This window comes from Pseudomonas sp. DF5 (assembly GCF_058148225.1).
Genome location: NZ_JBYVYM010000016.1, coordinates 1 through 57671, shown reverse-complemented (window position 1 = coordinate 57671; position 57671 = coordinate 1). Strand labels below are relative to the sequence as shown.

At 60.1% G+C, this 57671-nt stretch carries 57 protein-coding genes; all 57 read right to left on the bottom strand.

All coding sequences use genetic code 11. The annotated features are described in order from the left end of the window. Positions 1-29 precede the first annotated feature (29 nt). Positions 30-422, bottom strand: coding sequence for a DUF2802 domain-containing protein (locus AC30D7_RS16310; protein WP_019579590.1), 393 nt, complete (start codon positions 420-422; stop codon positions 30-32). After that, on the bottom strand, positions 423-908 hold the full coding sequence (locus AC30D7_RS16305) for a chemotaxis protein CheW (protein ID WP_007938663.1): 486 nt from the start codon (positions 906-908) through the stop codon (positions 423-425). It lies immediately after the preceding gene. A gap of 74 nt (positions 909-982) precedes the next feature. Next, positions 983-1849, bottom strand: a complete 867-nt coding sequence (locus AC30D7_RS16300) for a CheW domain-containing protein (protein WP_096479720.1) — start codon at positions 1847-1849, stop codon at positions 983-985. A gap of 30 nt (positions 1850-1879) precedes the next feature. Next, positions 1880-2668, bottom strand: a complete 789-nt coding sequence (locus AC30D7_RS16295; protein ID WP_007938661.1) for a ParA family protein — start codon at positions 2666-2668, stop codon at positions 1880-1882. Between the two features lie 43 nt (positions 2669-2711). After that, the gene (motD, locus tag AC30D7_RS16290; protein WP_007938660.1) at positions 2712-3605 is read right to left on the bottom strand and encodes a flagellar motor protein MotD; all 894 of its coding nucleotides are present in this window, start codon (positions 3603-3605) and stop codon (positions 2712-2714) included. A gap of 15 nt (positions 3606-3620) precedes the next feature. Then, the gene (locus tag AC30D7_RS16285) at positions 3621-4361 is read right to left on the bottom strand and encodes a flagellar motor protein (RefSeq protein WP_007938659.1); all 741 of its coding nucleotides are present in this window, start codon (positions 4359-4361) and stop codon (positions 3621-3623) included. Next, positions 4361-5491 (bottom strand): protein-glutamate methylesterase/protein-glutamine glutaminase, encoded by a 1131-nt coding sequence (locus AC30D7_RS16280; RefSeq protein WP_019579588.1) that lies wholly within the window; start codon positions 5489-5491, stop codon positions 4361-4363. The genes AC30D7_RS16285 and AC30D7_RS16280 overlap by 1 nt, the downstream gene beginning before the upstream one ends. 49 nt (positions 5492-5540) lie before the next feature. Beyond that, positions 5541-7814: a chemotaxis protein CheA gene (locus AC30D7_RS16275; RefSeq protein WP_490134745.1), complete on the bottom strand. Its 2274-nt coding sequence runs from the start codon at positions 7812-7814 to the stop codon at positions 5541-5543. Positions 7815-7851: 37 nt separating this feature from the next. Next, positions 7852-8640 carry a protein phosphatase CheZ gene (locus tag AC30D7_RS16270; protein WP_028939996.1) on the bottom strand — a complete coding sequence of 263 codons (789 nt, stop codon included), beginning with the start codon at positions 8638-8640 and terminating at the stop codon, positions 7852-7854. A 21-nt stretch (positions 8641-8661) separates the two neighbouring features. Next, positions 8662-9033: a chemotaxis response regulator CheY gene (locus tag AC30D7_RS16265; RefSeq protein WP_003183998.1), complete on the bottom strand. Its 372-nt coding sequence runs from the start codon at positions 9031-9033 to the stop codon at positions 8662-8664. A gap of 167 nt (positions 9034-9200) precedes the next feature. Then, the gene (gene fliA / locus AC30D7_RS16260) at positions 9201-9941 is read right to left on the bottom strand and encodes an RNA polymerase sigma factor FliA (protein WP_007894214.1); all 741 of its coding nucleotides are present in this window, start codon (positions 9939-9941) and stop codon (positions 9201-9203) included. Then, positions 9938-10768 (bottom strand): flagellar synthesis regulator FleN, encoded by an 831-nt coding sequence (gene fleN / locus AC30D7_RS16255; protein ID WP_003222917.1) that lies wholly within the window; start codon positions 10766-10768, stop codon positions 9938-9940. The genes fliA and fleN overlap by 4 nt, the downstream gene beginning before the upstream one ends. Before the next feature lie 116 nt (positions 10769-10884). Further along, the gene (gene flhF / locus AC30D7_RS16250; RefSeq protein WP_490134744.1) at positions 10885-12210 is read right to left on the bottom strand and encodes a flagellar biosynthesis GTPase FlhF; all 1326 of its coding nucleotides are present in this window, start codon (positions 12208-12210) and stop codon (positions 10885-10887) included. 11 nt (positions 12211-12221) lie between these two features. Next, a complete protein-coding gene (gene flhA / locus AC30D7_RS16245; protein ID WP_007938653.1) occupies positions 12222-14351 on the bottom strand; it encodes a flagellar biosynthesis protein FlhA in 2130 nt (709 codons plus the stop codon). Positions 14352-14588: 237 nt separating this feature from the next. Further along, a complete protein-coding gene (flhB, locus tag AC30D7_RS16240) occupies positions 14589-15728 on the bottom strand; it encodes a flagellar biosynthesis protein FlhB (RefSeq protein ID WP_490134743.1) in 1140 nt (379 codons plus the stop codon). A 3-nt stretch (positions 15729-15731) separates the two neighbouring features. Beyond that, entirely contained in the window at positions 15732-16514 is a 783-nt protein-coding gene (gene fliR, locus AC30D7_RS16235) for a flagellar biosynthetic protein FliR (RefSeq protein ID WP_019579582.1), read from the bottom strand. Positions 16515-16517: 3 nt separating this feature from the next. Continuing rightward, positions 16518-16787, bottom strand: coding sequence for a flagellar biosynthesis protein FliQ (gene fliQ / locus AC30D7_RS16230; RefSeq protein WP_007938648.1), 270 nt, complete (start codon positions 16785-16787; stop codon positions 16518-16520). Further along, a complete protein-coding gene (gene fliP, locus AC30D7_RS16225) occupies positions 16784-17542 on the bottom strand; it encodes a flagellar type III secretion system pore protein FliP (RefSeq protein WP_007938646.1) in 759 nt (252 codons plus the stop codon). The genes fliQ and fliP overlap by 4 nt, the downstream gene beginning before the upstream one ends. Continuing rightward, positions 17542-17991 (bottom strand): flagellar biosynthetic protein FliO, encoded by a 450-nt coding sequence (fliO, locus tag AC30D7_RS16220; RefSeq protein WP_490134742.1) that lies wholly within the window; start codon positions 17989-17991, stop codon positions 17542-17544. The genes fliP and fliO overlap by 1 nt, the downstream gene beginning before the upstream one ends. Then, a complete protein-coding gene (fliN, locus tag AC30D7_RS16215; protein ID WP_019579580.1) occupies positions 17992-18450 on the bottom strand; it encodes a flagellar motor switch protein FliN in 459 nt (152 codons plus the stop codon). A 56-nt stretch (positions 18451-18506) separates the two neighbouring features. After that, a complete protein-coding gene (fliM, locus tag AC30D7_RS16210; protein WP_007938639.1) occupies positions 18507-19475 on the bottom strand; it encodes a flagellar motor switch protein FliM in 969 nt (322 codons plus the stop codon). A gap of 9 nt (positions 19476-19484) precedes the next feature. Further along, positions 19485-19985, bottom strand: a complete 501-nt coding sequence (fliL, locus tag AC30D7_RS16205; protein WP_490134741.1) for a flagellar basal body-associated protein FliL — start codon at positions 19983-19985, stop codon at positions 19485-19487. 220 nt (positions 19986-20205) lie between these two features. Then, entirely contained in the window at positions 20206-21591 is a 1386-nt protein-coding gene (locus AC30D7_RS16200; RefSeq protein ID WP_490134740.1) for a flagellar hook-length control protein FliK, read from the bottom strand. Between the two features lie 138 nt (positions 21592-21729). Then, positions 21730-22077, bottom strand: coding sequence for an Hpt domain-containing protein (locus AC30D7_RS16195; protein ID WP_490134739.1), 348 nt, complete (start codon positions 22075-22077; stop codon positions 21730-21732). Positions 22078-22109: 32 nt separating this feature from the next. After that, positions 22110-23813 (bottom strand): ATP-binding SpoIIE family protein phosphatase, encoded by a 1704-nt coding sequence (locus AC30D7_RS16190; protein WP_490134738.1) that lies wholly within the window; start codon positions 23811-23813, stop codon positions 22110-22112. Between the two features lie 5 nt (positions 23814-23818). Next, positions 23819-24124, bottom strand: a complete 306-nt coding sequence (locus AC30D7_RS16185) for an STAS domain-containing protein (RefSeq protein WP_019579575.1) — start codon at positions 24122-24124, stop codon at positions 23819-23821. A gap of 165 nt (positions 24125-24289) precedes the next feature. Then, on the bottom strand, positions 24290-24739 hold the full coding sequence (fliJ, locus tag AC30D7_RS16180; protein WP_018925046.1) for a flagellar export protein FliJ: 450 nt from the start codon (positions 24737-24739) through the stop codon (positions 24290-24292). Positions 24740-24745: 6 nt separating this feature from the next. Further along, positions 24746-26104 (bottom strand): flagellar protein export ATPase FliI, encoded by a 1359-nt coding sequence (fliI, locus tag AC30D7_RS16175; RefSeq protein WP_019579574.1) that lies wholly within the window; start codon positions 26102-26104, stop codon positions 24746-24748. After that, the gene (gene fliH / locus AC30D7_RS16170) at positions 26094-26903 is read right to left on the bottom strand and encodes a flagellar assembly protein FliH (RefSeq protein ID WP_019579573.1); all 810 of its coding nucleotides are present in this window, start codon (positions 26901-26903) and stop codon (positions 26094-26096) included. The genes fliI and fliH overlap by 11 nt, the downstream gene beginning before the upstream one ends. A 7-nt stretch (positions 26904-26910) precedes the next feature. After that, positions 26911-27930, bottom strand: coding sequence for a flagellar motor switch protein FliG (fliG, locus tag AC30D7_RS16165; protein WP_003184041.1), 1020 nt, complete (start codon positions 27928-27930; stop codon positions 26911-26913). After that, positions 27923-29710, bottom strand: a complete 1788-nt coding sequence (gene fliF, locus AC30D7_RS16160) for a flagellar basal-body MS-ring/collar protein FliF (RefSeq protein WP_490134737.1) — start codon at positions 29708-29710, stop codon at positions 27923-27925. Before fliF ends, fliG begins: the two co-directional genes overlap by 8 nt. Positions 29711-29725: 15 nt before the next feature. After that, a complete protein-coding gene (fliE, locus tag AC30D7_RS16155; protein WP_007938615.1) occupies positions 29726-30055 on the bottom strand; it encodes a flagellar hook-basal body complex protein FliE in 330 nt (109 codons plus the stop codon). A 263-nt stretch (positions 30056-30318) separates the two neighbouring features. Beyond that, a complete protein-coding gene (fleR, locus tag AC30D7_RS16150; RefSeq protein ID WP_490134736.1) occupies positions 30319-31704 on the bottom strand; it encodes a sigma-54-dependent response regulator transcription factor FleR in 1386 nt (461 codons plus the stop codon). 5 nt (positions 31705-31709) lie between these two features. Beyond that, the gene (locus tag AC30D7_RS16145; protein WP_490134799.1) at positions 31710-32915 is read right to left on the bottom strand and encodes a sensor histidine kinase; all 1206 of its coding nucleotides are present in this window, start codon (positions 32913-32915) and stop codon (positions 31710-31712) included. Positions 32916-33042: 127 nt separating this feature from the next. Continuing rightward, entirely contained in the window at positions 33043-34518 is a 1476-nt protein-coding gene (locus AC30D7_RS16140; RefSeq protein ID WP_490134735.1) for a sigma-54 dependent transcriptional regulator, read from the bottom strand. Between the two features lie 172 nt (positions 34519-34690). Then, positions 34691-34987 carry a flagellar protein FliT gene (fliT, locus tag AC30D7_RS16135; protein ID WP_490134734.1) on the bottom strand — a complete coding sequence of 99 codons (297 nt, stop codon included), beginning with the start codon at positions 34985-34987 and terminating at the stop codon, positions 34691-34693. Between the two features lie 10 nt (positions 34988-34997). Then, positions 34998-35393 carry a flagellar export chaperone FliS gene (fliS, locus tag AC30D7_RS16130; protein WP_490134733.1) on the bottom strand — a complete coding sequence of 132 codons (396 nt, stop codon included), beginning with the start codon at positions 35391-35393 and terminating at the stop codon, positions 34998-35000. A gap of 126 nt (positions 35394-35519) precedes the next feature. Next, complete coding sequence (gene fliD / locus AC30D7_RS16125) at positions 35520-36962, bottom strand: flagellar filament capping protein FliD (protein WP_490134732.1); 1443 nt, start codon at positions 36960-36962, stop codon at positions 35520-35522. A gap of 82 nt (positions 36963-37044) precedes the next feature. Then, entirely contained in the window at positions 37045-37410 is a 366-nt protein-coding gene (locus AC30D7_RS16120) for a flagellar protein FlaG (RefSeq protein WP_007938606.1), read from the bottom strand. Positions 37411-37481: 71 nt separating this feature from the next. Beyond that, positions 37482-38327 (bottom strand): flagellin domain-containing protein, encoded by an 846-nt coding sequence (locus AC30D7_RS16115; RefSeq protein WP_064619498.1) that lies wholly within the window; start codon positions 38325-38327, stop codon positions 37482-37484. 248 nt (positions 38328-38575) lie between these two features. Beyond that, entirely contained in the window at positions 38576-38842 is a 267-nt protein-coding gene (locus tag AC30D7_RS16110) for a hypothetical protein (RefSeq protein WP_490134731.1), read from the bottom strand. Next, the gene (locus AC30D7_RS16105; RefSeq protein ID WP_490134730.1) at positions 38839-40131 is read right to left on the bottom strand and encodes a motility associated factor glycosyltransferase family protein; all 1293 of its coding nucleotides are present in this window, start codon (positions 40129-40131) and stop codon (positions 38839-38841) included. Before AC30D7_RS16105 ends, AC30D7_RS16110 begins: the two co-directional genes overlap by 4 nt. Positions 40132-40213: 82 nt before the next feature. After that, positions 40214-41140: a ketoacyl-ACP synthase III gene (locus AC30D7_RS16100; RefSeq protein WP_018925031.1), complete on the bottom strand. Its 927-nt coding sequence runs from the start codon at positions 41138-41140 to the stop codon at positions 40214-40216. A 229-nt stretch (positions 41141-41369) separates the two neighbouring features. After that, positions 41370-42422 carry a pseudaminic acid synthase gene (gene pseI, locus AC30D7_RS16095; protein ID WP_490134729.1) on the bottom strand — a complete coding sequence of 351 codons (1053 nt, stop codon included), beginning with the start codon at positions 42420-42422 and terminating at the stop codon, positions 41370-41372. Continuing rightward, entirely contained in the window at positions 42419-43921 is a 1503-nt protein-coding gene (pseG, locus tag AC30D7_RS16090) for a UDP-2,4-diacetamido-2,4,6-trideoxy-beta-L-altropyranose hydrolase (protein ID WP_490134728.1), read from the bottom strand. Before pseG ends, pseI begins: the two co-directional genes overlap by 4 nt. Further along, entirely contained in the window at positions 43918-44613 is a 696-nt protein-coding gene (gene pseF, locus AC30D7_RS16085) for a pseudaminic acid cytidylyltransferase (protein WP_349745586.1), read from the bottom strand. The genes pseG and pseF overlap by 4 nt, the downstream gene beginning before the upstream one ends. 6 nt (positions 44614-44619) lie before the next feature. After that, a complete protein-coding gene (gene pseC / locus AC30D7_RS16080) occupies positions 44620-45783 on the bottom strand; it encodes a UDP-4-amino-4,6-dideoxy-N-acetyl-beta-L-altrosamine transaminase (protein ID WP_019579559.1) in 1164 nt (387 codons plus the stop codon). Then, the gene (pseB, locus tag AC30D7_RS16075; protein WP_019579558.1) at positions 45780-46781 is read right to left on the bottom strand and encodes a UDP-N-acetylglucosamine 4,6-dehydratase (inverting); all 1002 of its coding nucleotides are present in this window, start codon (positions 46779-46781) and stop codon (positions 45780-45782) included. The genes pseC and pseB overlap by 4 nt, the downstream gene beginning before the upstream one ends. A 30-nt stretch (positions 46782-46811) precedes the next feature. Next, positions 46812-49748: a glycosyltransferase family 2 protein gene (locus tag AC30D7_RS16070; protein WP_490134727.1), complete on the bottom strand. Its 2937-nt coding sequence runs from the start codon at positions 49746-49748 to the stop codon at positions 46812-46814. A gap of 51 nt (positions 49749-49799) precedes the next feature. After that, a complete protein-coding gene (locus AC30D7_RS16065; protein ID WP_028939979.1) occupies positions 49800-50537 on the bottom strand; it encodes a cephalosporin hydroxylase family protein in 738 nt (245 codons plus the stop codon). 16 nt (positions 50538-50553) lie between these two features. Further along, complete coding sequence (locus AC30D7_RS16060; RefSeq protein ID WP_028939978.1) at positions 50554-51624, bottom strand: class I SAM-dependent methyltransferase; 1071 nt, start codon at positions 51622-51624, stop codon at positions 50554-50556. Further along, positions 51614-52471 carry an NAD-dependent epimerase/dehydratase family protein gene (locus AC30D7_RS16055; protein ID WP_490134726.1) on the bottom strand — a complete coding sequence of 286 codons (858 nt, stop codon included), beginning with the start codon at positions 52469-52471 and terminating at the stop codon, positions 51614-51616. The genes AC30D7_RS16060 and AC30D7_RS16055 overlap by 11 nt, the downstream gene beginning before the upstream one ends. Further along, on the bottom strand, positions 52468-53694 hold the full coding sequence (locus AC30D7_RS16050; protein WP_490134725.1) for a methyltransferase domain-containing protein: 1227 nt from the start codon (positions 53692-53694) through the stop codon (positions 52468-52470). The genes AC30D7_RS16055 and AC30D7_RS16050 overlap by 4 nt, the downstream gene beginning before the upstream one ends. Further along, on the bottom strand, positions 53691-54251 hold the full coding sequence (locus AC30D7_RS16045; RefSeq protein WP_490134724.1) for a dTDP-4-dehydrorhamnose 3,5-epimerase family protein: 561 nt from the start codon (positions 54249-54251) through the stop codon (positions 53691-53693). The genes AC30D7_RS16050 and AC30D7_RS16045 overlap by 4 nt, the downstream gene beginning before the upstream one ends. Next, entirely contained in the window at positions 54248-55330 is a 1083-nt protein-coding gene (gene rfbG / locus AC30D7_RS16040; RefSeq protein WP_490134723.1) for a CDP-glucose 4,6-dehydratase, read from the bottom strand. The genes AC30D7_RS16045 and rfbG overlap by 4 nt, the downstream gene beginning before the upstream one ends. Next, on the bottom strand, positions 55312-56085 hold the full coding sequence (rfbF, locus tag AC30D7_RS16035; RefSeq protein ID WP_305411589.1) for a glucose-1-phosphate cytidylyltransferase: 774 nt from the start codon (positions 56083-56085) through the stop codon (positions 55312-55314). The genes rfbG and rfbF overlap by 19 nt, the downstream gene beginning before the upstream one ends. 281 nt (positions 56086-56366) lie before the next feature. Continuing rightward, a partial coding sequence (locus tag AC30D7_RS16030; protein ID WP_490134722.1) for a calcium-binding protein occupies positions 56367-57671 on the bottom strand: 1305 nt, incomplete at its 5' end.

The following is a 57671-nucleotide window of genomic DNA, read 5'->3' as shown; positions in this document are numbered from 1 at the left end:
CGATAGCGATCTAAACCACGCCGCAAGAATCAGTTTCTGTGCAACTTGCTCATCAACTCCGCCTCAGCCTGGGTCAAGCCGCAAGACTGAGTCAGCTCATCGACGCTGGCCCCCATCCCCACCAGACGCGCGGCCTGGGCGAATGAAAGGCTCGATGGATCACGCTGTTCCAACTGCGCCAGTTTGTCCGGCAACGGTCCGACCACCGCGCGCAGTTCGTGCAGGTCTTCACCCATGCGCACGTTGCCGCTTTGGTAGTCTTCGACGCGTTTGGCCAGATCCTTGATGCGCTGATCGCGCAGCGCATCGCCCTGGGCCTGTTGTGCGGCGATCTGCCTTTGAGCGCGGATGTACGCCAGGAACATCGCCAGCGTGCCTGCCCACAAGAGGAACAGGACAATCACAGCCACCTCAAGAATCAATCAGATACTCTCCAGTTCCGACCATTCTTCTTCGCTCATCATCTTGTCCAGCTCGACCAGGATCAGCAGTTCATTGTTCTTGTTGCACACGCCTTGAATGAACTTGGCGGACTCCTCGTTACCGACGTTCGGTGCGGTCTCGATTTCCGACTGACGCAGATAAACCACTTCAGCCACGCTATCGACCATGATCCCGACCACTTGCTTGTCGGCTTCGATGATGACGATGCGGGTGTTGTCGCTGACGTCGACCGTACCCAGGCCGAAACGCTGGCGGGTGTCGATCACGGTGACCACGTTGCCGCGCAGGTTGATGATACCCAGCACGTAGCTCGGGGCACCCGGTACCGGAGCGATTTCGGTGTAGCGCAGGACTTCCTGAACGCGCATCACGTTGATGCCGTAGGTTTCATTGTCCAGCTTGAAGGTGACCCATTGCAGGATCGGATCTTCGGAACCTTTTGCCGCCGTCGCCTTGTCATTCATACCCTGACCCCTCGAAAAACCGCCCTAGCGGTGTGTATTCAGTGCACCGGCACTTGAATGCCGATGCGTGTTTTTTATGTCGGTTTGTGGTTCGGCTTACTGCCGCCCATGTGCTTCGCCCCGCCGCTGGCGATCAATTCGGCCAGTGCGGCGACATCGAGCAAGGCGCACATGTGTTCAATCACCGTGCCGGCGAGCCATGGCCGCTGCCCCCGGTGACTTCTCCATTTGATTTCATTCGGGTCCAGGCGCAACGAGCGGCTGACCTGATGCACCGCCAGCCCCCACTCATAGCCCTGGACCGAAATAACGTATTGCAGGCCCTGGCGGAAATCATCGCGGTAGCGGTCCGGCATGACCCAGCGTGCGGTATCCAGCACCTTCAGGTTGCCGGCCTGGCTTGGCAGGATCCCGAGGAACCATTCCGGCTGACCGAACAACGGCGTCAGCTCGTGGCCGGCCAGGGAATAAATCGAGCCCAGGCACACCAGCGGCACCGCCAGGGTCAACCCGGCGACATCGAACAACAGGCATTCGAACGGCTCGGCCGCCCAGGCCGGACGATCGTCGTTTTCCACCGGAGGCGGCGTGTTGCTCGGCGGCAGATGAACTTCCACCACCGGCGGCACCAACGCTTGCAGTAGCGGTGCAATGGTCGAGACAGGTGCCAGAATCGGTGCCGGTGCGTCGATCACAGCTACCGGCGTTTTCACCACTGGCGCGACGACAGGAGCTGCGGCCACTGCGGGTGTCTGCGCATCCCGGGCCTGTTCTTCGAGCACCGCCGCCTGGAACTCGTCCAGGGCAGCTTCAGCCTCGACAACCTCGGGCAGCACCTCGACTTCTGGCAGCAACTCTTCGGTCGCGTCCTGCAGCAAGCCATCCAGATAAGACTGAAGGGCCAATTGCGGGCGCGAGGTGATCTTCACCGGCCGGGTCATGCGAATACCATCGTAGGAATCAGGCTCATCTCAAGCCACCTGCGGAACAAGTTGCTGGGCGAGCAAATGCTTGAGCAGTGCGCGGTAGGCGAGAACGCCGCGACTCTTGCCATCGAATTGCGAAGGCGTCAGCCCTGCCCGGCTCGCGTCACGCAAGCGGGTGTCGATCGGTATGTAGCCTTGCCAGATTTCTTCCGGGTACTTGTCGCGCAACACGCGCAGAGTGCCAAGCGAAGCCTGGGTGCGGCGGTCGAACAGGGTCGGCACGATGTTGAACGGCAACGCCAGTTTGCGCGAGCGGTTGATCATCGCCAGCGTGTTGACCATGCGTTCCAGGCCTTTGACCGCCAAGTGCTCGGTCTGCACCGGAATCACCAACTGCTGGCTGGCCGCCAAGGCATTGACCATCAGCACGCCGAGCAACGGCGGGCTGTCGATCACGGCGTAATCGAAGTCTTGCCACAACTGCGCCAGACTCTTGGCGATCACCAGGCCCAAACCGCTCTGGCCCGGCGACTGGCGCTCAAGGGTGGCCAGCGCGGTGCTCGACGGCAACAGGGAAATGCGTTCGTCACTGGTGGGCATCAACAGCTGACCGGGCAAGCCTTGCGGCACGCTGCCCTTGTGCAGAAACAGGTCGTAGCTGCTGTGCTCCAGGCTGTCGGGGTCGTAACCGAAGTAGCTGGTCATGGAGCCGTGGGGGTCGAGATCGACCACAACCACGCGCTTGCCCGCCTCCGCCAGTAAACCGGCTAAAGCAATGGAGGAAGTGGTTTTACCGACACCACCCTTTTGATTGGCAACTGCCCAGACTCTCATTCGGATTGTTCCTCCCGGTCGAAAAGGCCAACCGAGAAATAGCTCAACGTATTAATGCGGGTGACGGAGAATTGACGGCACTCTCGCGTCCCGGCGACTTGACCGGGGTCGGTGCAGTTTGTGTGCCAGCCCGCTTCAATGCGGCATCCGGTTGTGCATGAGCCGTTCCGGTACCGGTGAGGCTACGGCGTACATCAAGATTGCGTGACACCACCAGTACCACCCGACGGTTGCGCGCGCGGCCTTCAGCGGTGGCGTTGTTGGCCACTGGCTGGAATTCGCCATAACCCACCGATGCCAAGCGACCAGGGTTCACGCCCTGCATCGCCAGCATCCGCACGATGCTCGCCGAACGGGCCGAGGACAGTTCCCAGTTGGTCGGGTATTGCGCGGTGCGGATCGGCTGATCGTCGGTGAAGCCTTCGACGTGGATCGGGTTGTCAAACGGCCGGAGGATCGCGGCGACCTTGTCGATAATGTTGAACGCAATGTCGCTGGGCATGGCGTCGCCGCTGCCGAACAACAGGCTGGAGTTGAGTTCGATCTCAACCCACAACTCGTTGCCGCGTACGGTCATCTGGTTGGAACTGATCAAGTCACCGAACGCCGCGCTGATGTCATCGGCGATGCTTTTGAGTGGATCGTTGGCGGCCTGGGCGATGCCGGCGTCGATCTGCTCGCTGTCCTTGACCAATGGCTTGGCCGGGGTCACGGTCTTCGGTCGCTCTTCGCCGATGGGAATCGGCTTGAGGGCACGGTCAGAGTCGGTAAACACCCCGATCAACGCCTCGGAAATGATCTTGTACTTGCCTTCGTTGATCGAAGAGATCGAGTACATCACCACGAAAAACGCGAACAGCAAGGTGATGAAGTCGGCGTAGGAAACGAGCCAGCGTTCGTGATTGACGTGTTCTTCAGGTTGCCGACGACGTGCCATGGTCCATGTCTCCCATCAATCCATGAAGCCCTGAAGCTTCAACTCAATAGAGCGAGGGTTTTCACCTTCGGCGATCGACAGGATCCCTTCCAGCAACATTTCGCGATAGCGCGACTGCCGCAACGCGATGGACTTGAGCTTGGCGGCAATTGGCAGCAGCACCAGGTTGGCACTGGCCACGCCGTAGATGGTGGCGACGAAGGCGACGGCGATGCCGCTACCCAGTTGCGATGGATCGGCCAGGTTGCCCATGACGTGGATCAGACCCATCACCGCACCGATGATACCGATGGTTGGCGCGTAGCCGCCCATGCTTTCAAAGACTTTGGCGGCTTCGATGTCGCGGCTTTCCTGGGTGTAGAAATCCACTTCCAGAATGCTGCGGATCGCTTCCGGCTCGGCGCCGTCCACCAGCAGTTGCAGGCCTTTGCGCGAGTAGCTGTCGGGTTCGGCGTCGGCCACCCCTTCCAGCCCGAGCAAACCTTCCTTGCGAGCGGTCAGGCTCCAGTTCACCACGCGGTCGATGCCGCCGGCCAGGTCCACGCGAGGGGGAAACAGAATCCAGGCAAGAATCTGCATGGCGCGCTTGAAGGCACTCATCGGCGATTGCAGCAGCGCGGCACCGATGGTGCCACCGAGGACGATCAACGCCGCCGGGCCGTTGGCCAGCGCGCCAAGGTGACCGCCTTCAAGGTAGTTGCCGCCGATGATGGCGACGAACGCCATGATGATCCCGATAAGGCTGAGCACATCCATCAGATGCAAGCCTCAACCAGGTGCCGACCGATGTCGTCGAGGCTGTACACCGCATCCGCGAGTTCGGCTTTGACGATGGCCATCGGCATGCCGTAGATCACACAACTGGCTTCATCCTGGGCCCAGATCGCACTGCCGCCCTGCTTGAGCAGACGCGCGCCTTCGCGACCGTCGGCGCCCATGCCGGTCAGTACCACCGCCAGAACTTTGTCGCCGTAGGACTTGGCCGCGGAACCGAAGGTAATGTCCACGCACGGCTTGTAGTTCAGGCGTTCGTCGCCCGGCAGGATTTTCACCGCGCCACGGCCATCGATCATCATCTGCTTGCCACCCGGTGCCAGCAGCGCCAGGCCCGGACGCAGGATGTCGCCATCCTCGGCTTCCTTGACACTGATGCGGCACAGCTTGTCCAGGCGCTCGGCGAAGGCCTTGGTGAAGGCGGCCGGCATGTGCTGGATCAACACGATGGGTGCCGGGAAGTTGGCCGGCAACTGTGTCAGAACCCGTTGCAGCGCAACCGGTCCGCCGGTGGAGGTACCGATGGCGACCAATTTGTAGGCTTTGCGTTTCGGCGCAGGCGATGACGGAGTCGCTGCATGGGGGCGCGCCGCAATCGGTGCCGGTGCCGGACGCGCAGGCGCGCTGCTGCCGTAGCTGCCGACGCTCGAAGGCGCAGGCGTCGGGGCTGGCGCAGCGACCGGTGCCGGAGGTGTGTAGGCACTGACACGACGGTTACTGCGCGAGATGCTGAGAATCTTCTCGCACAGCAGTTGCTTGACCTTCTCCGGGTTGCGGGAGATGTCTTCGAAATTCTTCGGCAGGAAGTCCACTGCGCCGGCATCCAGCGCATCGAGGGTGACCCGGGCGCCTTCGTGGGTCAGCGAGGAGAACATCAACACCGGGGTCGGGCAGCGCTGCATGATGTGCCGCACCGCCGTGATGCCATCCATCATCGGCATCTCGTAGTCCATGGTGATCACGTCTGGCTTGAGGGCCAGGGCCTGATCGATCGCCTCTTTTCCGTTGGTCGCCGTACCGACGACCTGGATGTTTGAATCCGCTGCAAGAATTTCCGAGACGCGGCGGCGGAAAAACCCCGAATCGTCCACCACCAGGACTTTGACTGCCATAAACACTCCGTTAGACGGGGCGAGGCTCTGGCGCCCCGCTCCCCCAGAATCAAATACGCCGTGCGGCGTAACGCTTGAGCATGCTCGGGACATCGAGAATCAGAGCAATGCGGCCGTCACCGGTGATGGTGGCGCCGGACATGCCCGGGGTTCCCTGGAGCATTTTGCCCAATGGCTTGATGACCACCTCTTCCTGGCCCACCAACTGATCGACGACGAAGCCGATCCGTTGAGTGCCCACCGAAAGGATCACCACATGGCCCTCGCGCTGCTCTTCGTGAGCGGCGGAGCTGACCAGCCAGCGCTTGAGGTAGAACAAGGGCAGCGCCTTGTCCCGCACGATCACCACTTCCTGGCCGTCCACCACGTTGGTGCGCGACAGGTCGAGGTGGAAAATCTCGTTGACGTTCACCAGCGGGAACGCGAACGCCTGGTTGCCGAGCATGACCATCAGCGTCGGCATGATCGCCAGGGTCAACGGGACCTTGATGACGATCTTCGAGCCTTTGCCCTTGGTCGAGTAGATATTGATGGTGCCGTTGAGCTGGGCGATCTTGGTTTTCACCACGTCCATGCCCACGCCACGACCGGACACGTCGGAGATCTCGGTCTTGGTCGAGAAGCCCGGCGCGAAGATCAGGTTGAAGCAATCGGACTCGCTGAGACGGTCCGCCGCATCCTTGTCCATCAATCCTTTTTTCACGGCGATACCGCGCAAAACGTCTGCGTCCATGCCCTTGCCGTCATCGGAGATGGACAGCAGGATGTGGTCGCCTTCCTGTTCTGCGGACAGGATCACTTTGCCGCTGCGAGGCTTGCCCATCGCTTCGCGATCAGCCGGCTCTTCGATACCGTGGTCGACCGAGTTGCGCACCAAGTGGACCAACGGGTCGGCCAGGGCCTCGACGAGGTTCTTGTCGAGGTCGGTTTCTTCGCCGACCAGTTCCAGGTTGATCTCTTTCTTGAGCTGGCGAGCCAGGTCGCGAACCAGACGCGGAAAGCGCCCGAAGACTTTCTTGATTGGTTGCATCCGGGTCTTCATGACCGCGGTTTGCAGGTCGGCCGTGACCACGTCGAGGTTCGACACGGCCTTGGACATGGCTTCGTCGCCGCTGTTGAGACCCAGACGGACCAAGCGGTTACGGACCAGTACCAACTCGCCGACCATGTTCATGATTTCGTCGAGACGCGCGGTGTCGACCCGCACGGTGGTCTCGGCTTCGCTGGTCGGTTTTTCCGCCGGCGGCGCGGCCGGGGCACGAGCAGGCGCCGGTGCAGCAGCGGCAGCAGGCTTCGGTGCTTCTGCTTTGGGCTCGGGGGCTTTTGGCTCGGGTGCCTTGGCCACAGGTGCTGGCGCCTTGGCAACCGGAGTCGCTACCGAAGCAACAGCAGAAGCAGTGCCCACTTCAGTGAACTTGCCCTTGCCATGCAATTCGTCGAGCAGCGATTCGAATTCATGATCGGAGATCAGATCGCTACCGGCCGCAGCGGCGGTTGGCGCAGCCGGGGCTGGCGCCGAAGCGATTGCCGATTCCAGCGCATCGACCGCAAAGTTGCCTTTGCCATGCAACTGGTCGAGCAGTGCTTCGAACTCGTCGTCGGTGATGTCGGAGCTGTCGCCGGCGGCTTTCGGAGCAGCCGGTGCAGCAGGCGCTGCGGCCACTGCATCGGCGGCGAACTGGCCTTTGCCGTGCAGTTGATCGAGCAACGACTCGAACTCGGCATCGGTGATTTCGTCACTGGCGGCTGCATCGGCGGCAGGCTGCGAAACAGGCTGCGCAGCCGCTACGGGCGCCTCGGCCTGGGCCTTGACGGCGTTCAGCGAGTCCAGCAGTTGTTCGAATTCGTTATCGGTAATGTCGCCCGATTCGCTTTCAGCGACCGAAGCTTCAACCACTTCAGCGACCGGCGCCGGTGCGGCTTCATCAGCCGTTTGCGGCTCGGCCAGGCGGGCCAGCGCCGCGAGTAATTCAGGCGTGGCAGCCGTGATCGGGCTGCGTTCGCGGACTTCGCTGAACATGCTGTTCACCGCGTCCAGCGCTTCGAGAACCACGTCCATCAGTTCCGAGTCGACGCGACGCTCACCCTTGCGCAGGATGTCGAACACGTTCTCGGCGATGTGACAGCACTCCACCAGCTCGTTGAGCTGGAGGAAGCCGGCGCCCCCTTTTACAGTGTGAAAACCGCGAAAAATTGCATTGAGCAAGTCCGCATCATCAGGTCGGCTTTCCAGCTCGACCAGCTGCTCGGACAGTTGCTCTAGAATCTCGCCGGCCTCAACCAGGAAATCCTGAAGGATCTCTTCATCGGCGCCGAAGCTCATTAAGGGGGTGCTCCTACAGGTCTAAAAACCCAGAAAACTAAAATCCAAGACTGGATAGCAAATCGTCCACATCGTCCTGACCGGACACAACGTCTTCTCTTTTATCGGCATGAATCTGCGGACCTTCACCCTGAGAGAGATGTTTTTGTGGATCTTTTTCAGCCAGCATCGCTTCACGGTCATGTTCGATACCCGCAAAGCGGTCTACCTGACTGGCCATGAGTACGAGCTTGAGCAGGTTGCTTTCAACTTCGGTGACCAGTTGGGTCACACGCTTGATCACCTGACCGGTGAGGTCCTGGTAATCCTGGGCCAGCAGAATGTCGTTCAGGTTGCTCGACACCGTGCGGTTGTCCTCACTGCTGCGTGTCAGGAAACCGTCGACCCGCCGGGCCAGCTCGCGGAACTCTTCAGCCCCTACTTCGCGACGCATGAACCGTCCCCAATCCGTGCTCAGCGCCTGGGCTTCATCGCTCAGGCTGTTGATCAGCGGCGTGGCGTTTTCCACCAGGTCCATGGTGCGGTTGGCCGCGGCCTCGGTCAGCTTGACCACATAGGACAGGCGCTCGGTGGCATCCGTGATCTGAGACACTTCCTCGGCTTGCGGCATGTGCGGGTCAATCTGAAAATTGACGATCGCGCTATGCAGCTCGCGGGTGAGCTTGCCCACTTCCTGATACAGGCCGCGGTCACGGGTCTGGTTGAGCTCATGGATCAGTTGCACAGCGTCGCCGAACCTGCCTTTTTCAAGGCTTTCGACCAGTTCGACCGCGTGTTTTTTCAGGGTCGACTCGAAATCGCCCTGTGAAGATTCGTTATGCTCCATAGCTCCCCCGTGCGCAGTACATCAGCCGATGCGTTCGAAAATCTTCTCGATTTTTTCTTTCAACGCCTGGGCTGTGAAGGGTTTGACCACATAGCCGTTAACACCGGCCTGGGCCGCTTCGATGATTTGCTCGCGCTTGGCTTCGGCAGTCACCATCAGCACTGGCAGATGCTTGAGCTTTTCATCGGCGCGCACGTGACGCAGCAGATCGATACCGGTCATGCCAGGCATGTTCCAGTCCGTTACCAGAAAGTCGATGCTTCCGCTGTTGAGAACCGGAATGGCAGTGGTGCCATCGTCAGCCTCGACCGTGTTGGTGAACCCAAGGTCACGCAACAGGTTTTTTATGATCCGCCGCATCGTTGAGAAGTCATCAACGATGAGGATTTTCATGTTCTTGTCCAATTCGACCTCCAAGCAGTCTTAAACGCGCCCAGCACCTGGACGCGCCATTTCAATCAATCCGGCAAAGCACTCAATGACTGTCTGGAGCACAACAGATCGAGACCGGTACGGTTCAACACCCCACCAGCTCCATTCGCAGTGTCCCCACACTGCCTTCAGCGCGCTCGCCACTCCCCCAAACGCCCCCGCAAACGGGCCGCGCACTGGCTGTGTAACTGGCTGACCCGAGATTCACTGACCCCCAGGACCTCACCGATTTCCTTGAGATTCAACTCTTCGTCGTAGTACAGCGCCAACACCAGTCGCTCACGCTCCGGCAAATTGGCAATCGCGTCCGCCAGCGCCGCCTGGAAGCGTTCATCTTCCAGATCGCGTGACGGCTCGAGATGAGCACTCGCGCCATCCTCATGCAGCCCTTCGTGTTCGCCGTCCTGCAACAGATCGTCGAAACTGAATAACCGGCTGCCCAGGGTGTCGTTCAAAATCCCGTAATAATCGTCGAGACTCAATTGGAGTTCGGCCGCAACTTCGTGATCTTTAGCGTCACGGCCGGTTTTAGCTTCAATCGAGCGAATCGCGTCGCTGACCATGCGGGTATTGCGGTGGACCGAACGTGGCGCCCAGTCCCCCTTGCGCACTTCATCGAGCATCGCGCCGCGGATTCGAATGCCCGCGTACGTCTCGAAACTCGCGCCTTTGCTGGCGTCATATTTGGTTGATACTTCAAGCAGGCCGATCATCCCGGCCTGGATCAGGTCTTCGACCTGGACACTGGCCGGCAGACGCGCCAGCAAGTGGTAGGCAATGCGTTTGACCAGTGGCGCGTAACGCTCGATCAGCTCGTACTGCGCGTCACGTGCCGATTTCTTGTAGAGGTTGTAACCGCTGGCTGTCATAGCACGGGTCCTGCCGTTTGTTGCACGAGGCGCTCGACGAAAAATTCCAGGTGCCCACGCGGGTTGGCCGGCAGTGGCCAGGTATCGACTTTCTGCGCAATGGCCTTGAACGCCAAGGCGCACTTGGAACGCGGAAAGGCTTCATACACCGCGCGTTGCTTCTGCACGGCCTTGCGCACGCTTTCGTCGTAAGGCACCGCACCGACGTATTGTAAGGCGACGTCGAGGAAGCGATCTGTGACCTTGGTCAACTTGGCGAACAGGTTGCGGCCTTCCTGCGGGCTCTGCGCCATGTTGGCCAGGACGCGGAAGCGGTTCATGCCGTAGTCGCGGTTAAGCAGTTTGATCAGCGCGTAGGCGTCGGTGATCGAGGTCGGCTCGTCGCACACCACCAGCAAGACTTCCTGCGCAGCGCGCACGAAGCTGACTACCGAGTCACCAATGCCCGCAGCGGTGTCGATCACCAATACGTCGAGGTTGTCGCCGATGTCGCTGAATGCCTGGATCAGGCCGGCATGCTGGGCCGGGCTCAGATGAACCATGCTCTGGGTGCCGGAGGCGGCCGGAACGATGCGGATACCACCGGGCCCTTGCAACAGCACGTCGCGCAGCTCACAGCGGCCTTCGATCACGTCGGCCAGCGTGCGTTTGGGTGTCAGTCCCAACAGAACGTCGACGTTCGCCAGCCCCAGATCGGCATCCAGCAGCATGACGCGCCGGCCGAGTTCAGCTAGAGCCAGGGACAAGTTCACTGACACGTTAGTCTTCCCGACGCCACCTTTGCCGCCGGTCACCGCGATCACCTGTACGGGATGCATGCTGCCCATGTTATTTCTTTACCTTGTCTTGCATAGACGGAGGCCACATTACTGGCTGCGCGTTCAGCGACTGAACAATGCATGGCAGACCATCGATGTAGGTACAAAAAATGTTCATTAGTACCTCAGCCAACCTGCTTGGTCGGGCTGTGGTAAATATCAGCGAACATGTCAGCCATGGCTTCTTCGCTGGGTTCTTCCTGCATTTGTACGCTAACGGCGCGGCTGACCAACTGATGACGACGCGGCAGATGCAAATCATCCGGAATCCGCGGACCATCGGTCAGGTAAGCCACCGGCAACTCATGGCTGATAGCCAGGCTCAGCACCTCGCCGAGGCTTGCCGTTTCATCCAGTTTAGTCAGGATGCAGCCGGCGAGGCCGCAGCGTTTGTAACTGTGATAAGCGGCGGTTAGAACCTGTTTCTGGCTGGTGGTTGCCAGGACCAGATAATTTTTTGATTTGATGCCGCGCCCGGCCAGACTTTCGAGCTGCATCCGCAGTGCCGGATCGCTGGCCTGCAGGCCGGCGGTATCGATCAGCACCACGCGTTTGCGCAGCAGCGGCTCCAGCGCCTGCACCAGGGACTGGCCCGGGTCGACGTGGGTCACCGACACATTGAGGATCCGGCCCAGTGTCTTGAGCTGTTCCTGGGCACCGATGCGATAGCTGTCCATGCTCACCAGCGCGATGTTCTGCGCGCCGTACTTGAGCACGTAACGGGCGGCGAGCTTGGCCAGTGTGGTGGTCTTGCCCATGCCGGCCGGGCCGACCATGGCAATCACCCCGCCCTCTTCCAGCGGCTCGACTTCCGGGGTGGCGATCATCCGCGCCAGGTGCGCGAGCAACATGCGCCAGGCCTGACGAGGCTCTCCAATGTCGGTAATCAGCGCCAGCAGATCGCGCGACAACGGGCCGGACAAGCCGATGCGTTGCAGGCGACGCCAGAGGTTGGCCTGGGCCGGACGGCTGCCTTGCAGCTGATTCCAGGCCAGCGAGCCAAGCTGCACTTCCATCAGTTCACGCAGGCTGTTGAGCTCGAAACGCATCGAATCGAAGGCGCGCGGATCGACACCGGTCGCCGCAGCAGGCGCGGGGGCCGGACGCCGAGGTTCGGCGAGCGCCGGTTCGATCAGCGGTTCGGCGGCGGTCAACGGCAGGCCGGCGAACAACTGGCGATTGGTGGTCTTGTCGCTCTCGCCATCGCCGCGCAGGCTCAGTTCGGCCTGGGCGGTGACGATCCGCGACTGGGTCTTGCGCAGCTCATCCTCGAGTTCCATGTTCGGAACACGCGGGGCCAGCGCCGACAATTTGTAATCCAGGGCAGCCGTCAGCTCGACACCGCCGGCGATCCGGCGATTGCCAATGATGGCGGCATCAGCGCCCAGCTCATCACGAACCAGTTTCATGGCCTGACGCATATCGGCGGCGAAAAAACGCTTAACTTGCATAAACCACTACCTCAGCCGTTGGGCCCTACTGTCGCAACGATGGTCACTTGCTTGTTGTCAGGAATTTCCTGGTAAGCCAACACGTGCAAACCCGGCACTGCCAGCCGACCGAATCGCGAGAGCATCGCGCGAACCGGACCGGCCACCAGCAGAATCACCGGCTGACCTTGCATTTCCTGACGCTGCGCCGCATCGATCAACGAGCGTTGCAGTTTTTCCGCCATGCTTGGCTCCAGCAGAACGCCCTCTTCCGAGCCTTGTCCTGCCTTCTGAAGACTATTGAGCAATATTTGTTCCAACCTTGGTTCCAAGGTGATCACAGGCAGCTCCGACTCAGTGCCTACAATGCTTTGCACGATTGCACGGGATACGCCGACGCGCACTGCGGCCACCAAAGCGGCGGTATCTTGACTCTTGGCGGCGTTGTTCGCGATGGCTTCGGCGATGCTGCGGATGTCCCGCACCGGCACCTGTTCGGCCAGCAACGCCTGCAAGACTTTGAGCAGTTGCGACAGCGAAACCACCCCCGGCACCAGCTCTTCGGCCAGCTTCGGTGAGCTTTTGGCCAGCAATTGCATGAGTTGCTGGACTTCTTCGTGGCCGATCAGCTCGCTGGAGTGCTTGTACAGAATCTGGTTCAAGTGGGTCGCCACCACCGTACTGGCATCGACCACGGTGTAACCGAGGGATTGCGCCTGGGCACGCTGGCTGATTTCGATCCACACCGCTTCCAGGCCAAAAGCCGGATCTTTGGCGGTGATGCCATTGAGCGTGCCGTAGACCTGACCCGGGTTGATCGCCAGTTCGCGCTCCGGGTAAATCTCCGCTTCAGCCAGGATCACGCCCATCAGGGTCAGGCGATAGGCGCTAGGCGCCAGGTCGAGGTTGTCACGGATATGCACAGTCGGCATCAGGAAGCCCAGGTCCTGGGAGAGCTTTTTACGCACCCCCTTGATCCGCGCCAGCAACTGCCCACCCTGGTTGCGATCCACCAGCGGAATCAGGCGGTAGCCCACTTCCAGGCCAATCATGTCGATCGGCGTCACGTCATCCCAGCCAAGCTCCTTGGTTTCCTGAGCCCGGGCCGGTGACGGCAGCAACTCCTGCTGACGCTTGACCTCTTGCAGGGCCTGAACCTTGACCGCGTTCTGCTTCTTCCAGAACAGGTAAGCGCCACCGGCCGCCAGGGCTGCCATGGACAGAAAGGAGACGTGTGGCATGCCGGGCACCAGGCCCATCACCGCCATCAAGCCTGCGGCCACCGCCAAGGCTTTCGGCGAGGCGAACATCTGACGATTGATTTGTTTGCCCATGTCTTCCGAGCCGGAAGCACGGGTCACCATGATCGCGGCGGCGGTCGACAACAGCAGTGATGGCAATTGCGCCACCAAACCGTCACCGATGGTCAACAGCGCATAAACCTTGCCGGCATCACCAAAGCTCATGCCGTGCTGGAAAATACCCACCGCCATGCCGCCGATCAGGTTGATGAACAGGATTAGCAGGCCGGCGATGGCGTCACCGCGCACGAATTTGCTGGCACCGTCCATGGATCCGTAGAACTCGGCCTCCTGGGCGACTTCCATCCGGCGCAGTTTCGCCTGGTTCTGATCGATCAGGCCGGCGTTCAAGTCGGCGTCGATCGCCATCTGTTTACCGGGCATCGCGTCGAGGGTGAAACGCGCGCTCACCTCGGAAATCCGCCCGGCGCCCTTGGTTACCACGACGAAGTTGATGATCATCAAAATCGCGAAGACCACGATACCGACCACGTAGTTACCGCCGATCACCACTTCACCGAAGGCCTGGATCACCTTACCGGCGGCGGCATGGCCGTCCTGACCGTGGAGCATCACCACCCGCGTGGAGGCCACGTTCAGCGCCAGTCGCAGCAATGTCGCCACCAGCAGAATGGTCGGGAACACCGCAAAATCCAGCGGCCGCAAGGCGTATACACAGACCAGCAACACGACGATGGACAGGGCAATGTTGAAGGTGAAAAACACGTCCAGCAGGAACGGCGGCACCGGCAACATCATCATGGCCAGCATGACCAGCAGCAACAGCGGCACGCCCAGATTGCCCCGACTTAAATCGGCAACGTTTGTGCGGGCACTGTTGATTAACTGAGAGCGATCCACCGGTTTTCCCCGTTCCTTTAAAGCAAACTTTTGACGCCTGAAGCAGGCGCAGGGCGGCTACTGCAAGAAACCTTCCAACTTTTGCCGGGGTGCAAAATGAGGTGTTTTGAGTCCTGTAGCAGCTGCCGAGCCTGCGAGGCTGCGAGGCTGCGTTCGGCTGCGCAGCAGTCGTCAACCTTTGCGAGGACTTCGCCCTCGAACGCTGCCTCGCAGGCTCGACAGCGGCTACAGGTGCAATCAGGAATCGCGGCGCAGATCCGGCGGAATCGGCAAGTCATCCTTGAGCGGATCCGGGCGCTTGCCCTTGCCAGCGCGGTACTGGCGTATCTGGTAGACGTAGGCCAATACCTGAGCTACCGCCAGATACAGCCCGCCAGGAATTTCCTGATCCAGTTCAGTTGAGTAGTAGATCGAACGCGCCAGCGCGGGCGATTCGAGCAGCTGCACTTGGTTGGCCACGGCAATTTCACGGATCTTCAAGGCCAGGAAGTCGCTACCCTTGGCGATCAGCATCGGCGCCCCACCCTTCTCCGGATCGTACTTGAGCGCTACGGCGTAGTGGGTCGGGTTGGTGATGACCACGTCGGCGTCGGGGATCGCGGCCATCATTCGCCGCTGCGACATCTCGCGCTGCAACTGACGAATGCGTTGCTTGACCTCCGGCCGCCCCTCCTGATCCTTGTGTTCGTCACGGATTTCCTGCTTGGTCATCAACAGCTTTTTGTGGCTTTCCCAGAGCTGCACCGGCACGTCGACCAACGCGATGATGATCAGCCCGCACGCCATCCACAACGTGCTCCAGCCCACCACTTGCAGACTGTGGATGATCGCCATGTCCAAGGGTTCATGGGCGATGCGCAGCAAATCGTCGATGTCTGACGACAACACCGCCAGCGCCACGAACAACACGATGAAGAACTTCGCCAGGGCTTTGAGCAACTCCACCAGCGCCTTGGCCGAGAACATTCGTTTCAGGCCTGCGCCGGGGTTCATGCGACTGAACTTGGGCGCCATGGAGCCGGCTGCGAACAGCCAGCCCCCCAGGGAAATCGGACCGATCAGCGCGGCCAGCAGCAAAGTGATCATAACCGGCTGAATCGCCAACAGTGCGATCTCCCCTGAGTGCAGCAGGAAGATGCCCATGTTGCGCTGATCCAGAATCACTTCCCGCGACAGCGTGAAGTTCATCCGCATCAACTCCATTAAATCCTGGGCCAATGCACCACCAAAAATCAGCAAGGCGCCGGCGCCGGCCAGCATCACCGCCAGGGTGTTAAGCTCCTTGGAACGCGCAATCTCGCCCTTCTCACGGGAGTCCTTTTTGCGTTTCTCCGTGGGGTCTTCTGTTTTGTCCTGACCGCTTTCGCTCTCAGCCATGACTCAGCGCGCCTGTGCCAGTTCGCGTAACAACTGCAAGGCTTCGGCGGCCAGTGGTTGATACTGATTGAGGATGTCCGCCAGGCCGACCCAAACGATAAACAAGCCGAGCACCAGGGTCAGCGGGAAGCCAATCGAGAAGATGTTCAACTGCGGCGCCGCCCGGGTCATCACACCAAACGCGATGTTGACCACCAGCAGCGCGGTGATCGCCGGCAACACCAGCAACAGCGCCGCACCAAGCACCCAGCCGAGCTTGCCGGCCAGCTCCCAGAAATGACTGACCATCAACCCGCCACCGACTGGCAGCGTGGTGAAGCTTTCGGTGAGGACTTCGAACACCACCAGATGGCCATTCATCGACAGGAACAACAGCGTCACCAGCATGGTGAAAAACTGCCCGATCACCGCCACCGACACGCCGTTCGTAGGGTCGACCATCGAAGCGAAGCCCATGCCCATCTGGATCGCGACGATCTGCCCCGCCACCACGAACGCCTGGAAGAACAGTTGCAAGGAGAAGCCCAACACCGCGCCGATGATGATTTGCTCGGCGATCAGCAGCAGCGCGCTCAGGTCCAGCGCGTTGACCGCGGGCATGGGCGGCAGACCCGGTGCGATGACCACAGTAATCGCCAGCGCGAAGTACAAACGCACGCGCTTGGGCACCAGCGTCGTGCCGAAAATCGGCATGACCATCAGCAACGAGCCGATGCGAAACAGCGGCAACATGAACGTCGCCACCCAGGTGCTGATCTGCGTATCGGTCAGCTGCAGCAGCGACATGGCTTAACCGATGACCTGAGGAATGCTGTGGTACAGCTGCAGGATGTATTCCATGAAAGTCTGCACCAGCCACGGGCCGGCAACGATCAGCGTCACCAGCATCACCAACAGACGCGGCAGGAAGCTCAGGGTCTGTTCGTTGATCTGGGTGGCCGCCTGGAACATCGCCACCAACAACCCCACCAGCAAGCTCGGAATCACCAGCACGGCGACCATCATGGTGGTCAGCCACAGCGCTTCGCGAAAGATGTCTACGGCAACTTCTGGCGTCATGGCGAAACACCGCCGAAGCTGCTGGCCAACGTGCCGATGATCAACGCCCAGCCATCCACCAGCACGAACAGCATGATTTTGAACGGCAGGGAAATGATCAGTGGCGAGAGCATCATCATACCCATCGCCATCAGCACACTGGCCACCACCAGGTCGATGATCAGGAACGGAATGAAGATCATGAAGCCAATCTGGAACGCGGTTTTCAGTTCCGAGGTCACGAACGCCGGCACCAGAATCGTCAGCGGCGCCTGATCCGGCGTAGCAATATCAGTGCGCTTGGACAGGCGCATGAACAGCTCCAGATCGCTGCTGCGAGTCTGGGCCAGCATGAAGTCCTTGATCGGCACCTGAGCCTTGGCGACTGCATCCTGAGCGGTGAGTTTCTCCGCCAGATACGGCTGCAAGGCATCCTGATTCACCCGATCGAACACCGGCGCCATAATAAACATGGTGAGAAACAGCGCCATGCCGGTGAGGATCTGGTTCGACGGTGTCTGCTGCAAGCCCAGGGCCTGACGCAGGATCGAGAAAACGATGATGATCCGGGTGAAACTGGTCATCAGCATGACGAACGCCGGGATGAAACTCAGCGCCGTCATGATCAGCAGGATTTGCAGGCTGACCGAGTATTCCTGGGCGCCATTGGCATTGGTGCCCAGGGTGATCGCCGGGATCGACAACGGATCGGCGGCGAACGCCAGCGGCGCAGCCAGCATCAGGGCCAGCGTCAAGACGATGCGTAACGCACCCATTACTTCTTATCCTTCTGATCCTTGCCGAGCATCTCCAACAGACGCTGGGCAAACTCCGGAGTCGCTTTCTCGGTTGCGCTCGGCACTTGTACCGGCTCCTTGAGCACATGCAACGCGGTGATGGTGCCGGGGCTCAGGCCGAGCAGAATCTGTTCGTTGCCGACCTGTACCAGCATCAAACGGTCACGGGGGCCGAGGGCTCGGGAACCGATCAACTCGATCACTTGCCCCTTGCCGGCCGGCCCGGCCTGCTGGACCCGGCGCAGCAGCCAGGCGAGGAGGAAGATCAACCCCAGCACCAGCAACAAACCGAACACCAACTGCGTCAATTGCCCGGCCACACCGCTGCTGACGGCTGGCGCGGCGGCCGCTGTCGCAGCAGTCGTCACCGGCTCGGCCGCCAGCACGCTGGATGGCAAGGCCAATAGAACCGCAAGAACCTTGTTCACTCAGCGCAGCTTCTTGATGCGTTCGCTCGGGCTGATCACGTCGGTCAGGCGGATGCCGAACTTTTCGTTGACCACTACCACTTCGCCGTGGGCGATGAGCGTGCCGTTGACCAGCACGTCCAGCGGCTCACCGGCCAGGCGATCGAGCTCGATCACCGAACCCTGGTTGAGTTGCAGCAGGTTGCGGATGTTGATGTCGGTGCTGCCGACTTCCATGGAAATCGACACCGGGATATCAAGGATCACGTCCAGGTTCGGACCGTCCAGCGTCACCGGATCGTGGTTCTTCGGCACGCTGCCGAACTCTTCCATCGGCAGACGGTTGGAGCCCGACGTACCGGCATCGGCCGCCAGCAGCGCATCAATATCGGCCTGCCCGGCGTCACCGGTTTCTTCCAGGGCCGCAGCCCATTCGTCGGCCAGTGCCTGGTCGTCCTGGGCGTTCATATCGTCGTTCATCATTTGTCCTCGGCGGGCAACAATTCAGTTAAATGCGTAGGGGGTACGAGCGCCGGTCAGCGGCGCTCGATCGGCTCGATCACTTGCAACGCGAGGTTGCCCTTGTGCGAGCCCATCTTGACCTTGAAGGCCGGCACGCCGTTGGCGCGCATGATCATTTCTTCCGGCATCTCGACCGGGATCACGTCGCCGGGCTGCATGTGCAGGATGTCGCGAAGGCGCAGCTGGCGGCGGGCAACGGTGGCACCGATCGGTACGTCGACGTCCAGCACGTCCTGGCGCAAGGCGTTGATCCAGCGCTCGTCCTGATCGTCGAGGTCCGACTGGAAGCCGGCATCGAGCATCTCGCGCACCGGCTCGATCATCGAGTACGGCATGGTCACGTGCAGGTCGCCGCCACCGCCATCGAGTTCGATGTGGAACGTCGACACCACAATGGCTTCGCTCGGGCCGACGATGTTGGCCATGGCCGGGTTCACTTCCGAGTTGATGTACTCAAAGTTCACTTCCATGATCGCCTGCCAGGCTTCCTTCAAATCGACGAAAGCCTGCTCCAGCACCATGCGCACCACACGCAGTTCGGTGGGGGTGAATTCACGCCCTTCGATCTTCGCGTGACGGCCGTCGCCGCCGAAGAAGTTGTCCACCAGCTTGAACACCAGTTTGGCGTCGAGGATGAACAGTGCGGTGCCGCGCAGCGGTTTGATCTTGACCAGGTTGAGGCTGGTCGGCACGTACAGCGAGTGCACGTATTCGCCGAACTTCATCACCTGCACACCACCGACGGCAACGTCCGCCGAGCGGCGCAGCATGTTGAACATGCTGATGCGGGTGTAGCGGGCGAAACGCTCGTTGATCATTTCCAGCGTCGGCATGCGTCCACGGACGATGCGATCCTGGCTGGTCAGGTCGTAGCTTTTGACACTGCCGGGTTCGGCAGCATTATCGGTCTGTACCAGACCATCGTCGACGCCATGCAACAGCGCATCGATCTCATCCTGGGACAGCAGGTCCTGCACGGCCATGTCGTGTTCCTACTGCAGTACGAAATTAGTGAAAAGCAACTGTTCGATCACCACTTTGCCCAGCTCTTTCTGCGCCACTTCCTGGACGCTGGCCGTGGCTTTCTGACGCAACATCTCCTGGCCGACCGGGGTTGCCAGCGTGGCGAAATCCTGACCGGAAAACAGCATGACCAAGTTATTGCGGATTACCGGCATGTGGACTTTGAGCGCCTCCAGATCAGCCTGATTGCGACCCAGCATGGTGATGCTCACCTGCATGTAGCGCTGACGGCCGTTCTGGGTGTAGTTGGCCACGAAGGCCGGAGCCATTGGCTCGAAGATCGCCGGCTGCTTGCCGACCACAGCGGTTTCAGCCGCGGCGGCAGGCTTGCTCTGGGCGCTGTGCATGAAGAACCAGGTCGCTCCCACGGACAAGCCGATCGCCAGTAGCAGGGCCACGACGATCACAATGACCAGCTTGATTTTGCCTTTGGTTGCGGGGTCTTTTACTACTGCTTCGCTCTTCGCCATGCCAATAATCCGTCACTAATCGGGTTTTCACAGTCGCACGGCAAGGCAAGAGCAAGTGTTATGCCAGAAGTGTCTGGGGGATTTGAGGCGCAGACTTAAAGAGATCACAAGAAAGGTAGGAGCGAGGCTTGCCCGCGAAGAACGATAATGCGGTTTAACTGATAAACCGGGTTATCGTTCTTCGCGGGCAAGCCTCGCTCCTACTGGGTTTTGCGTTTGATCAGGCGTAGTAATCGACCGCGCTGGAGCCGATCACGCTGGTGGTGTTGGCGGCCACCTCAGCAACCGTCGCGGGAAGCTCTTCATCCATCGAATCCAGGCGACCGCCACTGGCGTTGGTTCGCCCGCCCTGCCCCTGTTGAGCCTGTTCCTGACCCTGGCCCTGCCAGCCACGGGACTGATCGGAAACGTTGACGTCGACCTGGCCCATGCCCTGTTGCGCGAACATGTCACGCAAGCGATGCATTTGCCCGTCGAGTGCTTCGCGAACGCTTGGATGAGCGCTCATGAACGTCACTTGAGTCTGCTGATCCGGAACCATGTTCACCCGAATATCGAGGCGTCCCAGTTCGGCCGGTTGCAGCTGGATATCCGCCGCCTTGAGATTGGCGCTGGACAAGTACATGACCCGGTTGACCACCTCTTCGGTCCAACCGCTCTGATGCATGGCGATCGGCTGGTTCACCGGCAATGCATTGGCCGTCTTGGGCGTTGCCGCCTGCGTCAGCGCCGCCAGACGGTTGGCGAAGTCATCGACACGGGTGTCGCTGCTGGCGGACTTGAGATCCTTGAGGCCGTCATCGATCAGGCCACTGAACGCCTTCTCACCGCCCTGGCTGGTGCTGTCCTGATCGGCTTGCACGTCGAGCATGCTCGCCATGCCTGCGGCAAAAGTCTGAGCCGAGGTCAATTCGCCGTCGGCCTGAGCCTGGGTCGGCGCCGCTTTGGGCTGAGCCTGGCTGGTGGCCGACACATGCCCGCTCTGCTCCATCGCCATGCGCACGGCTGGCAGCGCATCGAGCGGATCGGCTTCGGGATCGAAATCAGGATCGGCCGTCGTAACCGTCGTAACCGTCGTAGCCGTCGGCGCCGCGGTTGCGGTAACGGCGTTAGCAACGGGCACTTCAATGGCTGACTGCACGGTGGCGACAACCGGTGGCGTTTCCGGCACGGGGGCTGGCAGCACCGGCTGCAACACTTGCATCAACGCCGGATCGAGGGCCGGATCGACAGGCGCGGAATCGACTACCGGCGTCGCTGCCTCAGCGGCATCCGGCGCGTCATCGCTGGCCGTCTTGTCATCGCTCTGCGCCGGTTTATCGGCGGGCAAGGATTTGCCGCTATCGGCAACCGTCGGTTCCGGGGCGGCAGACGGGTCGTTGCCCATGTCCTTCTTGCCGGCATTGTCCGGGGCTTTGTCACGTGCGGGTTTAGCAGATCCGTCCATCGTGACCGAGGGCTTGTTCTGAGCCTGATTGGCGTAGACCTGAGCGAAGCTGGACGCCTTGTCACCGGGCTCAGCCATCGACGCCGGTGTATTGGCGGACGCGGCTTGCGTCTTTGCCGCAGCGGCGGCCTGAAGAAGAATGTTGGGGGTAACGGGCATGGAACGGTCTCCGCTGCACTGGGATCATAGGTACAGTTGAGCAAGTTCGCTGCAAGGGTCGAGCCAGCTTCGTTCGCTGGCCGCCAAAAGCGCCGGATGGTTGAGCTGTCATGCGATCCGTAGCGGCTGGTGGTTGTCTTATTCAGCCAGGGAGCGCTGGCGCTCTGCCTCGAAAAGCAGTCGAACAATCGCGAATTCGCCGTCGATTTCTCCAACCAGTGCTTCTATGCCTTCGAGTTTTTTCGCTTTGGCTCGCTGCTCCAGCTCATCGCAGAGCTCAGCCAGCCGGGTCGCGCCCATGTTGCTGCTGCTGCCCTTGAAACTGTGTGCCGTGGCACCTAACCGATCGGCATCGTCAGCCTTGCGCAGCAAGCTCAATCGCTCTTCGGAATCGCTGAGAAAGGTATCGAGCAATTCCGGATACCCGTCCTCCATTACTTCTTGCAACGCGCTCAGCACGTCGCGATCCAGATGTGTGTCGTCCACTTGTTCACTCCTTTGATCAAGAATGCCTGGGATTATGCCTGAGCCTCCCAAAAAAACTCCACGCGAGCACTGCGCCCATTATCGGACCAGCTCGCATGATGACTCAACTGTCGGATCAAACTGACTCCACGTCCCGACAAACGGACATCATCGACGGGACGCTCCATCACCCGTGCCACATCGAAGCCCTTGCCACTGTCTTCGACTCGAACAGTCAGGCAACCGCCTTCGCCTTTTGGCGTCACCTGCAAATGGACCCGCACATAGCCGTCCTGCAATTCGTCCAGGCGCGCACTGCGCTGCTGATAATAACGCGCAAAACCCGAAGCATCGCGTTTGAGACTCGAATCCAGACCTAGCACGCCATGCTCCAGGGCATTGGAATAAAGCTCTGCCAGCACACTGTAGAGCGCACCACTCTGAGCACGCAGGCCATGCACCTCAAACAGCAATTGCAACAGATACGGCAGCGGGTTGAAGCGCTTGAGAGTGGCGGCGCGAAACTCGAAGCTCACCGACCAGTCCAGCGGGCAGGACTGACCGCTGTCGGAATATACCGGTGCTGGCGGGCTCAGTTGCGCCGCATCCAACAGACTGATCTCAACCATGCTCACGTCATCGCGAGCCTCGCCGCGAAAGTCTCGCAGGGCCTGCTCGATTTCCTCGAACAGCGCATCAGGTTGACGATTGGCTGCAAACACCTGCTCCAGTCGCTCGACACCAAACAACTGGTCATTGGCATCACAGGTATCGATCACCCCATCAGACAACAGGAACACCCGATCCCCGACGGCCATCGGGAACACCTCGGTGCGGTCATCGAAGGCTTGCGGGCTCAGTACACCCAGCGGCAAGTGCCGTGCCGTGAGCGCTGTACGCTCGCCGCTGGTGGCGTTGTGCAAATAGCCGTCCGGCATCCCGCCGTTCCAGATCTCCACCGACCCTCGCTGAAAGCTCAGGCGCAGCAGGGCCGCGCAACAGAACATGTCTACCGGCAGGATACGTTTGAGCTTGGCGTTCATCTCGCGCAGGGTTTCGGACAAACCATAACCCTTGGCGGTCATGCCATAGAAAACTTCGGCCAACGGCATGGCACCGACAGCGGCAGGCAAACCATGGCCGGTGAAATCGCCGAGCAACACATGCATGTCGCCGGCCGGGGTAAACGCAGCCAGCAACAGATCGCCGTTGAATAGCGCATAGGGCGATTGCAGATAACGGATGTTCGGCGCATTCAGGCAACCGGAGTGGGCCACCTTGTCGAACACGGCTTTGGCCACGCGCTGTTCGTTGAGCAGGTAATCATGGTGCCTGGCGATCAGATCGCGCTGTTCCAGCACCGTGGCCTGCAAACGCCGCAAGCGGTCCATTGCCTTGATCTTGGCCGCGAGGATCACCTGGTTGTAAGGCTTTGCCAGAAAGTCGTCGCCCCCAGCCTCCAGACAACGCGCCAAGGCTTCGCTTTCGGTCAGCGACGTCAGAAAGATGATCGGCACCAGGGTTTCGCCGGCCAGCGTCTTGATCTGTCGCGCAGCCTCGAAGCCATCCATCACCGGCATCATGGCGTCCATCAGCACCAGGTGCGGTCGCTGCGAGTGAAACGCCTCGACCGCCTCGGCGCCATTACTGGCCGTCAGCACTTCATGGCCTTGGCGACGGACAATAGTGGACAGCAGCATTCGATCGGCCGCACTGTCTTCGGCGATCAGAATCGTCAGCGGCTCGAGCGGCTGCATGACAGTCAACTGATGTCGAACAGCTTGTCGAAGTTGGAGATGGCGAGGATTTTCTTCACATCGCTACTGCTGTTGACGACACGAATATCGGAGTTGTCGCCACCGGCGTGATCGCGCAGCAAAAGCAACATGCCAAGCGCCGAACTGTCGAGATACGTGGCTTCCTTCAGATCTACGACGATGGACTCGGGTTTCTTGTTGAGTCGCTCGTAGGACTCACGAAACTCCTGATGCCGACCGAAATCGAATCGCCCCTTAACCGAAATCGTCAACTTTTGCCCATCCGGGGATACTTCTGTAACGACTGACATTTCACGGCTTCCTTGTCATTGGCGAACGTACGTGTACAAGGTTTAGCACTTGCCGGGGGCTGGAGCAAGGTCAAAAGAACGCAGCCGTCGACAGCGTCTCCGGAATCAGGTTTGCATGCACCCGTGCAGGTGCTGCCGCAGGCTGCAATCCTTTGAAACCAACACTCAATACGAATCCTGACGCGGCAACCGCTGGGACAATTCATCCAGCAACTTCTGCTCGCGCTTGTCTTCCAGTTGCCGTGCTTCATCCATGTAGCGCTGAACCAGTTTGCGCAAGCCTTCGACCCGGGCAAACGCCTGTTGCCAGGCTTCTCGGGCCTTGTTCAGGTTGTTTTGATGCCAGTTCAAGCTCTGGCGCTGCTGGTCGATGGCCGTGCCCAATTGCGCGAGAAAACCCTGATAGCCCAGCAACCACTGGCCCGAAACGCCGCCGCTGCCGCGCACGATCCATTGCTCCTGGTAGTCGAGACGGAAGGCTTCGAGGTCGGCGAGTTTACTTTCTGCCAAACGAACCTGGCCCTGAAAGTGCCCCAGGCGCTGGACGGCGGTTTTCTCGGCCTTTTCAGCCATGTCCACCACAGGCGCCAGGCGTGCCGCGCGACTCGAGGCCATGACCGGTTAACCGCCTGGCGCTGGCGCGAAGACCGAAGCAAGATGGTTTTCGCTGGCGCCCATGCTGATGTTGTCGTTCAAGCCTTGGCGCAAGTACAAGGACATGGCCGGTTGCAGATTGATTGCGGTGTCGGTTTCCCGGTCACCGCCGGGCACATAGGCGCCGACACTGATCAGGTCGCGGCTCTGCTGATAGCGCGACCAGTATTGCTTGAACATCTGCGCGTGGTTCAGGTGTTTGATACCGACCACCGACGGCATGACCCGGCTGATGGACGCTTCGATGTCGATGGCCGGGTAATGCCCTTCCTCGGCCAGGCGCCGGGACAGCACGATGTGCCCGTCGAGCACGCCCCGCGCCGAGTCGGCAATCGGGTCCTGCTGATCGTCGCCTTCGGACAGTACGGTGTAGAACGCGGTGATCGAACCGCCGCCCTTTTCGGCGTTACCGGCCCGCTCCACCAGTTTCGGCAACTTGGCGAACACCGAGGGCGGATAGCCCTTGGTCGCCGGAGGTTCGCCGATGGCCAGGGCGATTTCCCGCTGGGCCTGGGCGAAACGGGTCAGGGAATCCATCAGCAACAGGACATTCTTGCCCTTGTCGCGGAAATACTCGGCGATACGCGTGCAGTACATCGCCGCGCGCAATCGCATCAGCGGCGCATCGTCCGCCGGCGACGCCACCACGACCGAACGCTTGAGCCCTTCCTCGCCGAGGATGTGCTCGATGAACTCTTTAACTTCACGGCCCCGCTCACCGATCAGCCCGACCACGATAATGTCGGCCTCGGTGAAGCGAGTCATCATGCCCAACAGCACACTTTTGCCGACGCCGGTACCGGCAAATAGCCCAAGCCGCTGACCGCGACCGACCGTCAACAAACCGTTGATGCAGCGAATACCGACGTCCAGCGGCTGGCTGATGGGGTCACGCTTGAGCGGGTTGATGGTCGGACCGTCCATCGGCACCCAGTCTTCAGCCTTCATCCCGCCCTTGCCATCCAGCGCACGACCGGCGCCATCAAGCACCCGCCCGAGCATGCTCATGCCCATCGGCAAACGACCGGCGTCAGCCAAAGGAACCACGCGCGCGCCTGGGGCGATGCCCGCGACACTGCCCACCGGCATCAGAAAAACTTTGCTGCCAGAGAAGCCCATGACCTCGGCTTCGACTTGCACCGGATGATAGCTGTCATCGTTGATGACCATGCAGCGGCTGCCCATGGCGGCGCGCAAGCCTTCGGCTTCGAGGGTCAGGCCGACCATACGCAGCAATCGACCTTCGAGGATCGGCGCGCCAGCCAGCTCCGTGGCCTCGGCGTAGCTGCCGAGGCGCTTGGCGAAGCTGGTGCGTTCAAGGCGCATCGGGTTCTTCCAGTTCTGGCTCGACCGGGGCGACCGCAGGCTTTTCGTCGATCGGCAATTCCAGGCTCAGGTCCGGCGCAGCCGGGTGCAGCGCCTGATCGTGAAGTTGGTCGAACAGCTTGGCCATGACCTGGGTTACACGGGTTTCGACGGTCGCATCGATACGACTGTGCTCGGTCTCGACCCGGCAACCGCCCGGCAACAAGGATTCGTCCTCGACGATGCGCCAGGTTTCTTCATGGCGCTCGCGCAGGGCTTTGACCTGTTCGAAATCCTGCGGGTTGACGTACAACCGCACATTGCCCACACCCAGTGGCAAGAGCTTGAGCGCTTCACGCATGACGTGTTCGATCTGCGTCGAGTCGATGGCCAGCTCGCGCTGAATCACCTGCTTGGTGATGTGCTGCACAAGGTCGACCAGCGACTTTTCGATCTGGGTGTCCTGCTCGGCAATGGGCTCGAACAGGTTGGCCATCAACTGTTCCAGACCAGCGATCTTGGCCGTCAGGGCCACTTCGGCTTCCTGACGGACCTTGAGCGTGGTGCTATGGAAACCTTCTTTCTCGCCAACCGCGAAGCCTTCGTTGTAGGCCTCCTGGCGAATGCTTTCGAGCTCCTCAAGAGTCAGTGGCTGGACTTCTTCCAGCGGCACTTCCTCCATTTCCGGCGGTTCGGGTTCCGGTTCCGGCTCGGGTTCCGGCACAAACGGGTCGAAGCTGGGCAACGCCCAGACATCGAAACCTGCGACGTCCTTGCCACGGATCAGGTCGGTCTGGGACTCATCATGTTTGGACGACATAGTGACCTTAGATCATCTCTTCGCCGCCCTTCCCGCCGAGAACGATTTCTCCGGCTTCGGCCATACGGCGGGCAATGGTGAGGATTTCTTTCTGCGCCGTTTCCACGTCGCTGACGCGCACCGGGCCTTTGGCCTCGAGGTCGTCGCGCAACAGTTCGGCCGCCCGTTTGGACATGTTCTTGAAGATCTTTTCCTTGACGCCTTCGTCCGAGCCTTTGAGGGCCAGCACCAGGACGTCCGAGGACACTTCGCGCAACAGCGCCTGAATACCGCGGTCGTCGACATCGGACAGGTTGTTGAACACGAACATGAGGTCTTCGATCTGACCGGACAGGTCTTCGTCGACTTCGCGGATCGAGTCCATCAGTTGACCTTCGATCGAGCTGTCGAGGAAGTTCATGATGTCTGCCGCGCGCTTGATGCCACCCAGGGTGGTGCGCGAGGCATTCGAGTTGCCGGAGAACTGCTTCTCGAGAATCTGGTTGAGTTCTTTCAGGGCCGCTGGCTGCACGGTGTTCAGCGAAGACACCCGCAGGATGATGTCCAGCCGCACCTTATGGTCGAAGTTGCCCAGCACTTCACCGGCCTGGTCCGGGTCGAGATACGCCACCACGATCGCCTGGATCTGCGGGTGCTCGTAACGGATCACGTCGGCAACGGCACGCGGTTCCATCCACTTCAGGCTGTCGAGGCCACTGGTGTTGCCGCCCAGCAGGATCCGGTCGATCAGGCCGTTGGCCTTGTCTTCGCCCAGGGCCTGGGTGAGCATTTTGCGCACGTAGTCGTCAGAGCCGACGCCCAGGCTGGTCTGGTCGCCGACGATGTCGACGAACTCGCTCATGACCTGTTCGACCTGCTCGCGGTGCACGTTACCCATCTGGGCCATGGCCACGCCCACACGCTGAACCTCTTTGGGCCCCATGTGGCGCAGCACTTGCGCGGCATCCGTAGAACCCAGGGACAGCAGCAGGATCGCGGCTTTATCAACCCGGGACAGTTTGGCGACAGCGGCTCGGTTATCACTCATCTGCGTTAATCCACTCTTTCACGACCTGGGCCACGCGACCCGGATCTTCTGCCACCAGACTCTTGATTGCGTTCAACTGTGCGTCATAGCCTTCGCTCGGGCTCGGCAGCAGGATGCTGGTCGGGCCACCGAGGCTGACGCGGTCGTTGGCCAGTTCGCCGTCCAGGCCGCCCATGCCGCCGAGTTCCACGTCGCTGCCAAAGGCCGCGAGTTGCTTGCCTTTGCCGCCACCGGTGATGTTGTTGAGCACCGGACGCAGCACACCGAACACCAGCACCAGGATGAACAACACACCCAGCACTTGCTTGACGATGTCCCAGAACCACGGCTGGGAATAGAACGGAATATCGGCGATCACTTCACCGCGCTCGGCGGAGAACGGCATGTTGATCACGCTGACGCTGTCGCCACGGCTGGCGTCGAAACCGACCGCGTCCTGCACCAGGCGAGTGAAGCGCGCCAATTCATCGGCGCTCCACGGCGCACGGGTGGTTTCGCCATTGGCCGCGTTGACCTTGACCTGATCGTCCACCACCACCGACACCGACAGGCGATTCAAACGGCCCTGCTGTTGCTTGGTGTGGCTGATGGAACGGTCGAGTTCGAAGTTCTTGGTGGATTGTTGACGCTTGTCCGCCGGGTACGGCGCCAGCATTGGCTGGCCGGTGGCCGGGTCCATGATTTGCTGACCGTTGGCATCAAGCAGTGGCTGGCCTGGCTGCACCATCCCGGCCGACGCGGTGGCGCCACCAGTAGTTTGCGGCGCCGAGGCAGGCGACGGCGGCTGGTTGCTCAAGGCACCCGGCACACCTTGCGGGCCATTGCTGGCGGTACGTTGTTCGTTGACCGACTGCTCGCTGCGCAACGCCGGTTGATCCGGGTTGAACTGCTCGGAAGTCGATTCGACGGCACTGAAATCCACATCGGCCGAGACTTCGGCTTTATAGCGGTCGTTGCCCAGTACCGGTTGCAGAATGTTGTGCACGCGCTGAGTCAGCATGCTTTCCATGCGACGGCTGTAATCAAACTGCTTGCCGGCCATGGTCAGCTCGGAGTTTTCCGCCTGATCCGACAGCAGGTTGCCCTTCTGGTCGACGACGGTGATCTGCGATTTGCTCAGTTCGGGAACGCTGGTCGCCACCAGATTGATGATGGCGACGACCTGACCTGGCTCCAGCGAGCGACCGGAATACAGTTCAACCAGAACAGAAGCGCTGGGCTTGCGCTCGTCACGCACGAACACCGAACTCTTCGGAATCGCCAGGTGCACGCGAGCACCCTTGACGTTATTCAGGCTGGAAATGGTCCGGGCCAGTTCGCCTTCGAGGCCGCGACGATAACGGGTCGCTTCCATGAACTGACTGGTGCCCAGCCCCTGCTCCTTGTCGAGGATCTCGAAACCGATGTTGCCGTCGCTGGGAGTGACACCAGCGGCCGCGAGCTTGAGCCGCGCACGGGACAGGTCATCGGCCTTGACCAGCAAGGCACCGGAGTTCGGTTCGACGGTATAGGGAATGTCGGCGGAGGCCAGGGTTTCCATGACCTGCTTGGCATCCATGCCGGCAAGGCTGCCGTACAGAGGCCGGTAGTCCGGCTGCTGGGACCACAACACCACGGCAAAACCAATCGCCACGCTCGCGGCCAGGCCGACCAACAGGCCCACCTGACGCAACATGGTCATCTCGGAGAGGTTTTCCAGGAAAGACAACCCGAACAACGGCGGTTTGCCGTCTATTGGAGTGGCCTTGGCCGGAACATTATCGGCGATTGCTTCTGCCATGACTCAATCTCGTCCTTAAACCGGCATCTGCATGATGTCTTGGTAAGCCTGAACCAGCTTGTTACGTACTTGGGTCAGCGCCTGAAAAGACACACTGGCCTTCTGTGAGGAAATCATCACGTCCGTCAGATCGACGCCGCTTTTACCAATCTCGAAGGCACTGGCCAACTGATTGGACGCCTGCTGGGTGTCGTTCACTTTATTGACGGCCTGACCGAGCATGTCGGAAAAGCTGCTGCCACCCACTTCAGGGACTGCGGCAGTCGATTTCGGCGCAGACATGGCATCCATTTGCATGGCGCGCATATCCAGCATCAACCGATTAAATTCAATACCTTGGCTCATGGTTTCTCTCTTTGACGAAGCTACGTCTTTGGCTCCCCGCAATTTTTTTGACGCTCACTCGGCGGGTAGTGAGGTGTTAGCAACAAGGGTGCCAGCTCCATGGCCGCGCCAAACAAAAGCCGTCCGGACTTTGCATTCACCACGAAACAAATGTGGGCTTGCTCGCGAATACGGTTTTCCATTCAAAAGAGATGCTGGCTGGTTTACAGCTTTCGCGAGCAAGCCCGCTCCCACATTTGGATCGGTGCTGCTTGCGTCAACTTTCAGGTGGCGAACAAATACGCTTCCACATCCATTCCGGCGTCGCGCATCTGGGCCAGTTTGTAGCGCAAGGTGCGCGGGCTGATGCCCAGTCGCTCGGCGGCTTCCTTGCGACGGCCGCGCTCGGAGCGCAAGGTGTCGATGATCATCTGGAACTCACGACGCCGCAGATCATCGCCGAGAGCGCCCGCCGATTCGGCTTCGACCTCCACAACGCGCGCGGGCGTAGGCGCCAATGCCGGCAATGGCGCGCACGCCACAGGCCCGGCCAGGCAGAAATCCTGCGGCTGGATCAAACCGCCCTGTTGCAGGATCAACGCACGCTGGATTGCGTTATCCAGCTCACGCACATTGCCCGGCCACGGATAGCCGATCAGGCAGGCCTGCGCCTCAGGCGAAAGCTTTGCCGCGGCATGCTTCATTTTATTGACGTGTTTGGCCAGCAGGCGCTCGGCCAGCGGCAGAATGTCGGCGGTGCGCTCGCGCAATGGACGCCACGCCAGCGGGAACACCGACAGGCGATAGTAGAGGTCTTCACGAAAACGCCCCGCCGCCACTTCACCGGCCAGGTCGCGGTTTGTGGTGGCGACCACTCGAATGTCCAGCGTGATCGGCTTGCGGGCGCCGACTCGCTCGACTTCACGCTCCTGCAATACACGCAGTAACTTGGCCTGCAGGCCGAGGGGCATTTCAGAGATTTCGTCGAGCAGGATCGTCCCGCCATCGGCCTGCTCGAACTTGCCGGCTTGCGCCGCGATGGCGCCGGTGAACGAACCCTTTTCGTGACCGAACAAAGTGGCTTCGAGCATGTTGTCCGGGATCGCTGCGCAGTTGATCGCAATGAATGGCTGACTGGCGCGATGGGAGTGCTGATGGATGTAACGCGCCAGCACTTCCTTGCCGGTCCCGGACTCACCGGAGATCAACACCGTGGAATCACTGCGCGCCACCCGCGCGGCCAATTCCAGCAATTGCGCACTGGCCGGCTCGAACGCCACAGGCCCCTCATTCTCGATCGCACCGAGATTGCCCAGGGCGTGACGCGCCACCAGGTCGAGCAAGGCTTTGGGCTCGAACGGCTTGACCAGGTAATCCGCCGCGCCCTGGCGCATGGCGTCGACCGCGCGCTCGACCGCGCCGTGAGCAGTCATCAGCAGCACCGGCAGTTGCGGCTGACGAGCACGCAACAACCCAAGCAATTGGTGACCGTCCATGCCCGGCATGTTGACGTCACTGACCACCAGGTTAAATGCCTCGGTGCCAACCGCAGTCAGCGCCTCTTCCGCCGAACCGACAGCGGTGTAATCGTGCCCGCCAAGCAACAGCGTATCGGCCAATGCTTCTCGTAGCGCGCGGTCATCCTCGACCAGTAAAACCTTGATGGCCATGTCCTTCACTTCACTCCCTGAGCGCAGGGCTGCTCACCCGCAAAAAGCGGCAGGATCACCTGTGCGCAAGTACCGCGCCCCGGCCGCGAACGTAACTGCAATTCTCCCTGATGAGCACGCGCTACTGCCTTGACCACGGTCAGGCCCAGGCCGGTTCCGGTGGTTTTGGTGGTGAAAAACGGCTCGCCCAAACGTGCCAGCACCGCGCTGTCGATACCGCTGCCGCTGTCGCTGACGCACAGGTGCAGATTGCTGCCGCGGGTGTATAGGTGAACCTTCAAACGGACGTCGCCGGCACTGGCCTGAATGGCGTTCTCGATCAGATTGAGGATCGCCCCGACCAGCGTATCGCGATTGCACAGCAACTCACCGGCATGACTGTCGCACTGCCAGCGAACCGGCAGATCCTGGACATGGGTCAATGCGGCCGCTTGCAGCGACTGCATCAGTATTTTTGGGGTGACACGATCGGTCAGCGGCAGCTCGCCACGAGCGAACACCAGCATGTCGCGCACTTGGTGTTCCAGCTCATGCAGACGCTCCTTCAGGCGACCGGCAAAACGCTGCTGCGTGGCGACCGGCAGCTCCTGCTCAGTCAAATGACTGGCATAGAGCAACGCGGCGGACAAGGGCGTACGAATCTGATGAGCCAACGAGGCGACCATGCGACCGAGCGACGACAGGCGCTCATGGCGGGCCAGTTGGTCTTGCAGATGACGGGTTTCAGTCAGGTCGTTGAGCAACACCAACTGACCAGGTTCAGCATCCAGCGAGCGGGTAGCGATCGACAGGCGCCGACCGTCCTTGAGGGAGATTTCGTGACCATCGTCTTCGCGCGGCGCAAAGCATCGCGCAATGACGTGCCGCCACAGCTCGCCTTCGAGGGGCAGGCCGAGCAGCTCACATGCGGCGGGATTGGCTTCACGCACGATGCCTTGGGCGTCGATGACGATGACGCCGCCGGGCAATAGGTCGAGGAGGTTTTGCAGCCGGTTGGCCAGACGCTCTTTTTCCGCCAGCTCCTGCATGCGCTGAGCACTGACCACCGCCAGTTCGCCCTTGAGCTCGGTGACCCGCGCTTCGAGCATGCTGTAGGAATCGGTCAATTGGCTCGACATCTGGTTGAACAGCGCAAACGCCTGCTCAAGGCCAAGCCGGCTTGCCTGCTCTACGGACGACGGTTGCCCCAAAACATCAGGGACAGGAGACATCTGGGCGGCTTGGGGCATTGTGCTCTCTCGCGTGGTGACCGTCAGTTAAACGGAACGTTGCGAGGGACGTAGCAATACCCGTGCCTAAAAAAAACTGCCTATAAATGAAGGGGTTGAAAAACAGGCGTCAATCATCCGCCTGTTCATCACCATCACGACGGCTCATGCCGTACTTGCGCATCTTCTCCACCAAGGTCGTGCGACGAATACGCAGCCGTTCGGCCGCTCGCGCCACAATGCCATTGGCGTCATCCAGCGCCTGCTGAATCAAGCCTTGCTCCAGACCGCCGAGGTAGTCCTTCAGGTCCAGGCCTTCCGGCGGCAGCAGCGCATTGGCGGTGAAGTCCGGGGTATGACCGTTGATGGCCACCCGCTCTTCGAGATCACTGCGCAGGCTGTCGACCATCTGCTCGTCTTCGTCATCGACGTAGCGGAATTTCTTCGGCAACTCGACCACGCCGATCACCCCGTACGGGTGCATGATCGCCATGCGCTCCACCAAGTTGGCCAGCTCGCGAACGTTGCCCGGCCAGCCGTGACGGCACAGCGACATGATCGCCGCCGAGTTGAAACGGATCGAACCGCGCTTCTCGTGCTCCATGCGCGAGATCAGCTCGTTCATCAGCAACGGAATGTCTTCGACGCGCTCGCGCAGTGGCGCCATCTCGATCGGGAACACGTTCAGGCGATAGTAGAGGTCTTCGCGGAACGTGCCGATCTCGATCATGCTTTCGAGATTCTTGTGGGTCGCCGCGATGATCCGCACATCGACGCTTTGGGTCTTGTTGCTGCCCACACGCTCGAAGGTGCGCTCCTGCAAGACGCGCAACAGCTTGACCTGCATCGGCAGCGGCATGTCGCCGATTTCGTCGAGGAACAGCGTACCGCCGTTGGCCAGCTCGAAACGCCCGGCACGGCTGGTGATCGCCCCGGTGAAGGCGCCCTTCTCGTGACCGAACAATTCACTTTCCAGCAACTCGGCCGGGATCGCCCCGCAGTTGACCGGAACGAACGGCGCTTCACGACGCTTGGAGTGGTAATGCAGATTGCGCGCAACCACTTCCTTGCCAGTGCCGGACTCGCCGAGGATCAGCACGCTGGCGTCGGTGTCGGCAACTTGCTGCATCATCTGACGGACGTGTTGAATCGCCCGACTGGTGCCGACAAGGCTGCGGAACAGATTCGGTTCACGGTGACGACCGCGCTCACGGGCCTGGTCATACATCTCGCGATAGACCTGGGCACGGTGCAGCGAATCGAGCAGTTTGCTGTAGCTGGGTGGCATCTCAAGGGTCGAAAGCACTCGGCGACGCTGGTCTTCCGGCAAGTCAATGGAAGAATTATCGCCCATTAACAAAACTGGAAGGAACTCATCCCAGGTTGCGAGTGTCTTTAACAGGCCCAAAAGTGCACCAGGAGCATTGACCGTCCCGATGAGGACACAGATTACTTCACGACTTGATGCCAGAGAGCCGACCGCCTGCTGCCAGTCATGGCTGCCACAGGGTAAATTTTCTTCGCCGAGAAAATTTAAAATCACCGCCAAATCGCGGCGACGGACGCTATCGTCATCAATCAGCAGAATTTTGGTTTCACGCCACATGCAATAGCAACTTCCCTAGTCAACTCAATGCCCAAAATGAGGGGCAAGCTAGACGCTTGCAGACACGATGTGCCTGTAGACGCCTGAAATCTGGAACCAGCCACTAGTTAAGTCAAAAAACCGTGCACAGTCAAATTTATGGCGCACTATGTTTGGATTAACTGAGGGTTAATTAACCAAACAGATGGTAAACCTTTGCCGCGTTCTGTGCTTGGTGGATCTGCGACATCTCGTCAACTATCGCCTGACGCTCCCCCGTCGCCGCCTCCAGAAGCTGTTTATACACTCCCAGCAACCCCTCCAGGTTGTCGCGCAACGCGGTCTCATCCACCGAGGCTTCACTCAAGACGTCTTCCATGCAGGAACGGCAAGCCAGGTCCAACTCGCCAATGGCTTCCCAGTTGCGCTCGGCCAATGCATCGACCAGGGCGTCCCGGGTCTGTTCGATTCGCTGCAATACAAGACTCATGGTGATCTCCTTAAAACTGGGGAGCAGGTGCGGCGATAGCATCCCAACCGTCTTTCACCGTGCGAAGCAAATCGGCAACTTCGTCGAGGATTTTCGGATCGGTCTTGAGGTTGGCTTCTGCCAGGCGTTTCATCATGTAAGCATAGAGATTGTCCAACTCACCAACGGACTCCGCCTGCTTCTCCAGGTCCAATCCCTCTCGCAAACCACCGATAATGCCGATGGCCTTGCCGATTAGAACACCTTTTCTGGCGACATCCTTGCGCTCCATGGCGCCTTTAGCCTGAGCGATGCGATCCAGACCGCCTTCCATAAGCATTTGCACCAGACGATGAGGGCTGGCCTCGGAAGTCTGGGCTTGCGCGCCAATCTTCTGGTACTGCCGAAGGGCTAACATCGGGTTCATGCTGTACCTCATCTAAACTCTGTGATTCGTATAATTAGGCTATCGACATAGCGTCAAAAATCTTTAGTCCGAAACTAAAAAAGCCCGACAAGCGGAATCCGCTGCCGGGCTTTTGGCGTTTATGCGCTATGAAGCGTTTTTCTGCGCATTCATCGCGTCGAACATCGAAGTGATATTGCTCGCCGTTGCCTTCAGCTTACCGACAAGGGTATCCATGTCGTTGTACTTCTTGGTCAGCACGGCCGTCAGCGTCTCGACCCGACGATCCAGGGCTGCCTGCTGATTGGCCAGATTGCTCTTGGCCTTGGCCAGGTTGCTCGAACGGGTATCGAGGATCCCCTCATTACCAGTGATCGTGTAAGGGGTGATTGCATCGTTCATGCGCGTCAACAGCCCCTTGGCGGCATCGCCAGTCGCCGTCGGATCGCCCAGGAACAGCTTCTGAACCTCACCACCGAGCTTCTGGGTATCCATCGCTGCGGTGAACTTGGTGCTATCGAAATCCAGCGCACCGGTTTTCTGATTGGTGGTGATACCCAATTGCGACAGGACAGTGAGCTTGTCACCCGCACCGGTAGTCACTAATGGCGAACGAATCGATGCCATGATACCGCGCGCCAGCGGGTCACCGGTCAGTGCGGCAGCAACGGTCGGCTTGCCGTCGTCATCCAGGGAAGGTTTGGTCAACGCATTGACACTGGTCACAACCTGGTTATAGGCATCAACGAAAGCTTGAATGGATTTTTTCAGGCCATCACTGTTCGGGCCGACCGTCACCGTCGTGGTTGCACCACCACCGGCGACCAGATTCAGGGTCAAGCCGGAAATGGCTGCGTCGACCGTATTGCTTTTGCTGGTAAGCGCGAGCCCGTCGACGGTGAAATTGGCGTCCACCGCGAAATCTCCGATGGCACCCGCCGAAGTCGCTGTAGGGGTTGTACCCATTTGCTGGCCGGCATTGATCTCCAGACCCGCGATACCGCTGAGGGTGATATCGGAACCGGCACCGGTTGCCGTGGACCCCATTACCAGACGCGAACCAAACGAGTCGGTCACGATGTTGGCACTGAAGCCGTTCGCGCCCTGCTGGGTATTGATCGCATCGCGAACCGACTGCAACGTCGCGCCCGCCGGAATGGTGACAGAACTGGATACACCGTTTTGCGTGATATTGAGCGTGCCGCTCGCAATGGCACTGCTGGCACCGCCGGCAAAGGCTGCGGTGGCCACTTTGGACGAGGTCGCAAGGTTAGTGACCTTGACCACGTAAGAGCCGTTAACGGCCGTGTTGCTGGCCACAGCGGTCAATACTTTCGCGTCAGCGGACGTGGCGTTGTAGCCGAGGAATTGCGGAGCCTGCGTATCTTGCAGCTTCTTGATTGCAGCCTGGAAGTTCGCCAGAACACTTTTGAGAGTACCAATACCGGAAATCTGCGCAGTGTTGGTGGTCGTCTGACGATCGATCTGATTCTGCTTGGCCGCCTTGTCGGCATTGACCAAGGCCTTGACGATAGCACCGGTATCAAGACCGGAACCTAAGCCCGTGCCCGGTAGAATTGGACTTGCCATGTGGAACTCCCTTCAGTGTGTCGCCGGCCTTTTGACCACTACAACGCCCAAAAGAACATAGCAACAAAATTCGTGCCAGTTGTCAGACTTTTGCGCTGAACAACAGGCTGCTTGCATCATTCAAACTGTTCGCCAGCTTAAGGACTTCTTCGTTGGGGATTTGACGAATCACCTCACCGGAGTCACTGGCAATCACTTTGACCACAACTTTGCCTGAAGGCTCGTCAATCGAGAACTCCAGGTTACGCTTGACCGACTGAACGAACTTTTCGATTTCCTGAACGGCCATCTTCAGTTTTTCCTGCTCGGTCTGGTCTTTTTTACCTTCTTCCTTGACGGTAACCACTGGCGCAGTTTCCGCTCGAGGCTTTTCCGCAGGCTTGTCGGCAACAGTCGTCGCCTGCTGGGCCGCAGGATAAGACAAGTTCAGCTTGACGCTCATATCCATGTCCATCACCTCTCAAAGTAAAAAGCGAGAGAGCGCGACAAGCGCACCCCCCCGCCAAAACTCATCGGCTATTACTGAAGCAGTTTCAGTACAGCGGATGGCAGTTGGTTGGCCTGAGCCAGAACTGCGGTGGAAGCTTGTTGCAGAGTTTGTTGCTTGGTCAGCTGTGCAGTTTCAGCAGCGAAGTCGGTATCTTGTACGCGGCTCAGTGCAGCACTGGCGTTTTCGTTGATGTTTTGCAGGTTGGAAATGGTGGTCGAGAAACGGTTTTGAGCAGCACCCAGGTCAGCGCGAGTGGCGTTGATGTTTGCCAGAGCAGCGTCGATAGCCGAGATAGAGTTATCAACGTTGGTGTGGTTAAGGGCATTGGAAGTACCGGAAATAACAGTACCGGTCATGCCCAGGGCGCTGGCGTCGAAGCTGGTCGACAGGGTCAGAGTGATCTGGTTGTCGGAAGTAGTGTTCGAACCTACCTGGAACTGCATCGCACCAGCAGTACCGTCGATCAGCGCCTTACCGTTCAGGTTGGTCGACTGAGCGATACGGGTCAGTTCAGCAACCGACTGTTGGTATTCTTTGTCCAGAGCGGTACGGTCAGCAGTGCCGTTGGAGTCGTTTCGCGATTGCACTGCGATTTCACGCATACGCTGCAGAATGTTGGTCGACTCTTGCAGAGCGCCTTCAGCGGTCTGAGCGATCGAAACGCCGTCGTTGGCGTTTTTGATAGCCATGGTCTGGCCACGGATCTGCGAAGTCATACGGGTAGCGATCTGCAGGCCGGCGGCGTCGTCTTTGGCGCTGTTGATTTTCAGGCCGGAGGACAGGCGGGTCATCGAAGTCGACAGTGCGTCGGACGCACGGTTCAGGTTCTTCTGAACACTCAGGGAAGTAGTGTTAGTGTTTACTGTTAAAGCCATGACGAATTCCTCGTTGGTTGGGTACTGCGGCTTCCGGCCCTGGCAACCGCCCGGTATGGCCTAGAGAACCTTCGTAATAGTTATCGTCGCCAATGCAGGTTGCTTGAGGGGATTTTTGAAATTTTTTGCCATCACCCTGCCACCCCCTGTAAAACCGAGGCTTAGCGACGATCCAACCACCAAAAAATGACGCCAGAGAACTGCCACAACCCTTCTTACAGCCCCGCTCCCGCTGATCTGCCACGGCATTACGCAGAATTGACAGCCACCAGTAAATCGACCAGTTCGTATTCAAGGTAGTCCGCCAGCGCCAACCAGTCCTGTCGTTCCTGGCTATCCAACATGCCTGTCAGCAATGCCATCCACCGGGCCGCGATCTGGCTGTCTGCCCCGCCCACCCGCGACTGCACCTGCTCCGCCACCTCGACCATGACCAGCGCGGCCTCGACATCCCTTCCCAGGCGAAACAACGCTGAACATTGCCGGGCCTGATCAACGAGTAGCACTTCGCTCATTGACTGAACTCCGGATGAAATGTCGTGCCGGCAATCATGGCCCCGGCTCGACTGCTGTTGTAGAAGACGACGTGTGGATTCGCAGCGATATAGCGCTCCAGCTCACACAGGTAGCTGCGGAAATTGAGCTGGGTCTTGACCCGCTGCCCATGCCCATCCAACACCCAATGACGAGCCGCGCCCAATTGCGGACCAAGGTCACCGTCATTCCAGCCGGCATGGGTCTTGTTGTTGGGGAACGCGAAGTCAGCCCCGAACAGCGTGATCTGACTGGCGCCCATTTTCACCGCCAGGTCCACCGCCGGATGAATCACGCTGCCGCCTGCAAACAGCTCTGCCCGTGGGAGCTGCGCGCGCAGATCCCGAAAAACCGGGCTTGCTGAGTAGGCGACATAGCGTTTGCCTTGCCAGGTCTGCAAGACGGCAGGGGCCACCAGCGGCATGTAGACCAGCGTGATGTTTGCGCTGTCCTCGGGCGGCAGATGGCGCAGCGAGATACGCTGATCGATCGTGACGACCACATCCGGCTTGATACCGTTCTCGATCAGCGGCCTATAAGCGGTATCGACACAAACGAACAGTGGTCGCGGGGTCTGGCCGCGAATTGATCGCAAGGTCACGAAGTGCTGTTCCAGGCTCGGCCCGGTGGCGATGACAAACATCGGCTGGCCAGCGTGCGCCGCGAACAATTGTGCGGCGTCACTATCGACGCGGATCTGTTCGACACTTTCCAGCAGGCGCGTCGCTATTTCCGGATTGTCCGGATCGAACTCACGGTTGTTGAACGTCAGATGAACTTCGCTGATCAAGCGGTCGCGGATCTTCGCGTTGAAATCATCAGCCAGCACCAGCTCCGAAGGCAGGGCAAAGAACGGCAAACAAATCTCAGCCAAATCACCGGCGTAGTGCAACTCGACCCTCGAATCGCTGAGCCACGGCTGCTGATCGAGTAATTGCAGCACCAGCGCAAACACTGCGCCGTTAAGGATATGTACATGTAGCTGAATCAGCTCCGAACGCTGCAGCAGCTCCAGTTGCAGATCACCCAGCCCCGTGCCGTAAACATGCAACACCGGACTGTCGACCGGCAGGCTTGCCGCCTGAAGCTGCGCTTCGCGGGTACGGTCATGGCGACTGGTCAACTGAATGCCGTTGATGCTCAGGGTCGAGCCGAGCCCTTCCACCAGATCGGCCTGCAACGGGCCCGGATCTTCAGACAGCAGACGCTCAGCCACGGCCGGCCAGCGACGCTGAATGAGTTCGGCGTTGGGTTGAAAAAACTCGCTCATGGCGCCTCGCTGTAATTCGGGCAAAAAAATAGCGCTCAAGGTTACACCTTGAGCGCTTTTTTTGTGTCCGGCTTTTAGAAGATCAAGGACGATAGATGATCGCCGATCCCCAAGACAGACCAACACCGAAACCACTGAGCGCCACACGCTTCCACTTGGAATCGAGCACGTGTTTTTCCAGCAGCAATGGAATGCTCGACGACACGGTGTTACCGGTCTCGACCATGTCCTTGAGGAACTTCTCGGGCTCGCCCTCGAAACGTCGTGCCACGGCATCGACAATCGCCGCACTGCCCTGGTGAATGCAGAAGGCATCGATATCGTCAGCCGTCAGGCCCGAGTCGCCCAGCAGCTCGTGCAAATGCGCAGGGACTTTGAGCAGCGCGAAGTTGAAGACCTGACGGCCGTTCATGAAGAACACCCCGTCGGTAACCTTCAGGTGCGGCGCGCCGGAACCGTCGGTGCCGAACTTGGCCTTGCCCAACTGCCATGGCGCGTCTTCGCCCATCCAGGTGGCGGTGGCGGCATCGCCGAACAACATGGTGGTGTTGCGATCTTCCGGGTCGACGATCTTCGAATACGGATCGGCGGTCACCAGCAGGCCATTCTTCAGACCCGCGGCCTCCATGAAACCCTTGATGGCGTAGATACCGTAGACATAACCGGAGCAGCCCAGGGAGATATCGAACGCGGCCACGGTCGTCGGCAGGCCCAGCTTGTCCTGAACGATGGCGGCAGTGTGCGGCAGCCCTTCTTCGTCGCCGTTCTGGGTGACGACAATCAGCACGTCGATGGCTTCGCGCTTCAATTCAGGGTTGTTGGCGAACAGCGCATTGACTGCTTCGACACACAGGTCCGAGGTTTCTTGACCGGCGTCTTTGCGCGGCAGGAAAGCCGAACCGATCTTGCCAAGGATGAACTCTTCATCCTTTTCGAATTTTGCACCTTGTGCGTAATTGTCCACGCCGGCTACAGGAACGTAGCTCGCAATGCTCTTTATGCCAATCATTACGGCTTCCCAATAATAAACAGCCCAATACCACCGCTCGCAAGGAATCGAGGGGCGCCGACAAACAACGAATAACGTCGCCCTCAACGAGGTGACAGCGGGAAGAGTAAAAGGCCATCACTGAGCCAAAAGCAGGCCAGGCGCCCTCTTCCCTATTTATACAATACAGTGAAGATGCGCGTAATGACTCGCAGGTCACGCTATTTTGCCGAATCAGCCCCACAAGCGGTTATTCGACCAGCGACCAGTCCAGCGGCGTTCCTCGCTTGATGGCCTGGCGGGCACGGCGGCCCAGAAGGGTTTCAGCGTGTTTCGGGGCCAGCCCCAGGCCTGGACGGATGGCCCGCAGATTGGCGGCGGTAAAAGGCTCACCGGCGGTCATGTCCTGGGTGACATACAGCGACCGGCGGTACACCAGGGACTTGCGCTCGGCGTCAGTCACCCCGTAATGCACCTGGCCCATGGCCTGCCAGGCGCGCTCGGTTTCGATCACCAGGCTGGCGAGTTCGGCCGGTTCCAGGGAGAAACTGGCGTCCACCCCGCCTGCGGCACGGTCTAGGGTGAAGTGTTTTTCCACCACCGTCGCCCCCAGCGCTACGGCGGCGACAGACACCCCGACGCCCATCGAATGGTCGGACAAACCGACTTCACAGCCGAACAACTCGCGCAGATGAGGAATCGTGCGCACGTTGCTGTTGGCGGGCGTCGCCGGGTATGTGCTGGTGCACTTGAGCAACACCAGGTCCTTGCAACCGGCCTCACGGGCGGCACGCACGGTTTCGTCGAGCTCGGCGATGCTGGCCATGCCGGTGGAAATGATCAGCGGCTTGCCGGTGGCCGCGACCCGACGAATCAACGGCAGATCAGTGTTCTCGAAGCTGGCGATCTTGTAGGCCGGCACATCGAGGCTCTCGAGGAAGTCCACCGCGGTGTCATCGAACGGTGTGGAGAACGCCAGCATGCCCAGCTCTTTGGCCCGGGCGAAAATCGGCGCGTGCCATTCCCACGGCGTGTGGGCCTTTTCGTACAGCGCATACAGCGAAGAACCGGCCCACAAGCTGTTGGGGTCCTTGATGAAGAACTCGCCTTCGGACAAGTCCAGGGTCATGGTCTCGGCGGTGTAGGTTTGCAGCTTCAAGGCATGGGCGCCGGCCTTGGCCGCGGCTTCGACGATTTTTATCGCCATGTCCAGCGACTGGTTATGGTTGCCGCTCATCTCGGCAATGATGAACGGCGGCGCATCGGCACCGATCGAGCGATTACCGATCTTGAAACTGGTCATTGTTCTGGATCCTTCAACACGCGCGTGAACGCGCAAGCACTCTGAGTAAAACCACCCTCGCGGAAAACCTTCAGCGATGGCTGATTGGCCGGCAGCACCTGAGCGGTGATGGCCTCAAGTTGTGGCCAATGCGCTGTGACGAACGCTTCGCCTCGCGCCAGCAGCGCCCTGCCCCAGCCCAGGCCGAATCGGCCTTCGAACAGATAGATCGAGACCTCGGCCCGAGTACCGTCAAGGTCATAGCGCAGCATACCGACCGGGCCGTCATCCGCCTCGGCAATCAACAGCAGTCGCTGAGGGTTGTTCAGGCTCGCGGCCAACCAGACCTGATGCCGCTGCCAATCGATGGCGTGGGTGTCCAGCGACCAGCGCCGTACTGCCTCGGCATTACGTCCCTCGAACAACAATTGCGCATCGTCCGGATCGGCTCGACGCACCTGCAGTACCGCTCCCGCCAGTGCTGCCGCCACCCGCTGCGCGCCACGGCCATCGACCAACTGCCGTGAGCGTTCGGCCATACTTTGACGAAAACCTTGATTGCCTACGACAAAACCGATGGCTTGGCGCAACTGCTCGACGCTGACATGCTCGCGGTTGCCCAGGAACACATGAGCGCCCGAGGTCGCCATCACCTCGCCGTTGGCCTGCTGATTATTCGAGACCGCAATGCAAATCGTCGGCAGCCCCATGGCCGCCCGCTCCCAACTGGTGCCGCCACCGGCACCGATAAACAGGTCAGCCTCGGTCATCAGCCGATAGAAATCGCTGACAAAACTGTGCAGGCGCCAGTTCGGACGATACGCCGCCAGCGCCTGCATCTGCTCCCAGGCCGGGTTATCGGCACCCGCCACGAAATCGACTTCCAGCTCATGGAGGTCCGCCAGCGCCAACATCGCGTGGTGGGTCTGCATGGCCGCGTCGAAGCCGCCGAAGTTCACCAGCACTCGCCTGGCCCGAGGCTTGATCTCGATCGCCGGGCAGCAGAACTCATCGCGCAACATCGCAAAACGTGGGCCGAGCAAGGTCTGGCAGTCGGGCGTCAGCAGCGAGGCATAAGCCTCTGGGGTGCCCGACAGATTTTGATTGAGCAGCAGATCGACGCGGTACCGCCGAGTGGCCAGGTCATCCACCGCGGCGATCCGTGGTGCCCAGCGACGGGCCGCAGTCTGCCAGTGATGATCGAGGCCATAGTGGTCAACGATGATCCAGTCGAAAGCCGGATGGCTTTCCAGGGCTTGCGCCAGCGCGGCGATGTCCGCCTGCCACGGCAGCATCGACTCGATGGCCTGCTGCGGATCTTCATCGGGGTAGCGCGCCGGCAGCGCGAAGGTCTCGAAGCCCTCGCTGGCCAGGCTGTCCAGTCGATGCCCCGGCAGCAGACGACAGGCGAAGGCAACGTGCGTGCCCTGCTTGCGCAACACCCTGGCCAGGGTCAGACAACGGGCGATATGGCCGCTGCCAATGGTTGGCGACGCGTCAGCGCGGATCAGTACCCTCATTGCAACTCACCACCGGCCTTCAATGCGGCGTAAAGGTATTCGGCGCGTTTCCAGTCTTCAAGGGTGTCGATGTCCTGTACCAGGTAGCGCGGCAGAATCACCGGCAGGCTCGCTGGCGAGAAAAGTGCTTCACCACGCAACCAGGCCTCGCTACGCCCCCAGTAGAACTGGCCGGCGTCTTGAAAGGCTTCGGGCAAGTCCTGGGAACGGGTGTCACGAAACTCCGGATAGAGCGAGGTCAGGGCGCCCTGTGCGTCGAGGGTCAAGGCCCGCTGCACCGGGAAACCAAAACCGGTGACTGAAAACGCGAAAGATTTGTCCGGGTGCTGCACCAGCAACTCATGCCCTTGACGCAGATAGCGCGCTTGCAACAAAGGCGCCGTTGCGTAGACGCAGCAGGCATAGTCGAACGGCGGCAATTGATTCAGGGCATGCACGATCACCGCCGCAGTCCCGGTGAAGTCGTCAGCCAGTGCCGCGGGCCGCATGAACGGCACCTGAGCGCCATTGGCTCGTGCGACATCGGCAATTTCCTCATCGTCGGTACTGACGATCACCTGGTCGAACAGGCTCGATTCCAGCGCCGTGCGAATCGAACGGACGATCATCGGCACGCCGTCGAACGGCTTGAGGTTCTTGCGCGGGATTCGCTTGCTGCCACCACGGGCCGGAATGATCGCAACACAGCTCAAGAGTCACTACTCCTCAAGGATCAGCCGTCGTAATTGCTCGACCACATAGTCCTGTTGTTCATCGCTCAGCAGAGGAAACAGCGGCAGGCTGATGGCCTCGGCGTAATAACGTTCAGCCTGGGGGAAATCACCCTCGGCAAAACCCAGGTCGCGATAGTACGGCTGCAAGTGCAGCGGAATATAGTGCAGATTCACCCCGACACCGGCTGCTCGCAAGCCTTCGAACACCTGTCGATGACTGAGGTTGATCCGCTCCGTCTGCAAGCGCACAACGTACAGATGCCACGCCGATTCGGCTTCAGGCTGCGTGCTGGGCAAGGTCAGCGGCAAGTACGCCAGCAACCGGTCGTAACGCGCCGCCAGTTCACGGCGGCGCTCGATAAAGCCATCGAGCTTGTTCAGCTGTGAGAGACCGAGGGCCGCTTGCAGGTCGGTGATCCGGTAATTGAAGCCCAGTTCCACTTGCTGGTAGTACCACGGGCCGTGGCTGGGTTCGGTCATCTGCCCGGGGTCACGGGTCATGCCGTGGCTGCGCAGACGCTGCAAGCGCTCGGCCAGTTCCGGGCGATTGGTCAGCACCATGCCGCCTTCGGCGCTGGTAATGATCTTCACCGGGTGGAAACTGAACACGGTCATTGCCGCGAATTCGCCGCATCCCACCGGGCGCCCGGCATAGGACGCGCCGACCGCGTGGGAAGCATCCTCGATCACCGTGAAACCGTAACGCTCGGCCAGTTCGGCGATCATGCGCATATCGCAGCTCTGCCCGGAGAACGCTACCGCCACCAGCACTTTCGGCAGCTTGCCGTCGCGCTCGGCGATTTCCAACTTCGACGCCAAGGTGTAGGCATCGAGGTTCCAGGTCAGCGGGTCAATGTCGACAAAATCGACATCGGCGCCGCAGTAACGACCGCAATTGGCCGAGGCCAGAAAGGTGTTCGGCGTGGTCCATAACCGATCGCCCGGCCCCAGGCCAGCGGCGAGGCAGGCAATGTGCAACGCCGCAGTGGCATTGCACACCGCCACCGCGAAATCGGCCTGGCAACGCTCGGCCATGGCTTGTTCGAAACGCTCGATGGTCGGCCCTTGGGTCAGCCAGTCGGACTGCAACACGGCGACCACCGCATCGATGTCCGCCTGATCGAGGCTTTGCCGACCGTAGGGAATCATGCCGACAACTCCGCGTGCAGGTCGGCGATCTGGCCGACCGACAGGAAATGCGGGTTGGTGTCGGAGCGGTACTCGAAGTCTTCGCCCACCGGCCGCCCCTGCTCGCCCAGTTTGTCCACGGCAAAATCCACGTCGACGCTGGTGAAACGGATCGACGGCTGAATGGTGTAGTGATCGTCGAACTCCAGGGTCATGCGCGCGTCGTCCAGCGGCACCATCAGCTCATGGAGTTTTTCCCCCGGACGAATGCCGACGTGTTTGTGCGGCAAATGTTCAGCCATCCCCTGCGCCAGGTCGACGATGCGAATCGACGGGATTTTCGGCACAAACACCTCACCGCCGTGCATGCGGGCGAAGCTGTCGAGCACAAACTTCACGCCGTGATCGAGGGTGATCCAGAACCGCGTCATGCGCTCATCGGTGATCGGCAGCTCTTTGGCGCCCTCGGCAATCAGTTTGCTGAAGAACGGCACCACCGAACCCCGCGAGCCGGCGACATTGCCATAGCGCACCACGGCAAACCGGGTTTGTTGTTCGCCGGCAATGTTGTTGGCAGCGACGAACAGCTTGTCCGACAGCAGCTTGGTCGCGCCGTACAAGTTGATCGGGCTGGCAGCCTTGTCGGTGGACAGCGCGACAACTTTTTTCACACCGTTGTCGATGGCCGCGGCGATGATGTTTTCCGCGCCGTTGACGTTGGTGCGGATGCATTCGGTGGGGTTGTATTCCGCCGCTGGCACTTGCTTCAGCGCCGCGGCGTGCACCACATAATCGATACCGCGCATGGCCTGACGCAAACGGTCGGCGTCGCGCACATCACCGATGAAGTAACGCATGCACGGCGCGTTGAACGTCTGCTGCATCTCGTACTGCTTAAGCTCATCGCGGGAAAACACCACCACACGCTTGGGCTGGTATTGCTCCAGCAAGCGGCGGATGAAATTGCGCCCGAACGAACCGGTGCCGCCAGAGATGAAAATCGATTTACCGTTGAACATGCCTTGAGTCCTTTTACCTGTCAGCCAGGCTTATGCGAGCAACTGCGCCCAGTTCACGCTGGTCGGTTCACTGAGAGTAAAGCCCTTGCCGGTCAAGGCCAGGTTCTGGTTGTAGGCTGAGTCCTGTTCGAAGCGGGCGGGCCACTTGTCACGCAGGGCAGCTACCGCCTGCGGGTGATCCGGCAAAGAGCCTGGGTGGGCGATTTGCACTTGCGGCGTCCAAACGGTCAGCAACCCGGCATCGGCGACTTTCAGGCAAAAGTCGACATCGGCATATGCTTGCTCGAAATGCTCTTCATCCAGCCCACCCAGTGCCTCGAACACCTCTTTGCGCACCATCAGACAAGCGTCGGAAACCGCCGAATAATTCTGCTCGACCAATAGTCGATGCATATAACCCGGAGCGTCTTTTTTCTCGCCGACGAACGCAGAGGCCACGCCGTCCCCCAGCCCCAGAATCAAACCGGCGCCGGTCACACTGCCCTCGCGATCAACCAGCTTGGCACCCACCACACCCACTTCCGGGCGCTGGGCCTGGTTGAGCAAGGTTTCGATCCAATTGGCATTGACCACCTCGGCGTCCGCCGCGAGCAGTATCAGGTACTCACCTTGCGCCTGCGCAGCAGCCTGGTTGAGCAGTGCCGACGGGCTCATGCGCTGCTCGTTCTTGATCAGGCGAATCCGCCCGCGGCCGTTTTGCTCCAGGCTGTCGAGCCACGTCAGCAGATCGGCTGACTGGCTGTGGTTGTCGGCGATGATAATTTCGTTGTTCTGATAGCGCGTGCGCTGCAATACGCTCACCAGGCAGCGCTGCAATGACTCCTGATCGCCTTCGCTGCGCACGATAATCGACACCTTCGGACGCTGCGCGTGGCGGTAGTCGATCCGCAAGCCACCGAATGCCTCGGCACTGACCTGCGCCTGATAGCCACGGGTTGCCAGGTGACGTACCAGGGCCTGTCGTTGGTGCTCGTTCGGCGCCAGCTCCACCGCCGGAGTGATGAGCAATGGCTCAGCCAAATGCGCCAGCCCCGCCAACCCGCCAGCTTCGATCAGGCGCAGCAGCAGGTCGAATTCCAGTGCATCGCTGAACTCACGGGCATAACCACCGACATCCACCAGCACCTCGCGTCGAATCAGCCAATGCCGGGCGGTCAACGTCGGCAGACTTTGCAGCAGGTCGAGGTTGAAGGCCGGGCGGAAAACCTTGGTCAATGTGCCGTTACTACGGCGATGGATCTCATCCATCGCCACCGCACGGCAACCTTCGGCGTCCTGCAATTCAAGGCTGGCGCGCAGGAAGCCGGCAGCCGTGAACTCATCGCCGGCCTCAGCCAACAGCAGCCAGTCCGAGGTCGAGCGCTGGGCAATCTGGTTCAGTTTATCGACGTAGTTGCTTGCGCTGACCTTTACAAAATGCACGGTATTTTGTTCGGTAGTGACGTCAGGCAAATCACCGGTGGTGAAAACCACCACCTTGAAGGCGCGGAAAGCGCTTTCCATCAGACTGTCGAAGGTGACCTGCAACTTGTCCATGTCGGCTTCAAGATCCAGCAACAGAATGCCGAACTGAGGCCCCCCCTCATTGGCAGCCAGGTGTTGATTGATTTTCCGAACCGCGGTGTCGTTCGGCTGGCGTGCCTGCAACCAGTTCAACAGCCGGCCGGAGGGCATGCTGCCCAGCAACTCACGGCTGTCGTAGGTTGGCAGGCTGCCGAGGCGGGCAATCCAGTCCGTCAATATTTTCGCATCGGCGCTCTCGCCCATGTCCAGCAGCTGCTGCGCCAGTTTTTGCACGACCTGACGGTTGAATGCGCCCAACTGCACGGCATGCAGCAGACGGGTCTGGATGGTCTCGGGAGTGTCATTGGAATAGGTGCGCTGCAACGTATGCTGCTGTAGTAATGCACCCTCCATTTCTTCCAGCTGCAAGCGTCCGGCCGGCATCGCATGAAGCAGGAATTCGCACTCGGTCAGTTGATCGAAAAACGCCTGGTTGTAGAACGGCATCTCGACATATTGCCGGGTACCGAATGCGCGTTTCGGGCCGACGGTGGGATCTTTCCAGTAGGACTCAAAGATCGGCTCGATAGTCAATGCATTGCGCGTGGCCAGGCTGTCGGCCAGCGCCTGGAAACTTTGCAGGGCGAACTCTGCGGTCTGCGTCTGGTCCAGGCCACTGATGTCGGTCGGTAGCGTGGCGAGGAAACCGGCAAAGCGCTCACGCTCGGCGACGGAGCGGGCGTCTTTGAAACTCAGGACGTGAATAATTTCAGTATTGTGATCCGAACGACCGTAGTTGACCTCCCGCACCACATAAGGCATTGGCAGAATCCGCGCCTTGGCCCGTGCGAGCATGTAATACACATGGCCGATTTCCTGCCACTCGAAAATCGTGCCCTCCGGCATGGCTGCATACCAGTCCCGCAACAGCGAAGTGCGATGCACCGCATAGAACGGCGGAATGTACTGGCCCATGTAGTCGAGCACACGATCCTGCGCGCGCTCGGCGTTGTAATCCTCTTTCACCTTCTTGTCGCGACGGTAGTACTGCACATAGTTGGAGTGCGTCAGGTACATCAGGCAGTAGCCGTGGCACATGCCGTAATCAGGATTGGCCTCGAGGAAGCTCACCGATTCGGTCAGTGCATCGTGCAGCAGGAAGTCATCGTCGGAAGCCAACACCATGTACGGCGTGGTGACCTGGCTGACGCCATACGCGAGCTTTTGCTGAAACCCCGTATAGGTGAACTGCGGCAAATGGCGATAGTCGACCGATGGAAAGTCGCTTGCGATGCGCTCATCGTCCTGTACGGAGGAATCCAGCACCAGCACCTTGGCGGAGTAACGGCTGTAGTACTGCAAGGCGCGTCGCAGGAACGCCCTGCGGTTGTGGGTGATAACCACCACCGTGAACAGCTCGTTCAGCGGTGTCACGTTGGTTTGAGTGCTGCTTTGAACCTGCATTTTCCTATCCCCACAACCGGCCGATCGCCAAGTACCTGAAGCTGTTTTTGATTAACGAACGCGACGCAGATAGCCGTCCGGCGCCACGGTGATCAGCAGTTTGTTTTGCATCTGCTGGTCGATCTCGAAGTCCTTGTTCTCTTCCAGGTACTTCCACACCGCAGTTTTCGGGTTATCGCCCGGGCCCCATGGACGATCCGGGAAGAAGTCGGCCGGCATGTCTTCGACCACGGTGTCCATCACCACGCAATAGCTGTCCACCGAAACCAGTGGTGCGTAAAGGCGCAGTTCCTCCAGCACGTGATCGTGGGTGTGGTTGGAATCGAGCACCAGAATGACTTTCTTGCCTTCGGCAGCAGCGCGCACTTGGGCGGCGATGGCCGGGTCAATGCTCGAACCTTCGATCATCGAGATGCGCTTGCTCATCGGGTGGCTCTCGATGGCTTCGCGGTTGTGCGGGCGAATGTCGAGGTCGATGCCCAGCACTTCCCCGTGGCCTTGCAGCTCCAGCAAGGAGGCGTAGTAGATGATCGAACCGCCGTGGGCGATACCGCATTCGATGACCAGGTCCGGTTTGACCTGCCAGATGATTTCCTGCATCGCCATCATGTCTTGTGGCAGCTGGATGATCGGACGGCCCATCCACGAGAAGTGGTAGCTGTACTTGTGTTTGGCCGATTCGTTGAAGAAATCCCGGGCCAGGCCGGTGAGTTTCTGGTCGTCACCCTGCTGGGCGATCTGTTCCCGGCATTCGGCTTCGAAAGCTTTATTGATGGTGTTGTCGGTCATTTTAGAATCTCAATAGTCACTGGAACGAAGCGCTGTCGACGGCGTGATAGACGTAGCGTCCACCAGTCATCCGCTTGATTTCTTCGAGGTAGTTGGAGTTCATCACAAACAGATTGGCGCCTTCAGGCAAGGCATCCATGGCCTCTTGCGGCGAGGACACCCGCACGCCACTCAGGGGCAGATAACGCCCCTGTTTGGCCGGGTTGATATCCACCACGCGATCCACCGCCACACCCGCACGTTGCAGGAACAACGAATAAATCACGCCTTTGGACGAGGCACCCCAGATCGCCGAACCTTGCTCGGGCGCCGCTTGAATGATCTGCACCGCACGCTCAAGGCTGCTGGTGAAACCGTCCGGCAATGCCAGGCGCGGCACCGGTTGTTCCGGCGTCAGGCGCAGCGTGGCCAGGTCGGCGACGATGTACAGGTATTGGCCACCGAACAGGTGACCGGCCTCGTGTACGGTGCCGAACATCCGGCGCAGGTCATCGAGGCGGAAATAATTGACGTGTTCGTAGAACAGGTCGAACCAGGCGCGGTGCTCGAGAATCCAGTCGAAGCACGGCACTTCGATGTAGATCTGCCCGCCCTGATTGGCCTCGGCCATCTCGGCGAGAAAACTCACCGGGTCCTGGATATGTTCCAGCACATGCCGCAGCACGATAGCGTCCGCCGACAGCCCCAGGCCGCGAGTGAACGGCGCCTTGATCACGTCGGCGTTGTCGCCTTCGTAGGCCGGGTCGATGCCAGTGATGGCGTAGCCCAGGCTTTTGAGCAGCTCAAGAAAGTAGCCTTTACCGCAGCCGACTTCGATCAGTTCCTGACCCTTGAAGTGGCGGGCAATGATCCCTTCGACATCGCTCAGATGCTTCTGGAACTGGCCGGAATGCGCCTGCTCGTTCTGATAGTCGGCGTCGTAGCTGAGCTTGTCGGCGTCGAAGGCCTGATTGAAGATCAGCCCGCTCGCCTCGTCCTGCACCAACAGCATGTCGGCGCTGGCCGAAGCCCTGGCCGACTCCGGGTCGGCAAAGGTACGGTTCTGCAACACCGGCAGGTCGGCGACCCGATACAACTCATGCCTCATGCTCTGCTCCCAGTAGCTGTTGCAAGCGGTCCGCCACGCCCCAGAACGCCATCGGTTCATGGATCGGGTATGGGTAATGGCCCAGGTTCAAACGGATCGACGCGCCACGCTCACGCAACCGCTGCTCGACCAGCGCCCTGACCGATACCGGCTGGCCACTGGAACAATTGATCACGCCATCGAATTCGCGCTGTTGCAGGATCGTGGCGAGGTAATCGGCGGCCGTGTCGATCGCCAGGTAATCGCGTAACTGCTCGCCGGCCGACATGTTGAAGCTGTCGTCCCCGGCGTCGATTGCCCGATCCAGTGCCGCCAGTAAACTGTTGGGGTTTTGCCCGGCACCGTGCAGGTAGAACAGTCGCGCCCATTGCAGGGCGAAGGGCTGTTGGCGCTGCAGGTTTTCGAGGAACAGACGCAAGGTGTTCTTGGCCAGCCCGTAAGGGTTGCTTGGCCGCGCCTCGGTCTGCTCGCTGAGCGGCCCGCTCTGCAGGCCGTATTCGAAACAGGTGCCGGTGACCAACACCTGCGATACGCCCGCCTCGACCGCGCCCTTGATGAAGCGGTAATCGGCCATCAGGTTGTGCTCGAAGTGAAACAGCGCCTGATAATTCGGCAACCCCGGCCAGGCGAGATGCGCCAAGGCATCGACGCCATCGGTCAGCGCGGCGAAGTCCAGGTCGGCGGCATGAACATCCGCGGCCACGAATTCCACGGCGTTGATCCACGGTAATTGCGCGGCGGTCTCGGAGTTACGCGCCACGGCCCGCACCTCGCAACCACGGGCGAGCAAAACCGCGACCAGATGTCGGCCGACGAACCCGGTAGCACCGGTCACCATCACCTTCACAGTACGGTCAACTCAGGCACGGCGATCACGAAACGGCCGTCCCACTGACGCACCTGCGCCAGTTGCTGACTGACTTCGTGCAACAGGTTCCACGGCAACACCAGGATATAATCCGGCTTTTCCAGATCAATCTGCGTCGGCGAAACGATCGGAATGCGACTGCCCGGCAAGTACTTGCCCTGCTTGTGCGGATTCGCATCGGCCACCCAGGCCAACAGGTCCGGTTTGACGCCGGCGTAGTTGAGCAAGGTGTTGCCCTTGGCCGCCGCGCCATAACCGACCACGCGCTTGCCGTCGGCCTTGGCCTGCAACAGGAAACGCAGCAATTGGTGCTTGATGCCCTCGGCTGCTGGCGCCAGGGTCGCGTAGTACTCGGGGGTTTTTACTCCCGCTGCCAGTTCGACCTGCAACTGCTGTTGAACGGCTGGCTGCACCTCACGGCGAACACCGTCGGCACGCTGGACGAACACCCGCAACGAACCGCCATGGGTCGACAACTGGCTGACGTCGAACACTTCCAGCCCATTGCGCTCGCACAAGGTCTGCACGGCGGTCAGGGACAGGTAGGAATAGTGCTCGTGATACAGCGTGTCGAATTGCTGCCCGGCCATCAGCGTCAGCAGCTGCGGAAACTCGAACGTCGCCACGCCGGTCGGCTTGAGCAAGGTGGCAAAACCACCGAGAAAATCATTGATGTCCGGGACGTGGGCCAACACGTTGTTGGCGGCCATCAGGTCGGCGGCCCAGCCTTCGTTTTTCAGTTGCGCAGCGGTGTCGCGACCGAAGAACAGCTCACGAATCTCCAGGCCTTTTTCCCGCGCCGCTTGCGCGGTGCTGCGGGTTGGCTCAACACCCAGGCAAGGGATGCCGCGCCCGGCCACGTACTGCAACAGATAACCGTCATTGGCGGCGATTTCCACCACGCGGCTGTCGGCAGTCAGACCGAAGCGTTCGACCATCTCCGCCACATAGCGCTCGGCGTGGGCCAGCCAGGTACTGGAGAACGAACTGAAATACGCATACTCGGCGTCGAACAGACTGTCTGCGCTAGTGTAATCCTCGGTCTGCACCAGCCAGCACCGCTGACACACCGCGACCTTCAAAGGCACCCATTGCTCGGTTTGTTCCAGGCGATCGACGTGCACATAGGCGTTGGATGGCGGCGAGGTACCGAGATCGATCAGCGGCAAGGCCAGAGGAGTACCGCAACCACGGCAGTTCATAGACACACTCCAGCGAAGTGTTCATCGATCAAGGGATGGCTGGAATCCCTGGCCGACAGATTATTGACAGGCAACGGCCAGGCAATCGCCAGCCGTGGATCGTTCACCGACAACCCGCCCTCGTGCGCAGGCGCGTAATCGGCGCTGTGCAGGTAGAGCAATTCGGCGTCATCGGTCAGGGTCTGGAAGCCATGGGCGAACCCGGCCGGGATCAGCAGGCTGCGACCGTCACCGGCCTTCAGGTGCTCGGCGTGCCAGCGCAGGAAAGTCTCGGAGTCGGGGCGCAAGTCCACCGCCACATCCCAGACCTCACCGCGCAGGCAAGTAATCAACTTGGCTTCCGGCGCATTGGAATTTTGAAAATGCAGACCGCGCACACTGCCCCGCTCACGGGTGCAGGAGTGGTTGATCTGGCGGATATGAAACGGCTGGCCGAAAGCGCTCAGGCTGCCTTCGCAAAACAACCGGGCGAAGTGCCCACGATCATCTTCGAAGCGTTTGTGCTGCACGCTGAACAGACCGGCCAGCGGCAAGGCTTTCAACAGAAACTCGCTCACAACGCGCCTCGGTACAGGTTCAACTGGTTCAGGGTGACTTCACGCATGTCATCACCGTTCTGCCACGCCAGGTGCCAATCGAGGGTCTGGGTCAGGCACTGCTGCAACGACCAACGCGGTTGCCAGGCCAACCGTTGACGGGCGCGACTGCTGTCCAGGCGCAACAGGCCGGCTTCGTGCAAATCACTCGGCTCGATGCGCAATCCGCGTGCTTGCGGCCAGCGGCTGGCAAGCAACTCGACCACTTCGCCGACGCTGCACATGTCCGCTTCGCTCGGGCCAAAGTTCCACGCGCCGGCAAACGCCGGGCCTTGTTCGTAGAGACCAGCGGCCAATTGCAGGTAACCCGCCAAAGGCTCAAGAGCGTGCTGCCAGGGGCGCACGGCCTGCGGGTAGCGCAGAGTCACAGGCTCGTCTGCCGACCAGGCCTTGAGCACATCGGGAATCAGGCGCTCAGGCGCGAAGTCACCACCACCCAGCACGTTGCCGGCCCGCGCGGTGGCCAACGCCAAGCCATGCTCGGCGTACTTGTCGGCCGGGAAAAACGATGCGGCGTAAGACTGCGCCAACAATTCGCAGCAAGCCTTGCTGCTGCTGTAAGGGTCGTGACCACCCAGGGCTTCGTCTTCGCGGTACGGCCACAGCCATTCCTTGTTGGCGTAGACCTTGTCGGTGGTCACCAGCACACAGGCGCGCACTCCGCCGACCTGGCGGATCGCTTCGAGCAGATTGAGCGTACCCATGACGTTACTGGAATAGGTGCCGAGCGGATCGCGATAGCCTTCGCGCACCAGCGGTTGGGCCGCCAGGTGCAGGACGATTTCCGGCTGGGTTTCGGCGATCAGTTCCAGCAAGGCGCCGAGGTCACGCAGGTCGCCGCGCTGATCATTGATGCCTTCGTGCACCCGCGCCAGATCGAACAGGCTCGGCTCGGTGGACGGATCGAGCGAAAACCCGCTGACCTCGGCCCCGAGGCTTTGCAGCCACAACGTCAACCAGCTGCCCTTGAAACCAGTGTGGCCGGTCAGTAGGACACGCTTGCCACGCCAGAACTCCGGACTCAGGCCCATTGCTTCCATGGGGCCTCCCCGCTCTGCCACAGCGCTTCGAGGTGGTTCTTGTCGCGCAGGGTGTCCATCGGGTGCCAGAAGCCTTCGTGCTCGAACGCCTTCAACTGTTCGTCCTGGGCCAGCCGGGTCAACGGCTCGGCTTCCCAGGTGGTCTCGTCACCGCCGATGTACGACAGCACTTTCGGCGACAACACAAAGAACCCGCCATTGATCCAGCCGCCGTCGCCACGGGGCTTCTCGGTGAAACCGAGCACCTGATCGCCGTGACGCTCCAGGGCACCGTAACGGCCCGGCGGTTGTACGGCGGTGACGGTCGCCAGACGACCGTGGACGCTGTGGTAGTCCACCAGTTGACGGATATTGATATCGGAGACGCCGTCGCCATAGGTGAAGCAAAACGCCTCTTCATCCTTGAGGTAACGGCCGGCACGCAGCAAGCGGCCACCGGTCATGGTTTCCTCGCCGGTGTCGATGAGAGTGACGCTCCACGGCTCGCTGTAGTTCTGGTGCACGTCCATGCGGTTGTTGCGCATGTCGAAGGTGACGTCGGAGGTGTGCAGGAAGTAGTTGGCGAAGAAGTCCTTGATCGCATAGCCCTTGTAGCCAAGGCAGATCACGAAGTCATGAATCCCGTGAGCGGAGTACTGTTTCATGATGTGCCAAAGAATTGGCTTGCCACCGATCTCGATCATCGGCTTGGGCTTGAGGTGCGACTCTTCGCTGATGCGCGTGCCCAGGCCACCCGCCAGAATTACTGCCTTCATCGTCTCCCCTCTTGTTCTTCACAGAGCTCGGCCAAGCTGTTTCAAGCTTTTGCGGGCTGTCTGGCTAAAACGCTCTGCCGTGTCAGGCGCTGGCGTACCGGCCGCAAGCGCTCGTTTTATGGCGATATGAGGGGGGACTTGCAGGAAACGCGCCAGCTCATGAATCCAGATTGAAGGCACAAAAAAGGGACGAATCCGGATCACGCAGACCGGGTTCGTCCCCAAGCGTAAAGCGGACGCCTTCAATCCTGTTGCAGGAGAGAAGGCGTCTGATTCAGGTATCAGCCAAACATTGCAAACGCATCACTGTTGGCCGGCATGTTGAAGAGCTGTCCGTCCGCCGTCTGGATTTGCTCGATGGTATCGGAGCCGGCGAACCAGTCCTTGAGCTGTACACCTTCCTGCGGAACCTGTCCTGGACTAACACTCGATCGGTGCAGGTAGAGGTCATCACCGACACGATCAACCAACAGTTCGGAACTGCTGATGTACGACAGCACTATTTTGTCGGAGCGGCTGATGCCAATGTCCTGGATCGTCACCAATGCCGAGGTGTTAACGTTGTAGGTATCGTCATCCTCGCCACCAAAGGCCGACCCGCTGGCTTGCAGCACCAGATTGTCATCGCCAGCACCGCCAAACAGCGAGAAACCGGAGCCCGTGCCGGTCAGCAGGTCGCCACCGTCCCCACCATCGGCCATGCCATGAGTCACCGTGATGACGTCGCCCCCCGCTTCACCATAGGCCCGGCTGCCCTCGTCGCTGGCAGCGGTGACGATGGTGTCGTTGCCATTGCCGCCATACAAGGTGTCAGCCTGCGGCCCATTGATCACACCATCAAGGGTGAATGGCCCGATCTGGGACACCAGCCCACCGTAGAGATAATCGTTGCCGTCGCCACCATAGATGACGTCGTTACCCAACCCGCCTTCAAGGTAGTTGACATTGGCATCACCGGTCAGGGTGTCATTGAAGTGGCTGCCCACTACGCGCTCGATGTTGCGCAGCACATCGCCTTGGGCATCGCCGCCCTGGTTGACGTTGGTCTGCAGGTTGATGTTCACAGCGGTGGTATTGGTGATGTACAAGACGCTGTCCTGACCCTCGCGGCCGTCAATCACATCCGCACCTGCACCACCGATAAAGACGTCACCGAACCGCGAACCCGACAACGTGTCATCAAAGTTGCTGCCCTGGAAGATCTCAATGTTGGTAAAGGTGTCGCCCGCGGCATCTCCGGCGTTGGCATTGGTGGTCAGGTCGATGGTCACCGCTGCGTCCGAAAGCTCGTAACTGACCAGGTCCTGCCCAACGGCACCGTCCAGGCCCATGGCAGTGGTACCGCCATAGAAAATGTCGTTGTAGTTCGACCCCTTGATTACTTCGATGCCGGTGAAGGTGTCACCCGCTCCGATCCCGGAGTACACGCCAGTCTTCAGGTTGATGGTCATCGCCACGGTACTGTCGCTATAGCCGGCCGTGTCATAACCGGCACCGCCGATGAACTGGTCGGCGCCCGCTCCGCCGTACAGCGTGTCGGCACCCGAACCGCCGGTGATGATGTTGTCGCTGGCGTTGCCCCAACC

Excerpts from the sequence above, each read along its gene's own strand:
- AC30D7_RS16305 (WP_007938663.1), bottom strand. The coding sequence starts at position 908 with ATGAATGACAAGGCGACGGCGGCAAAAGGTTCCGAAGATCCGATCCTG.
- AC30D7_RS16300 (WP_096479720.1), bottom strand. The coding sequence starts at position 1,849 with ATGACCCGGCCGGTGAAGATCACCTCGCGCCCGCAATTGGCCCTTCAG.
- AC30D7_RS16295 (WP_007938661.1), bottom strand. The coding sequence starts at position 2,668 with ATGAGAGTCTGGGCAGTTGCCAATCAAAAGGGTGGTGTCGGTAAAACC.
- motD (WP_007938660.1), bottom strand. The coding sequence starts at position 3,605 with ATGGCACGTCGTCGGCAACCTGAAGAACACGTCAATCACGAACGCTGG.
- AC30D7_RS16285 (WP_007938659.1), bottom strand. The coding sequence starts at position 4,361 with ATGGATGTGCTCAGCCTTATCGGGATCATCATGGCGTTCGTCGCCATC.
- AC30D7_RS16280 (WP_019579588.1), bottom strand. The coding sequence starts at position 5,491 with ATGGCAGTCAAAGTCCTGGTGGTGGACGATTCGGGGTTTTTCCGCCGC.
- AC30D7_RS16275 (WP_490134745.1), bottom strand. The coding sequence starts at position 7,814 with ATGAGCTTCGGCGCCGATGAAGAGATCCTTCAGGATTTCCTGGTTGAG.
- AC30D7_RS16270 (WP_028939996.1), bottom strand. The coding sequence starts at position 8,640 with ATGGAGCATAACGAATCTTCACAGGGCGATTTCGAGTCGACCCTGAAA.
- AC30D7_RS16265 (WP_003183998.1), bottom strand. The coding sequence starts at position 9,033 with ATGAAAATCCTCATCGTTGATGACTTCTCAACGATGCGGCGGATCATA.
- fliA (WP_007894214.1), bottom strand. The coding sequence starts at position 9,941 with ATGACAGCCAGCGGTTACAACCTCTACAAGAAATCGGCACGTGACGCG.
- fleN (WP_003222917.1), bottom strand. The coding sequence starts at position 10,768 with ATGGGCAGCATGCATCCCGTACAGGTGATCGCGGTGACCGGCGGCAAA.
- flhF (WP_490134744.1), bottom strand. The coding sequence starts at position 12,210 with ATGCAAGTTAAGCGTTTTTTCGCCGCCGATATGCGTCAGGCCATGAAA.
- flhB (WP_490134743.1), bottom strand. The coding sequence starts at position 15,728 with ATGGCTGAGAGCGAAAGCGGTCAGGACAAAACAGAAGACCCCACGGAG.
- fliR (WP_019579582.1), bottom strand. The coding sequence starts at position 16,514 with ATGTCGCTGCTGCAGCTGACCGATACGCAGATCAGCACCTGGGTGGCG.
- fliQ (WP_007938648.1), bottom strand. The coding sequence starts at position 16,787 with ATGACGCCAGAAGTTGCCGTAGACATCTTTCGCGAAGCGCTGTGGCTG.
- fliP (WP_007938646.1), bottom strand. The coding sequence starts at position 17,542 with ATGGGTGCGTTACGCATCGTCTTGACGCTGGCCCTGATGCTGGCTGCG.
- fliN (WP_019579580.1), bottom strand. The coding sequence starts at position 18,450 with ATGAACGACGATATGAACGCCCAGGACGACCAGGCACTGGCCGACGAA.
- fliM (WP_007938639.1), bottom strand. The coding sequence starts at position 19,475 with ATGGCCGTGCAGGACCTGCTGTCCCAGGATGAGATCGATGCGCTGTTG.
- fliL (WP_490134741.1), bottom strand. The coding sequence starts at position 19,985 with ATGGCGAAGAGCGAAGCAGTAGTAAAAGACCCCGCAACCAAAGGCAAA.
- AC30D7_RS16200 (WP_490134740.1), bottom strand. The coding sequence starts at position 21,591 with ATGCCCGTTACCCCCAACATTCTTCTTCAGGCCGCCGCTGCGGCAAAG.
- AC30D7_RS16190 (WP_490134738.1), bottom strand. The coding sequence starts at position 23,813 with ATGCAGCCGCTCGAGCCGCTGACGATTCTGATCGCCGAAGACAGTGCG.
- AC30D7_RS16185 (WP_019579575.1), bottom strand. The coding sequence starts at position 24,124 with ATGTCAGTCGTTACAGAAGTATCCCCGGATGGGCAAAAGTTGACGATT.
- fliJ (WP_018925046.1), bottom strand. The coding sequence starts at position 24,739 with ATGGCCTCGAGTCGCGCGGCACGCCTGGCGCCTGTGGTGGACATGGCT.
- fliI (WP_019579574.1), bottom strand. The coding sequence starts at position 26,104 with ATGCGCCTTGAACGCACCAGCTTCGCCAAGCGCCTCGGCAGCTACGCC.
- fliH (WP_019579573.1), bottom strand. The coding sequence starts at position 26,903 with ATGTCGTCCAAACATGATGAGTCCCAGACCGACCTGATCCGTGGCAAG.
- fliG (WP_003184041.1), bottom strand. The coding sequence starts at position 27,930 with ATGAGTGATAACCGAGCCGCTGTCGCCAAACTGTCCCGGGTTGATAAA.
- fliF (WP_490134737.1), bottom strand. The coding sequence starts at position 29,710 with ATGGCAGAAGCAATCGCCGATAATGTTCCGGCCAAGGCCACTCCAATA.
- fliE (WP_007938615.1), bottom strand. The coding sequence starts at position 30,055 with ATGAGCCAAGGTATTGAATTTAATCGGTTGATGCTGGATATGCGCGCC.
- fleR (WP_490134736.1), bottom strand. The coding sequence starts at position 31,704 with ATGGCCATCAAGGTTTTACTGGTCGAGGATGACCGCGCGCTACGAGAA.
- AC30D7_RS16145 (WP_490134799.1), bottom strand. The coding sequence starts at position 32,915 with ATGTCTCCTGTCCCTGATGTTTTGGGGCAACCGTCGTCCGTAGAGCAG.
- AC30D7_RS16140 (WP_490134735.1), bottom strand. The coding sequence starts at position 34,518 with ATGTGGCGTGAAACCAAAATTCTGCTGATTGATGACGATAGCGTCCGT.
- fliT (WP_490134734.1), bottom strand. The coding sequence starts at position 34,987 with ATGAGTCTTGTATTGCAGCGAATCGAACAGACCCGGGACGCCCTGGTC.
- fliS (WP_490134733.1), bottom strand. The coding sequence starts at position 35,393 with ATGAACCCGATGTTAGCCCTTCGGCAGTACCAGAAGATTGGCGCGCAA.
- fliD (WP_490134732.1), bottom strand. The coding sequence starts at position 36,962 with ATGGCAAGTCCAATTCTACCGGGCACGGGCTTAGGTTCCGGTCTTGAT.
- AC30D7_RS16120 (WP_007938606.1), bottom strand. The coding sequence starts at position 37,410 with ATGGATATGAGCGTCAAGCTGAACTTGTCTTATCCTGCGGCCCAGCAG.
- AC30D7_RS16115 (WP_064619498.1), bottom strand. The coding sequence starts at position 38,327 with ATGGCTTTAACAGTAAACACTAACACTACTTCCCTGAGTGTTCAGAAG.
- AC30D7_RS16110 (WP_490134731.1), bottom strand. The coding sequence starts at position 38,842 with ATGAGCGAAGTGCTACTCGTTGATCAGGCCCGGCAATGTTCAGCGTTG.
- AC30D7_RS16105 (WP_490134730.1), bottom strand. The coding sequence starts at position 40,131 with ATGAGCGAGTTTTTTCAACCCAACGCCGAACTCATTCAGCGTCGCTGG.
- AC30D7_RS16100 (WP_018925031.1), bottom strand. The coding sequence starts at position 41,140 with ATGATTGGCATAAAGAGCATTGCGAGCTACGTTCCTGTAGCCGGCGTG.
- pseI (WP_490134729.1), bottom strand. The coding sequence starts at position 42,422 with ATGACCAGTTTCAAGATCGGTAATCGCTCGATCGGTGCCGATGCGCCG.
- pseG (WP_490134728.1), bottom strand. The coding sequence starts at position 43,921 with ATGAGGGTACTGATCCGCGCTGACGCGTCGCCAACCATTGGCAGCGGC.
- pseC (WP_019579559.1), bottom strand. The coding sequence starts at position 45,783 with ATGATTCCCTACGGTCGGCAAAGCCTCGATCAGGCGGACATCGATGCG.
- pseB (WP_019579558.1), bottom strand. The coding sequence starts at position 46,781 with ATGTTCAACGGTAAATCGATTTTCATCTCTGGCGGCACCGGTTCGTTC.
- AC30D7_RS16070 (WP_490134727.1), bottom strand. The coding sequence starts at position 49,748 with ATGCAGGTTCAAAGCAGCACTCAAACCAACGTGACACCGCTGAACGAG.
- AC30D7_RS16065 (WP_028939979.1), bottom strand. The coding sequence starts at position 50,537 with ATGACCGACAACACCATCAATAAAGCTTTCGAAGCCGAATGCCGGGAA.
- AC30D7_RS16060 (WP_028939978.1), bottom strand. The coding sequence starts at position 51,624 with ATGAGGCATGAGTTGTATCGGGTCGCCGACCTGCCGGTGTTGCAGAAC.
- AC30D7_RS16050 (WP_490134725.1), bottom strand. The coding sequence starts at position 53,694 with ATGAACTGCCGTGGTTGCGGTACTCCTCTGGCCTTGCCGCTGATCGAT.
- rfbG (WP_490134723.1), bottom strand. The coding sequence starts at position 55,330 with ATGGAAGCAATGGGCCTGAGTCCGGAGTTCTGGCGTGGCAAGCGTGTC.
- rfbF (WP_305411589.1), bottom strand. The coding sequence starts at position 56,085 with ATGAAGGCAGTAATTCTGGCGGGTGGCCTGGGCACGCGCATCAGCGAA.